At 52.1% G+C, this 57671-nt stretch carries 55 protein-coding genes (1 of these 55 only partly in view); 35 read left to right on the forward strand and 20 right to left on the reverse strand.

Features of this window, described 5'->3' with window-relative positions:
• Both IB286_RS00565 and IB286_RS00570 read right to left on the reverse strand, forming a co-directional pair.
• Window positions 1-3847: the 5' portion of a non-ribosomal peptide synthetase gene (locus IB286_RS00565; protein ID WP_190761718.1), read on the reverse strand. 302 nt of this gene lie to the left of the window's left edge; the window shows 3847 of its 4149 coding nt (coding positions 1-3847); its start codon is at window positions 3845-3847; its stop codon lies beyond the left edge, outside the window.
• A gap of 473 nt (window positions 3848-4320) precedes the next feature.
• Window positions 4321-5304, reverse strand: coding sequence for a sulfotransferase family protein (locus IB286_RS00570; RefSeq protein ID WP_190761719.1), 984 nt, complete (start codon window positions 5302-5304; stop codon window positions 4321-4323).
• 380 nt (window positions 5305-5684) lie between these two features.
• On the opposite strand from IB286_RS00570, the gene IB286_RS00575 reads away from it, so the two are divergent.
• From IB286_RS00575 to IB286_RS00600, 6 genes are read left to right on the forward strand one after another with little or no spacing between them, the layout of a single operon-like run.
• A complete protein-coding gene (locus tag IB286_RS00575) occupies window positions 5685-7334 on the forward strand; it encodes a phosphotransferase (RefSeq protein WP_190761720.1) in 1650 nt (549 codons plus the stop codon).
• Entirely contained in the window at window positions 7327-8217 is an 891-nt protein-coding gene (locus tag IB286_RS00580; protein ID WP_190761721.1) for a GAK system ATP-grasp enzyme, read from the forward strand. The genes IB286_RS00575 and IB286_RS00580 overlap by 8 nt, the downstream gene beginning before the upstream one ends.
• Window positions 8214-9320 (forward strand): HprK-related kinase B, encoded by a 1107-nt coding sequence (locus IB286_RS00585; protein ID WP_190761722.1) that lies wholly within the window; start codon window positions 8214-8216, stop codon window positions 9318-9320. Before IB286_RS00580 ends, IB286_RS00585 begins: the two co-directional genes overlap by 4 nt.
• Window positions 9320-10021 (forward strand): histidine phosphatase family protein, encoded by a 702-nt coding sequence (locus IB286_RS00590; RefSeq protein ID WP_190761723.1) that lies wholly within the window; start codon window positions 9320-9322, stop codon window positions 10019-10021. Before IB286_RS00585 ends, IB286_RS00590 begins: the two co-directional genes overlap by 1 nt.
• Window positions 10022-10028: 7 nt before the next feature.
• On the forward strand, window positions 10029-11342 hold the full coding sequence (locus IB286_RS00595; protein ID WP_190761724.1) for a metallophosphoesterase family protein: 1314 nt from the start codon (window positions 10029-10031) through the stop codon (window positions 11340-11342).
• A 7-nt stretch (window positions 11343-11349) separates the two neighbouring features.
• Entirely contained in the window at window positions 11350-11616 is a 267-nt protein-coding gene (locus tag IB286_RS00600; RefSeq protein ID WP_190761725.1) for an amphi-Trp domain-containing protein, read from the forward strand.
• 35 nt (window positions 11617-11651) lie between these two features.
• On the opposite strand, the gene IB286_RS00605 is transcribed toward IB286_RS00600, so the two are convergent.
• The 6 genes from IB286_RS00605 to IB286_RS00630 form a co-directional block, all read right to left on the reverse strand.
• The gene (locus IB286_RS00605; RefSeq protein WP_190761726.1) at window positions 11652-13208 is read right to left on the reverse strand and encodes an acyl-CoA synthetase; all 1557 of its coding nucleotides are present in this window, start codon (window positions 13206-13208) and stop codon (window positions 11652-11654) included.
• A 268-nt stretch (window positions 13209-13476) separates the two neighbouring features.
• Entirely contained in the window at window positions 13477-14538 is a 1062-nt protein-coding gene (locus IB286_RS00610) for a ChaN family lipoprotein (protein ID WP_190761727.1), read from the reverse strand.
• 25 nt (window positions 14539-14563) lie between these two features.
• Window positions 14564-16453, reverse strand: coding sequence for a DNA topoisomerase IV subunit B (gene parE / locus IB286_RS00615; RefSeq protein WP_190761728.1), 1890 nt, complete (start codon window positions 16451-16453; stop codon window positions 14564-14566).
• Window positions 16454-16511: 58 nt separating this feature from the next.
• Window positions 16512-17099 (reverse strand): YqiA/YcfP family alpha/beta fold hydrolase, encoded by a 588-nt coding sequence (locus IB286_RS00620; RefSeq protein ID WP_190761729.1) that lies wholly within the window; start codon window positions 17097-17099, stop codon window positions 16512-16514.
• Between the two features lie 14 nt (window positions 17100-17113).
• A complete protein-coding gene (gene cpdA / locus IB286_RS00625) occupies window positions 17114-17896 on the reverse strand; it encodes a 3',5'-cyclic-AMP phosphodiesterase (protein WP_190761730.1) in 783 nt (260 codons plus the stop codon).
• Window positions 17897-17998: 102 nt separating this feature from the next.
• Entirely contained in the window at window positions 17999-18436 is a 438-nt protein-coding gene (locus IB286_RS00630; RefSeq protein ID WP_317889671.1) for a DUF1249 domain-containing protein, read from the reverse strand.
• Between the two features lie 199 nt (window positions 18437-18635).
• Between IB286_RS00630 and IB286_RS00635 the strand changes: the two genes are divergently transcribed.
• Window positions 18636-20057 (forward strand): TolC family outer membrane protein, encoded by a 1422-nt coding sequence (locus tag IB286_RS00635; RefSeq protein ID WP_190761731.1) that lies wholly within the window; start codon window positions 18636-18638, stop codon window positions 20055-20057.
• 23 nt (window positions 20058-20080) lie between these two features.
• Here the strand turns inward: IB286_RS00635 and waaA are convergent, their stop codons facing one another.
• The gene (waaA, locus tag IB286_RS00640) at window positions 20081-21346 is read right to left on the reverse strand and encodes a lipid IV(A) 3-deoxy-D-manno-octulosonic acid transferase (protein WP_190761732.1); all 1266 of its coding nucleotides are present in this window, start codon (window positions 21344-21346) and stop codon (window positions 20081-20083) included.
• A 171-nt stretch (window positions 21347-21517) separates the two neighbouring features.
• Between waaA and trxA the strand changes: the two genes are divergently transcribed.
• From trxA to hemW, 4 genes are all read left to right on the forward strand, one after another.
• The gene (trxA, locus tag IB286_RS00645; RefSeq protein ID WP_190761733.1) at window positions 21518-21844 is read left to right on the forward strand and encodes a thioredoxin TrxA; all 327 of its coding nucleotides are present in this window, start codon (window positions 21518-21520) and stop codon (window positions 21842-21844) included.
• A gap of 214 nt (window positions 21845-22058) precedes the next feature.
• Window positions 22059-23327 carry a transcription termination factor Rho gene (rho, locus tag IB286_RS00650; protein ID WP_190761734.1) on the forward strand — a complete coding sequence of 423 codons (1269 nt, stop codon included), beginning with the start codon at window positions 22059-22061 and terminating at the stop codon, window positions 23325-23327.
• Between the two features lie 77 nt (window positions 23328-23404).
• The gene (ubiD, locus tag IB286_RS00655) at window positions 23405-24868 is read left to right on the forward strand and encodes a 4-hydroxy-3-polyprenylbenzoate decarboxylase (RefSeq protein WP_190761735.1); all 1464 of its coding nucleotides are present in this window, start codon (window positions 23405-23407) and stop codon (window positions 24866-24868) included.
• 23 nt (window positions 24869-24891) lie between these two features.
• On the forward strand, window positions 24892-26046 hold the full coding sequence (gene hemW / locus IB286_RS00660; protein WP_190761736.1) for a radical SAM family heme chaperone HemW: 1155 nt from the start codon (window positions 24892-24894) through the stop codon (window positions 26044-26046).
• 391 nt (window positions 26047-26437) lie between these two features.
• On the opposite strand, the gene IB286_RS00665 is transcribed toward hemW, so the two are convergent.
• The 3 genes from IB286_RS00665 to IB286_RS00675 are packed head-to-tail and all read right to left on the reverse strand — an operon-like array spanning window position 26438 to window position 29605.
• A complete protein-coding gene (locus IB286_RS00665) occupies window positions 26438-27220 on the reverse strand; it encodes an SDR family NAD(P)-dependent oxidoreductase (protein ID WP_190761737.1) in 783 nt (260 codons plus the stop codon).
• A gap of 46 nt (window positions 27221-27266) precedes the next feature.
• The gene (locus IB286_RS00670) at window positions 27267-28010 is read right to left on the reverse strand and encodes a phosphatase PAP2 family protein (RefSeq protein ID WP_190761738.1); all 744 of its coding nucleotides are present in this window, start codon (window positions 28008-28010) and stop codon (window positions 27267-27269) included.
• Window positions 28010-29605: a phosphoethanolamine transferase gene (locus tag IB286_RS00675; protein WP_190761739.1), complete on the reverse strand. Its 1596-nt coding sequence runs from the start codon at window positions 29603-29605 to the stop codon at window positions 28010-28012. The genes IB286_RS00670 and IB286_RS00675 overlap by 1 nt, the downstream gene beginning before the upstream one ends.
• 153 nt (window positions 29606-29758) lie before the next feature.
• On the opposite strand from IB286_RS00675, the gene IB286_RS00680 reads away from it, so the two are divergent.
• Window positions 29759-30238 carry an NUDIX domain-containing protein gene (locus tag IB286_RS00680; RefSeq protein WP_190761740.1) on the forward strand — a complete coding sequence of 160 codons (480 nt, stop codon included), beginning with the start codon at window positions 29759-29761 and terminating at the stop codon, window positions 30236-30238.
• 5 nt (window positions 30239-30243) lie between these two features.
• Entirely contained in the window at window positions 30244-30774 is a 531-nt protein-coding gene (locus IB286_RS00685) for a protein tyrosine phosphatase family protein (protein ID WP_190761741.1), read from the forward strand.
• On the opposite strand, the gene IB286_RS00690 is transcribed toward IB286_RS00685, so the two are convergent.
• A complete protein-coding gene (locus tag IB286_RS00690; protein ID WP_190761742.1) occupies window positions 30771-31373 on the reverse strand; it encodes a CBS domain-containing protein in 603 nt (200 codons plus the stop codon). The two genes, IB286_RS00685 and IB286_RS00690, sit on opposite strands and share 4 nt — an antisense overlap.
• A gap of 153 nt (window positions 31374-31526) precedes the next feature.
• Entirely contained in the window at window positions 31527-31862 is a 336-nt protein-coding gene (locus tag IB286_RS00695; protein WP_190761743.1) for a hypothetical protein, read from the reverse strand.
• Window positions 31863-32017: 155 nt separating this feature from the next.
• Here IB286_RS00695 and argS point away from each other — a divergent pair, with 155 nt between their 5' ends.
• From argS to IB286_RS00735, 8 genes are all read left to right on the forward strand, one after another.
• Complete coding sequence (gene argS / locus IB286_RS00700) at window positions 32018-33778, forward strand: arginine--tRNA ligase (RefSeq protein ID WP_190761744.1); 1761 nt, start codon at window positions 32018-32020, stop codon at window positions 33776-33778.
• A 2-nt stretch (window positions 33779-33780) separates the two neighbouring features.
• Window positions 33781-34383 (forward strand): SPOR domain-containing protein, encoded by a 603-nt coding sequence (locus IB286_RS00705; protein WP_317889672.1) that lies wholly within the window; start codon window positions 33781-33783, stop codon window positions 34381-34383.
• A gap of 77 nt (window positions 34384-34460) precedes the next feature.
• Complete coding sequence (locus tag IB286_RS00710) at window positions 34461-35039, forward strand: hypothetical protein (RefSeq protein WP_190761745.1); 579 nt, start codon at window positions 34461-34463, stop codon at window positions 35037-35039.
• Between the two features lie 103 nt (window positions 35040-35142).
• On the forward strand, window positions 35143-35301 hold the full coding sequence (locus IB286_RS00715) for a hypothetical protein (protein ID WP_190761746.1): 159 nt from the start codon (window positions 35143-35145) through the stop codon (window positions 35299-35301).
• Between the two features lie 170 nt (window positions 35302-35471).
• Window positions 35472-36011 (forward strand): ATP-dependent protease subunit HslV, encoded by a 540-nt coding sequence (gene hslV / locus IB286_RS00720; RefSeq protein WP_190761747.1) that lies wholly within the window; start codon window positions 35472-35474, stop codon window positions 36009-36011.
• 10 nt (window positions 36012-36021) lie between these two features.
• Entirely contained in the window at window positions 36022-37341 is a 1320-nt protein-coding gene (gene hslU / locus IB286_RS00725; protein ID WP_190761748.1) for an ATP-dependent protease ATPase subunit HslU, read from the forward strand.
• Between the two features lie 44 nt (window positions 37342-37385).
• The gene (locus IB286_RS00730) at window positions 37386-37772 is read left to right on the forward strand and encodes a gamma-butyrobetaine hydroxylase-like domain-containing protein (RefSeq protein ID WP_190761749.1); all 387 of its coding nucleotides are present in this window, start codon (window positions 37386-37388) and stop codon (window positions 37770-37772) included.
• A gap of 138 nt (window positions 37773-37910) precedes the next feature.
• Window positions 37911-38147: an EexN family lipoprotein gene (locus IB286_RS00735; RefSeq protein ID WP_190761750.1), complete on the forward strand. Its 237-nt coding sequence runs from the start codon at window positions 37911-37913 to the stop codon at window positions 38145-38147.
• Between the two features lie 59 nt (window positions 38148-38206).
• Here the strand turns inward: IB286_RS00735 and IB286_RS00740 are convergent, their stop codons facing one another.
• Window positions 38207-38467: a hypothetical protein gene (locus IB286_RS00740; RefSeq protein WP_190761751.1), complete on the reverse strand. Its 261-nt coding sequence runs from the start codon at window positions 38465-38467 to the stop codon at window positions 38207-38209.
• 102 nt (window positions 38468-38569) lie between these two features.
• On the reverse strand, window positions 38570-39955 hold the full coding sequence (locus IB286_RS00745) for a PhoH family protein (RefSeq protein ID WP_190761752.1): 1386 nt from the start codon (window positions 39953-39955) through the stop codon (window positions 38570-38572).
• 387 nt (window positions 39956-40342) lie between these two features.
• Between IB286_RS00745 and IB286_RS00750 the strand changes: the two genes are divergently transcribed.
• Complete coding sequence (locus IB286_RS00750; protein WP_190761753.1) at window positions 40343-42310, forward strand: ribonuclease R family protein; 1968 nt, start codon at window positions 40343-40345, stop codon at window positions 42308-42310.
• Window positions 42311-42467: 157 nt separating this feature from the next.
• On the opposite strand, the gene asnS is transcribed toward IB286_RS00750, so the two are convergent.
• A complete protein-coding gene (gene asnS, locus IB286_RS00755) occupies window positions 42468-43853 on the reverse strand; it encodes an asparagine--tRNA ligase (RefSeq protein WP_223826084.1) in 1386 nt (461 codons plus the stop codon).
• Window positions 43854-44027: 174 nt separating this feature from the next.
• Between asnS and IB286_RS00760 the strand changes: the two genes are divergently transcribed.
• The 6 genes from IB286_RS00760 to IB286_RS00775 all read left to right on the forward strand — a co-directional run bounded on the left by IB286_RS00760 (window position 44028) and on the right by IB286_RS00775 (window position 47531).
• Window positions 44028-44774 (forward strand): glycerophosphodiester phosphodiesterase family protein, encoded by a 747-nt coding sequence (locus tag IB286_RS00760; protein WP_190761755.1) that lies wholly within the window; start codon window positions 44028-44030, stop codon window positions 44772-44774.
• Window positions 44755-45930 (forward strand): glycerol-3-phosphate dehydrogenase/oxidase, encoded by a 1176-nt coding sequence (locus tag IB286_RS00765; protein WP_190761756.1) that lies wholly within the window; start codon window positions 44755-44757, stop codon window positions 45928-45930. Before IB286_RS00760 ends, IB286_RS00765 begins: the two co-directional genes overlap by 20 nt.
• A gap of 266 nt (window positions 45931-46196) precedes the next feature.
• Window positions 46197-46319 carry a hypothetical protein gene (locus IB286_RS15595; protein WP_263399058.1) on the forward strand — a complete coding sequence of 41 codons (123 nt, stop codon included), beginning with the start codon at window positions 46197-46199 and terminating at the stop codon, window positions 46317-46319.
• A 40-nt stretch (window positions 46320-46359) separates the two neighbouring features.
• Window positions 46360-46485 (forward strand): hypothetical protein, encoded by a 126-nt coding sequence (locus IB286_RS15600; protein ID WP_263399059.1) that lies wholly within the window; start codon window positions 46360-46362, stop codon window positions 46483-46485.
• A gap of 124 nt (window positions 46486-46609) precedes the next feature.
• Window positions 46610-46984 carry a PPOX class F420-dependent oxidoreductase gene (locus tag IB286_RS00770; RefSeq protein WP_190761757.1) on the forward strand — a complete coding sequence of 125 codons (375 nt, stop codon included), beginning with the start codon at window positions 46610-46612 and terminating at the stop codon, window positions 46982-46984.
• 85 nt (window positions 46985-47069) lie between these two features.
• Window positions 47070-47531: an Mpo1 family 2-hydroxy fatty acid dioxygenase gene (locus IB286_RS00775; RefSeq protein ID WP_190761758.1), complete on the forward strand. Its 462-nt coding sequence runs from the start codon at window positions 47070-47072 to the stop codon at window positions 47529-47531.
• A 44-nt stretch (window positions 47532-47575) separates the two neighbouring features.
• Here IB286_RS00775 and IB286_RS00780 read toward each other — a convergent pair whose 3' ends face one another.
• The gene (locus IB286_RS00780; RefSeq protein WP_190761759.1) at window positions 47576-48364 is read right to left on the reverse strand and encodes a methyltransferase; all 789 of its coding nucleotides are present in this window, start codon (window positions 48362-48364) and stop codon (window positions 47576-47578) included.
• An 86-nt stretch (window positions 48365-48450) separates the two neighbouring features.
• Here IB286_RS00780 and gmk point away from each other — a divergent pair, with 86 nt between their 5' ends.
• From gmk to IB286_RS00800, 4 genes are all read left to right on the forward strand, one after another.
• A complete protein-coding gene (gene gmk / locus IB286_RS00785; RefSeq protein WP_223826032.1) occupies window positions 48451-49086 on the forward strand; it encodes a guanylate kinase in 636 nt (211 codons plus the stop codon).
• A 143-nt stretch (window positions 49087-49229) separates the two neighbouring features.
• A complete protein-coding gene (rpoZ, locus tag IB286_RS00790) occupies window positions 49230-49496 on the forward strand; it encodes a DNA-directed RNA polymerase subunit omega (RefSeq protein WP_190761760.1) in 267 nt (88 codons plus the stop codon).
• Window positions 49497-49583: 87 nt separating this feature from the next.
• Window positions 49584-51764: a RelA/SpoT family protein gene (locus IB286_RS00795; protein ID WP_190761761.1), complete on the forward strand. Its 2181-nt coding sequence runs from the start codon at window positions 49584-49586 to the stop codon at window positions 51762-51764.
• A gap of 38 nt (window positions 51765-51802) precedes the next feature.
• Window positions 51803-52186 carry a RidA family protein gene (locus IB286_RS00800; protein WP_190761762.1) on the forward strand — a complete coding sequence of 128 codons (384 nt, stop codon included), beginning with the start codon at window positions 51803-51805 and terminating at the stop codon, window positions 52184-52186.
• Here IB286_RS00800 and IB286_RS00805 read toward each other — a convergent pair.
• The gene (locus IB286_RS00805) at window positions 52176-53063 is read right to left on the reverse strand and encodes an SDR family oxidoreductase (protein WP_190761763.1); all 888 of its coding nucleotides are present in this window, start codon (window positions 53061-53063) and stop codon (window positions 52176-52178) included. The genes IB286_RS00800 and IB286_RS00805 overlap by 11 nt on opposite strands.
• A gap of 95 nt (window positions 53064-53158) precedes the next feature.
• Between IB286_RS00805 and IB286_RS00810 the strand changes: the two genes are divergently transcribed.
• From IB286_RS00810 to IB286_RS00820, 3 genes are read left to right on the forward strand one after another with little or no spacing between them, the layout of a single operon-like run.
• Entirely contained in the window at window positions 53159-54166 is a 1008-nt protein-coding gene (locus tag IB286_RS00810) for an NAD(P)H-quinone oxidoreductase (RefSeq protein ID WP_190761764.1), read from the forward strand.
• Window positions 54167-54220: 54 nt separating this feature from the next.
• Window positions 54221-56308, forward strand: a complete 2088-nt coding sequence (gene recG, locus IB286_RS00815; RefSeq protein WP_190761765.1) for an ATP-dependent DNA helicase RecG — start codon at window positions 54221-54223, stop codon at window positions 56306-56308.
• Between the two features lie 3 nt (window positions 56309-56311).
• The gene (locus IB286_RS00820; RefSeq protein WP_190761766.1) at window positions 56312-57112 is read left to right on the forward strand and encodes a sulfite exporter TauE/SafE family protein; all 801 of its coding nucleotides are present in this window, start codon (window positions 56312-56314) and stop codon (window positions 57110-57112) included.
• A 1-nt stretch (window position 57113) separates the two neighbouring features.
• Here IB286_RS00820 and IB286_RS00825 read toward each other — a convergent pair whose 3' ends face one another.
• Complete coding sequence (locus IB286_RS00825; protein WP_190761767.1) at window positions 57114-57584, reverse strand: BLUF domain-containing protein; 471 nt, start codon at window positions 57582-57584, stop codon at window positions 57114-57116.
• Between the last annotated feature and the right edge of the window lie 87 nt (window positions 57585-57671).

The following is a 57671-nucleotide window of genomic DNA, read 5'->3' on the forward strand; positions in this document are numbered from 1 at the left end:
CGCGGCTTACGGTATCGATGATCGATACACCGGCGGGCAATGCACTTTGCATCTCATCAACAATGGGCAGATCGTGAATGCGATATTCGCGACAGAGATAATCAGACAGACCCGACATATCTTCCGGCAAGGCCTGAGCCTCACTGACATTCAGCCCTAAAAAGGCCAAGGTTGAGCGCACGGTCTGCGGCGACAACGCCGCCTCATTTTGCCAAGCCAGTTGATGCGGGTAGGCATCCATCATGCCGAGGAAAGCGACTTTCTCTCCCAACTCCTCCAACTGACGCGCCAACTCATGGGCGACAACACCGCCCATAGACCAGCCCAATAATTGATAGGGCCCTTGGGGTTGCTGCTCGCGAATCTGGGCAAGATAATCCGCCGCCATTTCCTCAATACTGCCCGGTAATTCGGCATCGCCTTTTAAACCCGCCGCCTGCAAAGCGTAGAGTGGGCGACCATCGGCAAGATGCCCGGCCAAACCCGCAAAGCCCCACGACAGACCCAATACCGGATGAATACAGAACAAGGGCGACTGGCCGGCATCGCCGCGACGCAATGCCAGCATATTGTCGAAGGGCTCAGCGCCCAGACTTTTCTCAAGATTGGCAGCCAATTCGGCAATGGTATTTGCTTCAAACAGGGCCAGTAGCGGCACTTCTTGCTCAAGGGCATTGCGTAATTTGCTAACCAATAACGCCGCTTTAATTGAATCGCCACCCAGATCAAAAAAGCTTTCGTGTATCCCGATACGATCCCGCTCCAGCACGTCTTGCCAGAGTGAAACTAACAGCGTTTCCAGCTCCGTTGTTGGCGCAACATACGCTTGCTGACTACACCACTGCGGCAGCGGCAAGGCTTTACGGTCGAGCTTGCCATTTACATTGGTGGGAAATTCCGCCAGCGCCAATACCTTCACCGGCACCATATATTCCGGCAGTACCAACTTCAGCTCGCGGATAATGCGCTGCGCATCCGCTTCAGAAAAAATATTGTCCTGAGTGAATGAATCCGGCTTTACGTAAGCAACCAATTGCGTGGCGCCAGCAGGATCAGTGCAGGCAATCACCGCACTGGAACTCACGCCGTCTAGTTGATCAATCAAGGCCTCGATTTCGCCGACTTCAACCCGGAAGCCGCGAATCTTGATTTGAAAATCATTGCGGCCAAGGTATTCCAGCGCGCCATCTTCGCGCCAACGCACCAAATCGCCAGTGCGATAAATGCGTCCCTCCGCAAAAGGGTTTGGCATAAAGCGCTCGGCGGTTAATTCCGGACGATGCAGATAACCCTGCGCCACGCCCTCGCCGCCGATATACAGCTCGCCTATTTCGCCACAGGGCACCGGAGACAAATGCGCGTCCAGTACATATAACTGGGTATTCCAAATGGGGCGGCCAATTGGCGGTGCTGCCATCTCCCTTTCATCAATGCACATCGCGGTAGACCACACCGTGGTTTCAGTGGGGCCATATAAATTGATCGGCGCGGGGCCCAAGTCACATAATTTTTTCGCCAGTGCTGGCGGCAAAGCCTCACCGCCCACCAAGGCCTGAACACCCTGCAAGCCTTCATCACCTTCGGCCAACATCAACTGCCAGTGGCTCGGCGTAGCCTGCACAATATCCACCTGATGCTCGGCAATAAACGCGTTCAAACTGCGAGGATCTTTCACCGTGGCACGATCGGCAATCACTGTTGCCGCGCCACAAATCAGCGGCAAATAAAGTTCAAGCGTGGCGATATCAAATGCCACCGTGGTCAGCGCTAAAAAGCGATTATCAGCCGAAGGCTGAAGCGTCTGTTGCATCGCCAGCATAAAATTGAGCAAATTGCGCTGACTAATTACCACGCCTTTTGGCCGCCCGGTTGAGCCGGAAGTGTAAATAACATACACCGGACTCTCCGCCCGAATCGGCGCAAAAATGATGTCACTCAGCGGGGCATCGCTGGCCATTTCAGCTAGGGCAGCAAACTGATATACGCGAGTATTGTCGTCGACAGGAATAGCTAAACCAGCCTCGCCGCAAATCATCAGCGCGGGTCGGGCCTCTTCACATATCGCCGCCAATCTCTGCACCGGCGCATCGGGATCAAGCGGCAAATACGCCGCGCCACTGCGCTGCACGGCTAACAAACTCACCAACATATCTACATTTCGAGGCATGGCTACCGCCACCACATCCCCAGACCGGACACCCTGCTGATAAAGCACCGAGGCCAAGCGACAAGCTCGCTGATGCAACTCGCCATAGCTGAGATAGCATTGACCATCGCTGACTGCCAAGGCCTCTGGGGCACTCAGTGCCTGTTGTTCAAAAAGCTCAATAACTGAAGTTTCTGGCAGTGCCTGCTCGGTGTTATTCCAATCCTTAAGCAGGCGCTGGCGCTCACCATTATTGAGGATATCCAGCTCTGCCAATGTTGTTTGCGGACGCGCAATAAAGCTGTTGATCAGCCGCTCGAGTCGCTGCAAATGGGTATCGAGCTGAGCTTGGGTATACAAACCGGGGTTGGCATCCAAATCCACTCGCAAGGGTTGTTGAGCACCTCGGTCGTAGACAAAAACGGTGAGGTCTTCTACCGAACCATTGCTGAGATTGTGGCTGCGCGTGCCGGCCTCACCAAAACGTAAATCGTAATCGAAGGGCTCAATATTCACCCCAACCCAGGAAATTTGCTGGCCTTTGCCGAGCAGATTTAAATCCTTGCGCAGTGCTTCGTAACGGTACTGCTGATGGCGCAAACTCTTGCGCACGGTTTCGCCAACCTGCTTCAGCAAATCCGCCAGCGCTAACTCGCCCGACATTGCCAAACGAATCGCCACGGCATTGGCCATCATGCAAGGTGTGTTGCGCTGCTGCCGATTCACCCTTGCGGTAACCGGCATACCAAACACCAAGTCTTCTGCACCGCTAATGCGATAAATATAACTGGCCAAAAGTGCAATCATCACTTGCGGCAAAGTGCTGCCCGTGGTTTCCGCCAATCCGCGAAGTGCATTGGAGCTTTCCAACGACAGCGCCAATGAACTGCGCATTAATCCACCACAGCGCTCACCGCCTTTTGATAGCGACAAGGGCTCGGGCAGCTTCGCCAAGGTCTGCACCCAATAGTCTCGATCACGTTCAAAACGTTTCGACTCTCGATAGCTCTGCTCTTCACGTTGCTGGTGTTCAAGGTCGTGGAAATAGGCTTCGGAAAGAGGCTCTTGATGGAGATAGGCATTGTAAATTTCGCCTAAACGACGGGTGAGCACCCCGCCACTAAAGCCATCCAGATTAATGTGGTGGCAGCGCTGATAAAAATAATAGTGCCGCTCAGAAAGCTTAATCAGCGCACCGAGCCACAATGCCTCGGTGGCAATATTCAAGGTGCGGGTGTAATCGGCGCGCATCCAATCCGCAGCGGCCTTGTGAGGATTGGACTCTCCACTGAAATCGACAAAGGGCAACTCGCCTGGGTAGCGGCTTAAAATATGCTGGCACGCATTTTCGCCTTCATCGACAACCTGAACCCGGCAGGTTTCTGCTTCTTGCGTGAGAGTGTGCAGAGACCGCATGAAAACCGCGACATCGACCTCGCCCAAAATCTCGCAGTATTCCGCCAGATTAAATAGGGTTCCCACAGGGGCGAGTTTTTCTCCCATCCACATCCCGCGCTGAGATTGGGCTAGGGGGATCTTTTTAACAAGCTCAATCGGTAAAGTGCTCTGCCCAGACTCAGACTCAGCCCCGGAGAAGCCGGGCATAGAGAAATGCCCTGCATTGCGCTCGGGGTTGAGGAAAAGGCTGACTTTAGCCATTGCCCGACGCATTGCCGCCGGCCCGGTTTGTTTCGCGTCCATGATCACAATCTCTTACGGATTTCTTTTGCAGGAGCGCCGCCAGAATCACACACGTGATTTCACCGCGACAAGCTTCCCCCTATGCAACGCACCCACAGCATCAGACAGGCTGCCTTAAAAGTGTCGTAGCAAAAGTTTAAATGTGTAATAGCCGAGAAAGGACTACGTAATTTCCCCTACAAACCGGTTCCATGTTTTTGGCTAAACACTCAATCCCTATGGCACATACTATGCCGCAGATAATGATAAACATGTGAAATAGTGGAAATTAAATTTACTAAAATGAGATAAATGACCGATTTTTATACACTTTATTCACTATAGAACACCACTGTGCATTAGCACCAAGATCAATGTGTGTCATAGCGACAGCAAATAAAAATCGTTTACAAACACAAACCAACAAATAGCAATTCACCCCGCGCAGAATGCATCAGGGTGAATCACAAATATCAGCAATGTGTAATAGAGACTTAGATCGCCTCGGCGATCAATTTTTCAAGGTGGGCTTGGTAACCGTCGAGCGCGGCATTTTTCTGCTTGCGCTGTCGCACCGCAATACCTTCAGCGGGAAGTGCCAATGGTAAATCGAGAAACGCCGCCAACTGCCGCATCACCTGTTCTGGATCGGAGCTGAGCGAGAGATAATCAACCTCCATCGCACAATCCTCAGCAAGACTTGCCAACTCACGGCGGTAATTTACCACCTGTGAAACAACCTGCTTGGTCATCATTGGCCGAAACATACGGCCAATCATTTTTTCTCCCAGCAACTGCCGCACTTTACGCATCAGCCACCAGAAGCCATAACCTAAGCGGTAACCTTTGCGTGAACCGCCCCGGCTTAACAGCAATTCTAAATAGTGCTGCGGCCCATCAAGGTAAGTGAGCAGGGCATTCATCATGCTATTAAGCACATCAATTGGCTCGCGGGTGATGTAAACAAAACGCGCATTGGGAAAATGCTGCAAAATAAATGCGGCATTGCCGGTATCCCAAGGGTTTTTTAGCAACACCGCCTCACTGCCGGGCTGCACCGTCATCAGTTTTTGGCAAAGCTGTTTGAATAAGTCCGCATTGTGCTCATTGAGTCGAAACTTGCCGCTGTGCTGCCGCAATAGAAAGCCGTATTCCTCAACCTCATCGGCATTCACCGGCACCGTATCCAGCTTGCGATCAACAATACCAAGGGACTGAAAGCAGGCATTCAGTCGCGCTTTATCACGCGCTTCTACGTCGTTGCGGAAGTTTTTCAACAAGCGATCGAAATAAAATAAATGGTACAAACTCAACTGAGCCAGCGGAAAACAGCGCGCCACACAGTCGTAAAGAAACGTCGTACCCGAGCGATGCAAACCCATAATAAATACCGGCCGAACCGGCTGTGCCGACAACTCCGCGAGATAGGGCTGATCTTCTACTGTTTTTGGAAAACCGGGATCGGGATTTAATTTCATCTAGCTATCCGTTATTCATATTTCTTGCGATGCGCAGCATTCTTGGGACAAGTCCCAGCCACATCAAGTTCAAAGCGCATTTTTGCCGCTTTCTGTGACAAACTGAACGCACTGACAAATACCGCCGGCGGCCAAGCTTGCAAACGCAAGCACAATTCTTTTCTGGGAGCCTCTGATTAATGTAACGAGTGCAGCAAGATCGGTTGTCGCCGGAACGCAGAAAGCGGAGTTTATATGCTAATAAATGAGCATTTCGAGTACCGCCGGCAGCCAAGCTTGCAAACGCAGTAATTAATCAGAGGCTCCCCACAAGCATAAAAGTTTCATATTCGGAGGTTATACTGCTTAATTGGCCTCTTTACACTTAACCGTTTTCGATCATGCAGCACATTAAAGGCTTACTGCCCAATGCCGTTTCTGAAAACCTCCGCTTTCTTTGCGTTGAGGTAGACAGTCAGCTTGGCAGCTTGCAGCAGCTATTCAAAAGTGCAGACAAGGATCTTGCGCCTTCGCTGATTAACCGCAGTGGTTACGTTTTTAATCTGCAAAGTCGCATTCACAACAGCGCCCTTAGCGCGCTGTCGAGCAGTAAAGCGGAAGGGCCCAAACTGGAAGTTTTGCGCTGCGTCCAGATTATTGCTTCACAATTGGAGCGTATTAGTGAACTGGCCCGTGAGTGCGCGAGACAGTGGGGCAAACTCGAACTATCCGGTAATTTAAGAGAAAACCGTTTTCTTAATATGCTTGATGATGTGCGTCACTGCATCGATCTTATCGAACCCGCGCTCGAAGAAAAGAATAGCGACTCTGCATTGGATATCAGTCGATTGTGTGACGAGCTAAAAAAAGACTACGACAAGCTACACCACAATTACATTGAAAGCCTCAAACAAAGCGACCATATAGAAGACTTAACCAACGCCCTGTTTATTGCCCGCAACATTCTACAAATGGCCGAAGTCTTGGAGGATATCAGCGAGTCTATTTTATCCAGCAAATTGGGGCAGAATCTTAGCTTCTCGCAATACCCTAACCTCAGAGACTCGGCGCGGCGTTTAGGCAGCGGCAAAGCTCGTGATTCCATCCAGCTGGAACCCATTGCCGAAACCCGCTCTGGCAGTGCTATTGCCGGAGTCAGCCAAGGAGAAGGCAAGGGCTATATGGCCATTTTCAAAGAGGGCCAAAAAAGCAAAGTTAAAGAAGAGCGACTTGGCGTTGAAAGCTGGCACGATATTTACCCCGGCTTAGCTCCCAAAATTTTGTCTTACCAAAAACGCGGCAAATCCGCCGCGCTGCTGATCGAGCATTTACCCGGCCTTACCTTTGAACAAATCCTGCTACACGAGTCTCCTGACTTACTTGACGAAGCACTAAAACAACTGAGCAGAACCTTAAAATCGGTGTGGCAACAAACCCGTCAAGAAAAAACATCTAATGCAGGATTTATGCGACAACTGCAAAAGCGGCGCAACGAAATTTACGCCATTCACCCGGAATTTCAGCACGGCAAAAGCGCAATTTGCGGCCACGCGATTACCGCCTTTGACACACTGATTGAAGAAATCGCCCAGCTTGAAACAGCGCTGCCCGCGCCGTTCTCGGTTTATATTCACGGCGATTTTAATGTCGACAATATTATTTACGACCCCCTCGAAAAGCGGGTCAATTTTATCGACCTACATCGCTCCCGCTATATGGATTATGTGCAGGATGTCTCGGTGTTTATGGTTTCTAACTACCGCCTGCAAATTCTCGATGCCCCGCTGCGGCGACGCATTTTGAAACTGGCGATGGATTTTTATAAGCAGTCAAAACGTTATGCCGTCAAAAATGGAGACGACAGTTTTGACCTGCGATTGGCGCTGGGTCTGGCGCGCTCATTTGCAACCTCTACCCGCTTTATTCTCGACAAGTCTCTCGCCCGCAGCATGTTTCACCGGGCGCGCTATTTAATGGAACTGGCACGGACCGCCGACCTTAAAAAGCCCAGCGACTTCCAGCTACCGATTAAGGAGATTTTCGTTGGCTAAGCCCAAAATTGGCATTATCGGCCTGCCCGGAAAATGGTCCACTGAAACCCTTGCCGACGCGATTGAACAACGCACAGGCTTTCGCCTGATTATTGATATGGCCAAGGTCAAACTGGATATTGCCTCTGGCAAATTATTGTTTGGGCAGCACGACCTATGTGCGCTGGATGGCCTGATCATCAAAAAAATCAGCAGCAAATACAGCCCCGGCTGTCTTGATAGACTCGAACTACTGCGCATTGCCGAAAAAGCTGGCGTGCGTATTTTTAGCCGCGCCGAAAATGTGCTGCGTCTCATAGACCGTCTGAGTTGTACTGTCACATTAGCTAATGCCGGCATCCCCATGCCAGATACCATTGTTACCGAGAGCCCGGAAGCTGCGCTTGATGCGGTGCAACAATACGGCAGCGCCGTTTTCAAACCGCTGTTTTCCACCAAGGCGCGGGGCATGTGTATTCTCGACGCCAGCTTAAAAAGCGGCGAGTTACGCAACGCCATTGCCGAGTTTCAACAAGACAACCCAATGATGTATATCCAGCGCAAACTGGCGCTACCCGGACAAGATATGGGGCTGGTGTTTCTCGGCGGCGAATATATGGGTAGCTATGCTCGCGTTCCCAAAGGCGATAGCTGGAATACCACCATTCACAGCGGCGGCCACTACGCCGCCTGCTCACCCCCGCAATCCACTATCGACATGGCTCATCGTGCGCAAGCGGCGTTTGGTTTGGACTTCACCACGGTTGATGTTGCCGATACCGACAACGGCCCAATTGTTTTTGAAGTTTCCGCTTTCGGCGGCTTCCGGGGCGCAAAAGAAGGTGCCAATTTCGACGCCGCCAGCGCCTATGCGGATTACGCCTTAAGAGAACTGCAATCATGAATACGGCACCAAGCACCGCAGCGGTCGCAGAGCAGCTACTACAAGGTCACACTCTGCTAGAACAAGACCTGCTGTTATCAATAGATGGCTACGGCTTGCGCGTTCGCAGCAATAGCTCCGCATTATTGGAAAAGTTGGCAAACTATTTTCAGCATATTGTCGGCCAGCCAGAACAAATTCATACCGAAGTTATCGCCATTGAATGCGATGCACCGCAACTCGATATCGACTTTACCGACTGGAGCCGCGAGCCGGGCAAAAAAGGCCGCAAAGATAGCTTTGTTGAATTGCGTCAGGGCCGCCTACTGCGCAAAGTCAGAACCGGCATGGTGTTTTTGCAGCAAACCCGACGCGTTATTGCCATCGGCCCCTGCCTGCTCAATGACAACCAAGTCATCAACTTTATCAATGCCCAATATATGAACTGGCTGCAACAGCGCGATTGGATAATCTGCCATGCCGCTGGCCTTTGCCGAGGTGATCGCGGCTTAGCCATTGCCGGATTTTCCGGCGGCGGAAAATCCACCCTAATGCTGAAAATGATGGAAGATCAGGGCCTGCAGTTTTCCAGCAATGACCGGCTGTTTATCAAGCGCGATGAAGAAGGCGAGGTTCAATTTGCTGGCATACCAAAAATGCCACGTATTAACCCTGGCACTATTGTGAACAACCCGCGCTTGCAAGAACTCATTCCTGAAGCACGGCGCCGCGAATTACTGGCCATGCCGACAGAAACACTCTGGGAGCTGGAAGAAAAGTACGATGCCATGATCGATCAGCTCTACGGCAAGGAGCGGATTCGCCATCGGGCCAATCTTTCAGCACTGCTTATTCTCAACTGGAAATGGGATAGCGCAAACCCGTTTCAGCTTAATCAGGTAAATCTGAGCGAGCGCCCCGAACTGCTCAAAGCCATTATCAAATCACCGGGGCCGTTCTACCAAAATGCCTCCGGGCGTTTTCTGGAAGATCGCGAACCACTCGCCGACCACGCCTATTTAAATGCCTTGGCCGACATCCCCGTTTATGAGGCCAGCGGCAAAGTCGACTTTGAAACCTTAGGCGCCGCCTTTGACCAGCTTACTGGCTCAGGTAACCACTAATGCCACGCCTGATCGCCGCTCTAATCCGCCACGGTGACTACCACCAATTAGCTGATACACCCAGCGCTCACCAACCTTTTCCACTTAATGAAAAAGGCTTGGCGCAAGCACAAAGCGGCGGCCAAAGAATTAAAAACCTAGTCGACGAACTAGGGCTAACTCTCCACCCAGAAATCGACACATCGCTGCTACAACGCGCCTGGCAAACCGCCGAACAAATTCAACAGGTACTCGATCCCGGCCAACAAGACACTCAACTTTGCGGCTTCGCCGAATTAGCCGAGCGCAGTGTTGGCAGCGCCGCGAATTTAAGCACCCATGCCATCGCCGCCATTATCGACCAAGATCCGCGCTACCCCAGCCTGCCAAAAGACTGGAAATCGAATAGCCACTTCCGCCTGCCGTTTATCGGCGCAGAATCATTGATGGAATCCGGACAGCGCGTGGCGACACATTTACAAACACGCATGGCTGAACTAGAAACCCAGATCAGCACCGATACCGTCAAACTGTTTATTGGTCACGGCGCCGCCTTCCGTCACGCCGCGCATATTTTGGGCGCACTGGCGTTTGAGGATATTGCCAAATTGAGCATGTACCACGCCGAACCGGTATTGCTGGAATACTCCCGAAATGGCGATTGGCAACACATTGGCGGCAAATGGAAAATCCGCGACAAACACAGCGCTTACAAGGACTGAGACCGATATGGCTTCTGAATTTTGTCCAATACGCTGGAATGCAAAAGGCTTCCCTGCCGAGGGAGAATACTGGCAACTCGGCAAACACGGCTCAATGGGCAAAGATCGAAGCAACCACCACGCGCTAGCCGAAGTATTAAGCAAGGCCATCGGCCACCAACCGTGGAGCTGGCCTAAGAAACCCATCCTGTTTATCTCTGATCCCCACGCCGACGCCGATGCCTTTGTTGGCTCCTTACACGCCTCCGGTGGAATTAAAAAAACCGGCCTAAACTTGCTGGATTTCAAACTGAGCAAAGCCGGCAAAGATGCCACCTTTATTATTGGCGGCGACTGCCTCGATAAAGGCCCCAGCAATCTCGACTTACTCCGCAGTATTCGCGCCTTAAAAGACATAGGCGCCAACATCAAACTACTCGCCGGCAATCACGATGTACGGTTATTGGTTGGCTTACGCAGCATGGATTTGGTACCCGACCCACGCACCGAACATTTTTTTGTGCGCATGGGCCCCAAGGTCATTCCGCTGTTTAAAGAAGTGTTTGAGGAATATTTTGCCGACGGCAAACTGCCCAAAAACACCCCGAGCTTGAGCGAATGCCGCCGAAAACTCTACCCCCGCGAAAGCTGGTTTGTTCACTTCGCCAAAGAAGCCGCATGGCTAATGCCAGACGAAGCGATCGAGCGCGAACTTATCCGCATACGCAAAAAAGTAGATGACTTTGAACACGCCTGCGAAAAATCAGGAATGACGTTGCGCGATATCTACGCCGCCGCCATTAAATGTAAAGCGCTCTTTTTGAAACCCAGCGGTGAATTCAGTTGGTTTTTTAAAGATATGCAACTCGCCTATAAAGCCGGTTCGTTTTTGTTTATTCACGCCGGCCTCGACGACCGCATTGCCACCTTGATCAGCGAAGAGAGTGTCGCCCATCTCAATAAGCTCTATCGCTACCAGATCCAACACGACCTGTTTGAGTTTTATTACGGCGCGCTGGCCAATACCATGCGCACCAAATACCGCGACGTGGATATGCCGCTCAGTCAGCACGGGGTTGAAACCGCTTACAATTCCGGCATTCACGCCATTGTGCACGGTCATCGCAACCGCCACGAAGGCCAGCGCATTATGCTGCGCCAAGGCATGATTCACTTTGAAGGTGATATCACCCTCGATCGCCACTCGCGTAAAAAAGAAGGCCTAAGTGGTATTGGCCACGGCGTCACCGTGATTCACCCCAAAGGGCAGGTGATTGGGCTGAGTAATGATTATCCCTGTGCTAAGGTGTTTGAACCTGCCCACTACTTGGGGAGCCAATAGAGCCCTTATGAAAGAAACTAAAAAAAGCTTCCGCCACGAATCCATTCAGGACACCCAATCCATCAAGGATATTTTTGAGGCGATTTGCAAAGGACTTGGCGATGGCAGCCTGAGCTTTAGCGATGAAGACGGCAGTATCGTGATGAAGCCCAAGGGCTTGTTGAATCTCAAACTCACCGCCAGTGAAGAAGATGCCCGCCGCCGGGTAGATATTCGAATTTCATGGGAAGAAGAAAGCGGCGCAAACCGAAAAAAACAGCTTAAAGTGAATTAAGCGCGGCTCAAATGGCCGCGCTCTTTAAACTCAGATCAAGAAATCCCCCGATCCTTCTGCTCCCAAAAGGGTTTACGCAATTCCGTCTTAAGAATTTTTCCCGCCCCCGACATCGGTAAGGCGTCCAGCACGGTCATGCTTTTCGGGCATTTATAGCCAGCAATAAGCTGCTTGCAGTGCTCTCTCAACACCTCAAACTCCAACTCAGCACCCGGCTTTAACACCACCGCCGCATGAACCCGCTCCCCCATATCGTCACAGGGAATACCGATGACCGCACACATGGCTACCGCGTTATGCTGCATAACGGCATTTTCCACTTCCACGGAGTAAATATTTTCCCCGCCAGAAATAATCATGTCTTTGCAGCGATCCACCACAAAAACATAACCGCTGTCGTCCATATAGCCCATATCGCCGGTGTGCATCCAACCGCCTTCCAAGGCTTCGCGGCTGGCTTCCTCACGGTTGATATAACCCTTCATCAAGCTGGGGCCACGGGAAAGAATTTGCCCTACCGTATTACGAGGCAACTCATTATCTTGCTCATCGGCAATTTTAAGTTGGATATGCGTTCCCGCCTGACCGGCGCTGCGCAAGCGGCCGAGATGACGATTCTCTGGAAGATGATCTTCATGGCCGAGAATAGTCATCACCGCTGAGGTTTCGGTCATACCATAAACCTGCGTAAATGCGGCTGTCGGCAGGGCTTCCATTGCGCGCCCCAGCAAGGCCTCGGAAATGGGCGATGCACCGTACATCAGATTTTTAACACTGCTGGTATTAGTGGTCTGACATTTAGGATGATCCACCACCGCCTGCATCATTGCGGGCACTAATAGCAGATCAGAGATAGCCAGCTCTTCAACTAACGCCAACACCGTTTCAGGATTAAACGCGCTGAGGAAAATATGCTGGCCACCGCGAATCACCATACCGGTGCTCATCATCATGTCCGCCAAGTGAAACATCGGCGCAGCATGCAGGCCCTTGCTGCCTTTTTGGAACAGTCCTTCCGCCATCAATGCCGAAGCCGATGCACAAATACTGTCGTGGGTGAGCATCACACCTTTAGAAACCCCAGTTGTGCCCCCGGTATAAAAAATGCCGAGCAATTCGTCACCGCAGGCCGCAACATCCTCAACCGGCGCATTGTTCGCAATCAGAGATTCCGTTGACACAAAATGATTTATCTCGGGTTTGTCTCCCGCATAAAAAATGGTTTCAAGGCTGGGGGTTTCAGCCTTAACTTGCACCACCGCTTCTGCAAAATGATCGTCAACGATAATGCCGGTAGACGCCGAATCACGCAGCGAGAATGCGATTTCCGCAGGCGACCAGCGAAAGTTAACCGGATTTACCACCGCACCAATCCAGGCAATGGCGAGATAAGCCTCAAGATAGCGATCACTGTTTAAAGACAAAATGGCAATTCTGTCGCCACGCTTAAAGCCCTGACTTAAGAGCCCGGCAGCCAAACGCGACACGCGGTTTTCAAGCTGACGAAAGGTGTGAGTTCTGCCATCACATATCGTGGCAATATTGTCCGGCTGTTGTTGCACCGCCCGGTGCAAACCCTGGGTAAACTGCATGCGGAAACCTCTATTAGAATTATTCAGTCTCCAGCACCACGGGTGATGGCTGGAGAGGCATGATAAAAATTAAATTTAAGGCCGCACATTGCTCGATAGGAGCGGGAAGAAATGATGCCCAGCCGGAGTACGGCGAGCAAATTCAGCGTTATTTGATTTATTAATTTAGCTCAGATTTTTGATTTCCATGATCAACACGGCAATCAGGCACTGGCCCGGTCGCTGATAAATATTTTTAAACTGTACAACAAAATTGTGACAAATCCGATTAAAAAGTCAGGGTATGGCTCGGCTTTTGGCAGCTATCTGCTCCCAAACGTGCATCAGTAAACATTTTGCCGATCACTTGCTTACGATAGCTTTCATCCACAAATTCCGCCGGCGCGGGATTGGCCAAATAATAAAATTCACCGTCATGCCGCTGTGTCTGACTCAAACTATCCAACCGATCACGGGCCAAGGGCGTCACTACCGCAATACTGAATTCAGGACGGCGCTCGCGCACGGCACCCGCCGTGCCTAAAAAGTCTTCGCTGTGAAAGCTGCCGTTGATATGCACTACCAGTAAATTCGGCTTGGCATCTTTGGCCGCAACAATGGTTTCCGCCATTGTGTTATCCCTAGCCAACTGCGCCAAATAACTATTATCTAGCTGGTTTTCCGGCACATGGGCACTGCCACCCATCTCGCGCACAAATTTTGATTTATACCCAAGCACATCCGCAAATGGCTGCTTGGCGAGCAGTGGTTTTTCCGCCGCATCTAACTGGTCAATATAGTTTTTTCCCAAGCGACCAATACAGTGCACCATCGCGGAAGGCGCGTTGGCAGCCAGCACCGGAATCTGATTTTCTCTAGCGAACTCCACCAAGGGGCGGTAACTGCCAATATAGTTTGACCACGCCTCAGCATCATTGATCAAACGCCGCTCACCCACTTCGTTTTTCAAATAGCGATTAAGCACCGCCTGCCTATCCCGGTTGAACATTTCCATGCTCAACACCAGCTCCCGACCTGACTTTTGCGCCTCGGTATAAAGTCGCTCTAACAAGCGCATTTGCAAAAGATGTGAGGCGTGATTGTCGTGCCATTCACCAATAAAAATAACATCACGACTCGCCAATTGTTTTACCAATGAGCGCAGACGCAGCGGTTTTAAATCCGCGCCCAATAATTGGTAATCATAGGCGGTTGAAAGTGACCGCAACGGCTTGTCGGGCTGCACATCTTTCGAGCGAGGAAAAAGACTACAGGCGCTCAGCAACAATGCGCTGCTGAGCAATATAGCGACGACCCGGAAAGGCCGCGCCAAGGTGATTTTTGTTTTCATGGACCCAGTATTTTTTGCGTGGTGATCAGCCGATAGCTTCGGCCTGATCACCTGAACTTTCCAACCAAACCTTGCGATCGGCTGCTCGCTTTTTCGCCAGCAGCATATCCATCAGGCTATCGGTTTCATCATCGGGCTCAATTGCCAAGCGCACTAAACGGCGGGTGTTTGGATCCATAACCGTTTCCCGCAATTGCAGGGGGTTCATTTCACCCAGACCTTTAAAGCGGGTCACACTGACTTTGCCGCGTTTATTTTCCGCTTCGAGCCGGTCGATAATGCCCTGCTTCTCCGCATTATCCAGCGCGTAAAACACTTCTTTGCCAAGGTCGACCCGATACAGCGGCGGCATGGCGACATAGACATGGCCCTGCTCGACCAGCGCGCGGAAATGCCGCAGGAATAGTGCGCAGATCAGCGTAGCAATGTGGGCACCGTCGGAGTCCGCATCGGCGAGAATACAGATTTTGTCGTAGCGCAAACCGCTCAGGTCTGTCGAATCAGGATCAACCCCCAGCGCCACGGAAATATCGTGAACTTCCTGTGAGGCCAAAATTTGCTGGGAATCCACTTCCCAGGTGTTCAAGATTTTTCCGCGCAGTGGCAGGATCGCCTGAAACTGTCGATCGCGAGCTTGTTTGGCAGAGCCACCCGCCGAATCACCCTCGACCAAAAACAGTTCAGAGCGGTCGGCATCGGCACCGGAGCAATCCGCCAGTTTACCGGGCAAGGCCGGCCCCGCAGACACTTTTTTGCGCACCACCTTCTTGGCTTTGCGCAAACGGCTTTGCGCATTGCTGATACAGAGGTCGGCCAGTTTTTCGGCTTCTTCGGTATGCTGGTTTAGCCACAGGCTGAAGGCGTCTTTACTTACACCGGCAACAAAAGCGGCCGCTTCGCGCGAGCTGAGGCGTTCCTTGGTTTGACCAGAAAATTGCGGATCGGCCAATTTAGACGACAACACAAAACAGCATTTGTCCCAGATATCGTCCGGCGCCAATTTAACGCCGCGCGGAATCAGATTACGGAATTCACAGAACTCGCGCATGGCATCCAGCAGGCCGCTGCGCAGGCCGTTTACATGGGTGCCGCCCTGCGCGGTCGGAATCAGGTTAACGTAAGATTCGGTAACCAGTTCACCGCCTTCCGGCAGCCATTGCACCGCCCAATCCACGGCCTCGGTATTGCCGGAGAAATGGCCGACAAAAGGCTGTGCTGGCAACACTTCATATTCGCGGGTATTGCTGGCCAGATAGTCGGGCAGGCCGTCTTCGTAATACCACTCTTCGCTTTCTTCGCCGGTGCGGTCTTCAAAAATCACACGCAAGCCGGGGCATAACACCGCCTTGGCCCGCAGTACGTGTTTCAGTCGTCGAACGGAAAATTTGGCGGAGTCGAAATATTTTGCATCGGGCCAAAAGTGGACTGTAGTACCCGTGTTGCGCTTGCCGCAGGTATCAATCACTTCCAGGTCGCTGGCTTTGTCGCCATTGGCAAAACCGATGCGATGCACTTGGCCATCGCGCTTGATGGTCACTTCCAAACGGGTCGACAGCGCATTCACCACCGACACACCCACGCCGTGCAAACCGCCGGAGAACTGATAGTTGTCGTTGGAGAACTTACCGCCAGCATGGAGGGTGCTGAGAATAACCTCCACCCCCGGCAGTCCCATTTCCGGGTGGATATCTACCGGCATACCCCGGCCATCATCCGCACAGCTCAGCGAGCCATCATCAAACAAGGTGACATGAATCTGACTGGCGTGACCGGCCAGTGCCTCGTCCACGCTGTTGTCGATCACTTCCTGAGCAAGGTGGTTTGGCCGCTGGGTATCGGTGTACATACCGGGGCGTTTGCGAACCGGCTCAAGGCCGGTCAACACTTCAATAGACTGTGCGCTGTATTCTGACATTGTGATCCATTGGCGCCGCCGCAGGCGGTCGCTTACTTAATTCCAAATCGCGTTATTGTTAACCGGAGAGGCCCAGAAATTCCACTACTGCACCCATATGGCGCTCAAAATTCTGGAAATGATGGTCGCCGCCTTCCTCAATAGTCAGGGTTTGCCCCTGATAAAAGGCTTCAGCCCGACGATAATCCAGCACTTCATCACCGGTCTGCATCAATACCCAATAACGGCTGTGCAGATTATCCGAAGGCTCCATTGCGCGAATCGTTGCAATGTCATCCTCATCAATGGTGAAGGTTTGCTGGGAATAGGGGTTGGTGTGTGTCCCCAAAAAATGGGCGGCTAAATCCGTGGGGCGCACCGCGGGATTAATCAGCACCGCCGGCAGGCGATAGCGCTCGGCCAATACGGTGGCAAAAAATCCGCCCAGCGAACTGCCCACCAAACCCAATCGACAACCCGGCTCATTTAATAATGCCTGCACTCGCTCATCCAATAATTTCAGGCTATCGCCGGGGGTATTGGGCAGCGCCGGAATATCTAGCTGAACGCCGGGGAAGTCATTAGCCAGAAACTGTTTCAGTTGCTGGGCCTTTTGCGAATCGGGTGAAGAGAGAAATCCGTGAATATAAAGAAGTGCTGCTGTCATCAGGGCCTTTTACACTAGTAGCCGTTTGCTTGCTGATCGACATGAAATGTCTGACCTTCCACGCGCACGACTCCGGTGTCGAAGCCGCCATCAGCTTGCAGACTAAACCAGCGGTAGCCCGGATTAATAGCCTCAAGGGCAAATTTTTTACTTTTGGGGGCAAATTGGATGCAGGTCGACGGCGACGTCAGCAACTGCAAATGGGCAAATTCTTGCTGCCACTGCTGATGCACATGACCACTGACCATGGCTTTAACTGCCGGGGTTTGCTCCGCCAGCGCCAATAATAAATCCGCATTGTCGATGCGCTGGGCATCCAACCATTCGCAACCCACCGGTAATAAATGATGGTGCATGAAAATTAGCGCCGGTTTATCTGCCGATAATTGCTCAGCCAACTGCGACAGCTCGGCGGGTTTTAAAGAGCCGCCCACCTTGCCGGGAACATGGCTATCCAAAAGGGCAATTTGCCATCCGCCACAATCTGCCAGCAGCGGCATCTGCTCAGGTGCAATCTCCCGCATCACCTCGGGCGTATCGTGATTACCGGGCAACCACAGGATCTGCGGGGCCAAGCCCTGCAACTTAGCCAAGGCTCGCCGATAGGCTTCCGGCTCGCCGTCGGCCGCCAGATCACCACTGACCACGATTAAATCAATTGCGGTTTCATGTTGGCGAAGGGCGTCCAGTACCGCATCAAGGCTCTGTTCCGTATTCATACCCAGCAGCGCATCCTCGGCGCTGGCGCCGAGATGACAATCACTGATTTGAACCACTTTTAGAGGGCGTGAAGACACACACAGACCTAACTAAGTTATCGAGTTATTTTTGTTTATACGGGATGGTTTTCAAGAAAGCCAGTTAGGCGAATAGAAAATTCACAAAACCCGACACCGATCTCAGACTGGCATTGCCAACTCGGTAAGTTGATGACCGTGACTCAAACAACGGCTCAGCCATTCGCCCAAATAGCGGTTGAGCTGGGCCTTTTCGTCGCGGTGATGCATACGACTATTGGGGTAGTGGTAGCGGGCACGAAACGGCGTCGGCTTGCCGCCAGCCAGCACTTCCGCCACTTCGGCATCATGGTACATCCGCACCTGCAGGCGAGTGATCGCCCACTCCGCATGAGGGTTACGGCTCAAACGCAAATCCAGCATAGTGGTATAAGGCGCACATTCCAGCACCTCAATATCGATACAGCCACCCGCCATTTGAAAGCGCAAATGCTGCCCCACCCGCAATTCTGACGGCAGAATTTTCTGCAGACGCAGGTAGTTCATCTCGCAATCAGCGAGATGCGCACTGAGGTCTACTTTATATCGTCCTGCCGACACAATAGTTTTCCATAAACATTCGTTAATATTCGAAGTGGCCGCTGGCCCTTCTGTTACACTGCCGAACTGGTTATTGTGACGCCCTGCGGCAATATAACAGGATCAGACTGCAAGACGATTGCAGCCCACTATGCGTCATCCAATTCAATTGCCACGAATTGACATCATTGGAATCCGACACTCTATACAGGTTACCCTTATGCTGATCAAACGTCATCTGCTTGCGACCGCCATACTTGGCACCACGCTATTCGCCGGAGCAAGCCACGCCGACACCCTACTCGACGTTTACGAACTCGCTGTAAAAAACGATCCCCAATTGAAAGCCGCCGAGGCGACTTACCGCGCCAATAGCGAGGCCGAAAACCTCAGCCGTGCGGCACTGCTGCCGCAGATTAGTGGCCAAGCATATATTCAGCAGTTGGATTCAACCGCAAACTCCAAAACTGTCACCGTTACCAGTGGCGCATTTGGCAGCACCTCGACTTCGATTATCGACCAAGAAACCAAAAGCGATACTGATACCACCGGCTACGCCATTTCACTGAATCAAGCCCTGTTTGATCTGCCCGCCTGGTTTAACTTTAAAGCCGGTAAAAAACTGAATGAGCAGGCCGAGGCGCAACTGGCTTACGACCAGCAGTCACTGATTGTGCGGGTAGCGGAAGCCTACTTTAATGTGTTGCGCGCCCAAGAAAATTTGAACGCCTCCCTCTCGGAAGAGCGCGCCGGCAAGCGCCAACTGGAACAAACCCAGCAGCGCTTTGATGTGGGCCTAATCGCCATTACCGATGTTCACGAAGCTCGCGCAGTTTACGATGGCATTGTTGCCCAACGTCTCGGCTTTGAGGGCCAGTTGGCCATCGCTCAGGAAAATCTGAGTATTCTTACCGGACAAAACCACAATCAATTGTGGAATCTAAAGGCCAGCTTCCCGGTGACCCTGCCCGCGCCGGAAAATCGCGCTGAGTGGGTCGATTTTGCTCTGCAAAACAACAACCAATTAAAAGTGGCACTGGCTGGCAGCGATGCCGCTTACCAATCTGCCAAGTCCAAAAAGATGGAGCACCTGCCCAAGATCAGCGGCAGCTTTAGCTATAGCAATGATGAAACCGATGGTACTCGCACCTTCGCTCCGCAAGGTTTTGCCTCGGTTCCACCTGAGAGCGATTCAGAATCTGAAGTGCTGAAGTTCACCCTGAGTATGCCGCTGTTTGCCGGTGGCGCAGTGTCTGCCAGCCGCCGCCAAGCGCTAGGAAATTACCACGCCGCGCAAAGCCAGTTGCAACTGACCCAGCGCCAAGTCGTTACCGGCACTCGCGCACAGCATATTGCGGTGAGCACCGATGTGCAGACTGTTAAAGCGCGTCAGCTTAATACCGTGTCAGCCCGCAGCGCGCTGGATGCCACCGAAGCCGGTTACGAAGTGGGAACGCGTAATATTGTGGAAGTTCTAGATGCCCAGCGCCGCCTGTTTGCCGCCCTGCGCGACTACAGTAATTCACGCTATGACTATGTGATTGATGTACTGAAACTGAAACTCAATGCGGGCACCTTGAGCCCCAATGACATCATTGAGTTAAACAAGTGGCTGGAAGCGGAAAAGATCAAACAGGGTTAAAAAATACCCCGAGCTGAATCACACTAGCGTTTCAGCTCCGCTTCAATCACATCCAGTTGGCGCCGCAAGGCGCCACGATTTTCATCCAAAACAGCCTTAGCCGCTTCCCCCATTTCCCGGCGCTGCTCGGGCGAGTTCAATAACTCTGTCACTGTCGTAACCAGTGCAGACGCATCGTTTACCACCCGGCGCGCCCGCGCTTGATCCAACAGGCTGGCCGCTTCAGCAAAATTAAAATCGCTCTCACCCACAACTACGGGCAAACCCCAGGCCGCTGGTTCCAAACAGTTATGGCCACCACGCGGCACCAAGCTACCGCCAACAAAGGCAATATCGGCCAAACCGTACATCAGCAGCAATTCACCCATGGTATCGCCAAGTAATACCTGATGATGCGCCGCGACCGGCCCAGCGGAGCTGCGACGCAGGCATTGCAAACCTTGCTGTTCAATCAAGTCAGCAACCTGATTAAAGCGCTCGGGATGGCGCGGCACCAAAATCAGCAATAACTCAGGGAAGGTTTTCAGCAAAGATTTATGGGCCGCGAGCAGTTGTTCATCTTCACCAGCATGGGTGCTGGCCGCGATCCAGACTGGGCGCCCAGCAAAATCGCTTTTGGCGGCTTCAGCCTGTTCAAGCAAGGCATTGGGAATGGTGACATCGAATTTTACGCTGCCCGTCACCTGCACTTTTTCAGGGGCCACACCCAGCGCTTTAAAGCGCTCACCGTCAGCAGCGGCCTGTACCAGAATATATTGAAAGCGATTCAGCACCGTGCGACTCAAATTTGAAAGCCGCTGATATCCCCTTGCGGATTTTTCAGACAAACGGGCATTGGCCAAAATCACCGGCACACCGCGCGACGCGGTTTGGCTAACCAGATTGGGCCAAACCTCGGTTTCCATAATTACTGCCACCCGAGGCTTCACTCTAAATAGGAAGCGCGCCACCGCATCGGGTAAATCGTAAGGGGCGTACACATGAAACACGCGATCACCAAAGCGATCCACGACCCGGTCAGAACCGGTTGGGGTCATGGTGGTAACCACCACCGGCAACTCCGGCTGCGCGGCAAGGAAATGCTCAATAATCGGCGCAGCCGCAATCACCTCGCCGACCGACACCGCATGAACCCACAGCCCACCATTCTGAGCTGGCGCTTTAAAAAAACCGAAGCGCTCCAAAATCCGGCGGCGATAGTCCGGTGCCCGCCAAGCGCGATAGCACAGGCGCAACAAAACCAAGGGTAATAAACAGTAGAACAGCAGGCTGTAAATAAAGCGCGGCATTAGGTTATCAAGGCTAAAACAACAGTAAGGGCAAGAATAACGGCGCGGCTCCGGAATAGCCAGACGCTGGCCCACTGGTCAAATTTTGGCAAGCCGAAATCCTGTGCTATGATTCGCGGCTGTTGAATTCACTTCTGCATTACTTCCCCCTTACTATTTCGGAGAAACAACATGAGCGACAAAATCGTTCACGTCACTGACAGCAGCTTTGAGGACGAAGTCCTGAAGTCTGAACTGCCCGTACTGGTCGATTTCTGGGCCGAATGGTGTGGTCCTTGTAAAATGATTGCCCCAGTCCTCGACGAAATCGCCGAGACTTATGACGGCAAACTGAAAATCTGCAAAATCGACGTTGATGCTAACAGCGACACGCCTGCCAAGTTCAGCGTGCGCGGTATTCCAACGCTGATGATTTTCAAAGGCGGCAATGCCGAAGCCACTAAAGTTGGCGCACTGTCTAGAACGCAATTAAGCGATTTCATTGACGGCGCACTGTGATTGACTCGGCCCGGCGGTGTAATAACAGCTGGGCCGAATCCACATAGGACAAAAGCTAGACGGTATCCGTTTTCAGTGCTACAGTTCTGGCAATCCTCGAATTCCAATAATTCCAAAAACCCTTTTTAAACTAACCAATATCGAGCCATTTCGGCATTGAGACCCAATCTGTGTCTCGATAATCCCTTCTGTATATCACCCGTATCTGGAACCCATGAACCTAACCGACCTTAAAACCAAATCTGCCCAAGAACTTTTGGACATCGCCAAAGAAAGCGGCCTAGACAACATCGCCCGCTCACGCAAACAAGACATTATCTTCTCCATCCTCAAGCGCCACGCCAAAAGTGGTGAGGATATTCACGGCGATGGTGTTCTGGAAATTCTGCAGGACGGTTTCGGATTTCTGCGTTCCGAAGACTGCTCATACCTAGCCGGCCCCGACGATATCTACGTCTCGCCCAGCCAGATTCGCCGCTTCAACCTGCGTACCGGTGACAGTATTTCCGGCAAAATTCGCCCCCCAAAAGAAGGCGAGCGCTACTTTGCCCTGCTCAAGGTCGATGAAGTTAACTTCGCGCCGCCAGAGCAGTCCAAGAACAAGGTGTTGTTTGAAAACTTAACCCCCCTGTTCCCCAATGATCGTCTGACACTGGAACTGGGCAACGGCTCTACCGAAGATTTGACCGGCCGCATCATCGACCTTAGCGCCCCCATCGGTAAAGGCCAGCGCGGCCTGATCGTGGCACCGCCCAAAGCCGGTAAAACGCTGATGCTGCAAAACATTGCGCAAAGCATCATCCGCAACAACCCCGAGTGTTACGTTATTGTTCTGCTGATCGACGAGCGTCCAGAAGAAGTGACCGAAATGCAGCGCTCAGTGGGTGCACGCGGCGCCGAAGTGGTTGCCTCGACCTTTGACGAGCCACCAGCCCGTCACGTACAAGTTGCGGAAATGGTTATCGAAAAAGCCAAACGTCTGGTTGAACACAAAAAAGACGTGGTTATTCTGCTCGACTCCATCACCCGTTTGGCCCGCGCCTACAACACCATCGTGCCCAGCTCCGGCAAGGTACTGACCGGCGGTGTCGACGCCCACGCACTGGAGCGCCCCAAGCGTTTCTTTGGTGCCGCGCGTAATATCGAAGAAGGCGGCAGCCTCACTATTATCGCCACTGCGCTGATCGACACTGGCTCGAAGATGGACGAAGTCATCTACGAAGAATTTAAAGGTACCGGTAACAACGAACTGCATCTGGATCGCAAGATCGCCGAGAAGCGCGTTTACCCGGCCATCAATATTCGCCGCTCCGGCACCCGCCGTGAAGAATTACTGACCGGCGAAGAAGAACTGCAACGCATGTGGATTCTGCGCAAGCTGCTGCACGGCATGGAAGACACCCCGGCGATTGAGTTCTTAATCGACAAACTGAAAGACACCAAAACCAATAACGAATTCTTTGATTCGATGAAACGGAAATAAGGTGTAAGTCTAAAAAGTCCTACCTAGCGTAGGACTTTTTGTTTCACCACTCCCTCGTTTTACGGAATGTCTGATTAATGATCTATCGCGACCTGAGAGAATTTATCAAGCACCTCGAAGCTGAAGGTGAGCTTAAACGCATCACCCAGCCGGTCGACCCAAACCTAGAAATGACCGAAATCTGCGACCGGGTGTTACGCGCCGGTGGCCCCGCCCTGCTGTTTGAAAATCCCAAGGGTTACAACGTGCCGGTGCTGGCCAATTTATTCGGCACCGAAAAGCGCGTCGCCATGGGCATGGGGCAAAAGGACATTGAAGCCCTGCATGAAGTCGGCGAATTATTGGCATTCCTTCGTCAACCCGATCCACCAAAAGGCCTGCGCGACGCGTGGAGCAAACTGCCCATTTTCAAACAAGTTTTGAATATGGGCCCGAAAATGGTCAGCAAACCCGCCTGTCAGGATGTGGTGATTAAAGACGATGCCGTTAATCTTCATCTGCTGCCCATTCAAACCTGCTGGCCCGGCGATGTTGCCCCCTTGGTAACGTGGCCACTGGTCATTACCCGCGGTCCGCACAAAGAGCGCCAAAACCTCGGCATCTACCGGATGCAGAAAATTGCCCGCAACAAGCTGATTATGCGCTGGCTATCTCACCGGGGCGGCGCGCTGGATTTTGCCGAATTTAAAAAGGCACACCCCGGCGAAAAATTTCCGGTTTCCGTGGCCTTGGGCGCCGACCCTGCCACCACCTTGGGCGCGGTTACACCTATTCCAGATAGCCTCAGCGAATACGCATTTGCCGGTTTACTGCGTGGCGAAAAAACCGAGTTAGCCAAAAGCCTAAGCAATGATTTGCAGGTGCCCGCCAATGCGGAAATGATTCTGGAAGGCTATATCGATCCGGAAGAAATGGCGGATGAAGGCCCCTATGGCGACCACACCGGTTATTACAATGAGGTTGATCGCTTTCCGGTATTTACCGTTACCCATATCACCCACCGCAAAGACCCGATTTATCACAGCACCTATACCGGCCGCCCACCGGATGAGCCGGCGGTATTGGGTGTCGCCTTAAATGAAGTATTGGTGCCGATGTTGCGCCGGCAATTTCCCGAGATTATTGATTTCTATCTCCCGCCGGAAGGCTGCTCGTATCGCATGGCGGTGGTCACCATCAAAAAAGAATATCCCGGCCATGCCAAGCGAGTGATGTTTGGCGTGTGGTCATTCCTGCGCCAATTTATGTACACCAAGTTTGTGATCGTCTGTGACGACGACGTGAATGCCCGCGACTGGAAAGACGTCATCTGGGCCATCACCACCCGTATGGACCCACAGCGCGACACGGTACTGGTAGAACATACCCCCATCGACTACCTCGACTTTGCCTCTCCCGTTTCCGGCCTCGGCTCCAAGATGGGTATGGATGCCACCAATAAATGGCCGGGAGAAACCGACCGTGAATGGGGTATTCCCATTGAGCGCGACCCGGATGTGGTTGAGCGTATCGACGCCCTCTGGGATCAGCTTGGGCTGTAACTAGCCCAAGCGCTAACACCACTGTGCTGCCGCCACTTTCCCTTTATATTCACGTTCCTTGGTGCGTGCGCAAATGCCCCTACTGCGACTTTAACTCCCACGCCAAACAGGATGTCTTACCTGAGCAGCAGTATATTGCCGCCTTGCTCGAGGATCTCGAACAAGATCTGAGCTTCGTTCAGGGCCGAGCAATTCAGAGCATTTTTTTTGGCGGCGGCACACCTAGTCTGTTGAGCGCAGAAGCCTATCAACAGCTTTTTACCGGCCTGAAACAAAAACTGGTATTTGCCGACGACATAGAAATCACACTGGAAGCCAATCCCGGTACACTGGAGCAAGGTCGTTTTGCCGATTACCGCGCCCTTGGCATTAACCGCCTATCCATTGGCGTGCAAAGTTTTGACCCCACCCAACTGCAAAAACTGGGGCGCATCCATTCCAGTAATGACGCCATCAAAGCCATTCACAGCGCCCGCAGCGCGGGCTACGATAATTTTAATATCGACTTGATGCACGGCCTTAACGAGCAGAGCATCGAGCAGGCTTTAGAAGACCTGCGCAGGGCACTTGGCGAAGGCGCTCCACATATTTCCTGGTATCAACTGACCATAGAACCGAATACCGAATTCTATAAACAACCGCCACGACTACCGCTGGAAAACGATATTAGCCGCATACAGGCAGCCGGTTTTGACCTGCTCGCACAGCACGGTTTTGAACGCTACGAAGTTTCTGCCTTTGCCAAACCTAACCATCAAGCAAGACATAACCTGAATTATTGGAAATTTGGCGACTACCTCGCCCTTGGCGCCGGCGCCCACGGCAAAATCAGCTTCGCTGCTAAAAATGGTACGCCCGGTTTTGAGAAAATTATTCGCTATCAGAAAACCCGTAAACCGGAAGACTATCTAAACCGCATCGGTTCACGCACCAGCAAACGGGAAGACATTGCCCAAGAAGATTTACCGCTGGAATTTATGATGAACGCATTGCGGCTGAAAAATGGCGTTAGCGTAGAAGTTTTTGCAAAACACACCGGGCAGCCACTAACGAATATTCAAGCTACACTCAACGCACTCAAACAACAAAAACTACTGGCAGATACAACGGATAAAATCCAAGCCACGGAAAAAGGCTTCCTACTACTCGACTCCATTCTCGGCGAGTTTCTGCCTTAGATTTTTCAGAACCGATTTCCGTTATCGAGGTGCAGATAGGAAATTAGAGGCTCAGGGCAACGTCACGAGCACATACCGATTTCCGTTATCAAGATGCAGATAGGGAATTAGAGGCTCAGCGTATCTACCCCACATTCTAATTTCCGATATCGAGGCGCAGATAGGAAATTAGAGGCTCAGCGTAATGTTGCGAGCAAAGGCAGGCAAGCCTCCGCCGGAGCATAGCAAACGGAGTTTATATGCGAATAAATGAGTATTGCGAGCTCATGCCGATTTCCGTTATCGAGGCCGCCACGGCGAGGCAAAATTAAGCAAAGGCTGGGAGTTTATAGCTAATAAATGACCAGCCTGAGTGAAATTTTAACGACGCCGTGGCTACGCAGATAGGAAATCACACATAACGCACGGCACCGCCGTCAATCCGGATATTCTGCCCATTAATAAATCCCGCCCGCTCACTGCACAAAAACGCCACCAAATCCGCCACCTCTTCCCGCTCGGCGATCCGCCCACAGGCATTGGGAAATTCGGTTTCTACTACTTTCTGTTCTATCTCCGCCCAGCTCTCACCCCAACCCTTGCGCTGAGCTTTAAGCCGAAAGCCGGCTTCTAGTTCTGGGGTTCTGATATAGCCGGGGGAAACCGTATTTACGGTAATACCGGTATTGGATAATTCTTTGGTAAGGCTTACCGCCATCGTTGCCATTGCACCTTTGGCTGCGTAGTACTGCGGCATAATATTATTGGGCTGATGACTGCCGATGGTGCCTAGCATAATAATTCGGCCCCAAGCCCGTGTTTTCATATCGGGAATAAGACCTTGACTGAGCCGAGCGGCGGAGAGCACATTTTTTTCGTAGCTTTGTATCCACCCGGCCCAATCGGGTTCCGACCATTTGCCGCGCTCGGCGGTGCCATAGTTATTCACCAGAATATCTACCGGCCCTATTTCTGCCAACTGCTGTAATACCTGCTGGCAACCTTGTTCCGTGGCAATATCGCCCCAGACATAATGAGCGCTGTACTCGGCGAGCCAGTCCGGCTGTTGTTCTTCGGTAAATCCATGAACGATAACCCTTGCGCCCTCAGCAGCTAGGGTACGGCTTATGATCTCTCCGGTGCCCCGATGACTGCCAGTGATGAGTGCCGTTTTTCCAGCAAGCCCTAAGTTCATAACACGCTCTCAATATTTATTGAAAGCCGTCATCCTACTGAAAGTTTCAGGATTGCACTAATGGATGAAGCTCCCTTCTTCGCTCCAATGGTCGCTCAATGCCCAATATGACGTTACGCCATTTCGCAGACCCCATGGCCAGCATCAAATGAATCAAGAACCAACTTAAGCAGGCGGTAGCTATTGTGTGACTCAGAAAGTGATGACCGATTAACATTTTGTAGCCGCCCATAATACTTCCGGCGGCAAATCCCACCGCTAAAAGCACATAACGACGACGCTTACTGAGGGGCAGATAAAACAGGGCGAGCAATGCAAAGCCTCCGCTGGCATGACCGGCGGGAAAGCAGCGTTGACGGGAGCTAGGATACTGCCCCTTGGGGTAAGACTCATAAACCCGCACATAGGGCAGGTCACCCTCATAGCGAACCAGATCAGCAGGGCAGGCCACATTGGTCACATTTTTAAGGCTGGTGGTCACCGCGGGAACCAAGACCATGCTCCAAAACAATAACCACATTGCAGGACGAAAACGCGGCCAGCGCTGAGCTCGACGAGTAACAATCAGTACCAGCAACAAAGCCAAGGCTGCAAACGCTAGCAGCCGCTTTGGGCCGTCGTAAAACACGGTGCGTAATAAGGCATTATGTCTATCCAACAACCACTGCTGTGAATGAATGTCGAATAAGCGATCCTGCAACCACAAATCAAAACCAACGACTTCACAGACCCAAACCCCGCCCACCATTAATAGTGAAGCGAAAATCATCTGCCGATACGGGATCGCCATCAATCCATCCTAAAATGAAGAAGAGGATTTTTGGCCTTGGATGGTAATTCAATCTGCTCCTCAAACATCCCCAGCAATGTGTCGAATACCACATCATGGGAATAGGGCTGGGCTTGATTAGCTTTGCTAGCCTCAAAATCGATATCATCATGCGGCCCCACCCACGCCATAATCGGCACATGGGTTTGCGCTTCTGGCGCAAAACTATAAGGCAAACCATGCAAGTACACGCCATTTTCTCCCAGCGACTCACCGTGATCACTGACAAACAGCATATTGGTTTCATACTCTGCCGAATTATTTTTCAGCAGAGTAATAACTTCATTCAAAAAATAGTCGGTGTACGCCACCGCATTGTCGTAGGCATTGATCACTTCCTGCTGACTACACTCAGCAAGCTCATTAGTGCGGCACACTGGTGTGAAGCGCTCAAAGGACGCTGGATAGCGCTTGTAATACGCCGGACCGTGATTACCCATTTGGTGCAGTACAATTAATTTATCGCCCGGCGTGGTATCAATGTATTCCTGTAAGCCCGCTAGCATCCCCACATCGCGGCACTCTTCGTCGCAAACCGGATTGGTTTCTGGCCGCCTAAAGTCTTCAAAGGTGACGCGGTCAGCTACGCCTTTTGAGTCGGAATTATTGTCTCGCCAGAGCACTTTAACGCCAGATTCAGCCAGCAAATCCAGTACGTTCTCAGAATTACGCGCCTCTTTTACATCGATATTGTCGTGTCCCAAATAGGAAAACATACAGGGCACAGAGATCGCGGTTGAAGTACCGCAGGAGCTGACATTACTGAAATTCAACAGGCGCTCTTGTTGGGCCATTAGCGGGGTAGTATCGCGCTCATACCCATTAAGCCCCAAATGATCTGAGCGCAGGGTTTCACCCACCACCATAATCACCAATTCATGATGGCCAAAACCAGCTATCACGCGAGCATCTGTTGGCAATTCCTCAAATGGTTTAGCCTCGGCGACAAACCATCGTTCACTTGAAAACAAAATAGCGGAATACAGTGGGTAACCTGGGTTCAGCAGGTAGCGCACCGGCTTGTGCTCACGAAAAAAACTGGCGTACTGACTACTAGCCGAACCAATACAAATTGCCATTACCAATAGTGCACCAAGACCAACACCCGCCATTTGCAGACGCTGTACCCACCAACGCTTGGGCTCAAGGGGCACAAGTAAAACCAAAGCAGCGGGCAATAAACCAAAAACCAACAGGCGAACGATCAATCCAACGTTCATCAAATCCGCACTTTCTGCCGGATTGGTTTCGATCACATTGCGCAGCATTTCATCATTGACGATAACGCCGTACTGGTCCGCAAAGAAGCTAACGGGTGCCGCAATCAATAACAGCAGGGCAAGAACAAATCGCAGCGGCAACACCAGCGCCAACAAAGCCACAATAAAGCATTGCAGGGCCAAAACCATCACACCCACTGATAACACAAATAGCTGATTTTCAGACCAAGGATAGATATTCAGCAACGCCGAAAAAAAACTGTGGTTGGCACTGCCAAGAAGGTATACCGAAACCAAAAGAATCAAATTGAGAGGATTTCTAATTAAGCGCGCCACAACGACCAACCTTTGCCTATTTTCAGGTCGAGTGTGACACGCAATTATTAGCTAAAAATTAAGAAAAGCTCAGAAATAAAACTTGTGCCAGTTTTATGGCACACTCAGCACTTCACTGACCAAATTCCTTACTTAAAAATAAAGAAGTCTGCTATGAAATTTTGCCCTCAATGTGCCAGCCCCATTTCTGACGCCATGATCGACGGCGAACTGCGTAAAGCCTGTTCAGATGTTGCCTGTAATTTTGTTCACTTCAATAACCCTACTCCCGTGGTGGCGATGATTGTTGAAGTTGACGGCGGTGTAGTGATGGCCCACAACGTCAGCTGGCCAAAAAAGTTTTACTCAATCATTACCGGTTTCCTCGAAGCCGGGGAAGACCCGCTGGAATGTGCGGTACGCGAAACCAAGGAAGAACTGAACCTGACCGCCGTAGATACCAAGCTGGTCGGCGTTTACGCTTTTCCTCAACAAAATCAGGTAATTATTGCCTACCACGTGAAAGCGGTTGGCGAAATAAAACTCAATGAAGAGCTGGACGATTACAAGATTGTGCCGCCCGCTGAAATTCAGCCTTGGCCAATGGGCACCGGCCTGGCACTCAAAGACTGGATGCAGTCACTGGGGCTGTAATCCGCATGGCGACGCTACGCACCCAGCGGACCAAGCTGTTTTACCTGCTCAGCAAGCTGGGGCGCTGGTCGCCGTTTCATCGCCGGGCCCGCGATCTACAAAATATCTTTAACTACCTGCCAATCCATCCGGATTTCGCCAGTTCAGGCCAGCCAACAGAATCACAATTTCACCTGATTAAAGCACAGGGCTTTACCACGGTTATCAACCTAGCCCCCCATCACGCCGAGAATGCCTTGGCGGATGAAGCCGGCCTATTGGCAAAGCTGGGGCTGAACTATCACCATATCCCCGTGGATTTTAAGCATCCCACTGAGACTGACTTCGCCCAGTTCACCCAAGCCATGCAGACTAAGCCCGGTAAAGTGTGGCTGCACTGCGCAGCCAATATGCGCGCCTCGGCATTTGTATTTCGCTACCGACGCGAGCAATTGGGCGAGCCGCTAGAAATCTGCCTGCAAGACCTCCACCGAATTTGGGAACCCTATGGTGTATGGGCCGAATTTATTCGGCCCGCACTGGCGTTAAAGAATTAAATAACATCCTTGCGTTTATTGATGATGCGCTCTAGATCCATAAACGTGTCGGCAACCTTGGAAAAGTCGATCTTGATACCCAGCGCCCGCAAAAAGTCAGACGCTGAAAACAAGCCACAAATCTGGGCCAGATCACCAGCTCCCTCAACCACCAGCAGGTGTTGACCACGCACCGCTTGCAACACCGGCACAATATCGCCCAATGAGGCGCGCTCAACATCTGCCCGAGAAATGGCTTTAAGGTGGCTTTTGGGCTCCATAATATTTTTTACCTGTACCTCTGTAAGCGGAATGCCCGCCTCATTGGCATAGGCCATCGGTTTACGGCTCATCAAGTCCATAGCGGAGACAACGCCAGCAAAGCGAGACTGGTTATCCACTACCATTAGCGCCCGGATTTTATTGGCTTTCATTAATTCTAGGGCTGCATTAGTGGTCATTGAGGTACTGGCCGTCACCGCCTGCGCTTTGCGAAAATCCACCATCAATGAGCTTGCTGGGCTGTCCAAGTCATACACACCCGCTTGTACTTGCGGGGTGGCCAAAGCGCAGTTTTCAGAGATGGTTTGTAGGGTAATCTTGCGTGATAGTGCGTTCATGATTTCATTCCTAATCGTTCAATATCCCAAGAAAGTCTTTCTGTCGGGATCAATAGTGTTCAGCGATAGCAACCGCCTGAGCGGCAGAACAAACCGGACAACGTAGTAAATGGACAGGCCTTGCCCGCCAAAGCAGCGCTGAGCCGGCGAGAATCAGATCAGGAAGAAAGGGGGAGCGCGAATAGTGGACGGACGGTGACTGGCCTCTACCCAGACCACATGTACATCGTATGAGTCACTTTGAAAGAGAGAAAGCCGAGTGGGCGCCAGCTCTTGAAAATACAGGTCTGGAAGATCATCGACAGCAGAATCGGCATCGGAGGTATCACCGACGTTGCAAATATTAGCGTCGATACTCAGGTAAACGCCCGAACGTCCAAACTCGGAGGCCATCACAAATTGTGTAGCTAAAGCCAACACCGCAAGCAAACCCACCAGCTTTGTCAGCAGGTTTCTCGCTTTACCATTTGTGAGAATATGGGGATTCATGCGTGCACAGACCTCTACTCGCCATACTAGTTCTATCTGTGTAGTGCTGCAATACGCACAAAACCCCACCGCCACTGGCAGCCAAGGCCGGAAACAGGGATAATGTCGGCCCGCAAAAATTTGCCAATCGACACAAGTAACAGACCCAAGCCGCTATGAAAGAACATGTTGCCGAACTCATTCAGCAAGCCCTTAATGCCCTGCGCAGCAGCCAAGAATGGCCCGCAGACCTGAGCCCGGGCATTCAGATTGAGCGAACCCGCGACAAAAGCCACGGCGACTTGGCCTGTAATATTGCCCTTACCTTGGCAAAACCGCTGAAATCCAATCCCCGCGCCATTGCCCAGCAAATTCTGGAAGCTCTGCCCGCCAGCCCCAATGTGATTAAGGTCGAGCTCGCCGGCCCCGGCTTTATCAACTTCTTTCTCAGCGAAGCCAGCAATTACGAAATTGTCAAAAAGGTAATCGCAGAGGGCGAGCAATTCGGCCTTGGATCAAATAAAGAACAGCGCATCCAAGTTGAATTTGTATCTGCCAACCCCACCGGCCCGTTGCATGTGGGTCATGGTCGCGGCGCCGCCTATGGCGCAACCGTGGCCAATTTGCTGGAAGCGGTCGGTTACGACGTATGGCGCGAATACTATGTGAATGATGCCGGCCGCCAAATGGATATTCTCGGCACCAGCGTTTGGCTGCGCTACCTGCAAGCTTGCGGTGAAACCCTGACCTTCCCTAGCAATGGCTATCAGGGCGATTATATTGCCGACTATGGCCGCGAGTTGTTGGACGCTCACGGCGAAAGCCTGCGCAAAACTGCCGCCGAGGTGTTTGCCAATGTCTGTGCCGATGCGCCCGATGGCGGCGATAAAGAAAAGCATATCGACGATCTGATCAACAGCGCCAAACAGCTTCTCGGCGACGATTATCAGATTCCTTTTAATAAGGGATTAGACGCTATTCTTGGCGATATTCGCGATGATCTGGGCGAGTTCGGTGTGACCTATCAGGAGTGGTTCTCCGAGCGCAGCCTCACTCAAAACCCAGATCAAGTCAGCCGGGCAATTAGCAAGCTGCAAGAAAACGGTTTTATTGAAGAGCGCGACGGCGCCCTGTGGTTCCTTTCTACCCAATTCGGCGACGACAAAGACCGGGTCGTGAAGCGCGAAAATGGCCAGACCACCTACTTCGCCTCCGACATCGCCTACCACCTGAATAAATTTGAGCGCGGTTTTGATCGGGTTATCAATATCTGGGGCGCCGACCACCACGGCTATATCGCTCGGGTGAAAGCGGCACTGCAAGCACTGGGCATCGACCCCGAACGCCTTGTTGTGCGCCTAGTGCAATTCGTTTCTCTGTTCCGTGGCGATCAACAAGTGCAAATGTCGACCCGCTCCGGCTCCTTCGTAACCCTGCGCGAACTGCGCGACGATGTTGGCAACGACGCCGCCCGCTTCTTTTATATTATGCGCAAAGCCGATCAAGCCACCGACTTTGATCTTGAGCTGGCCAAATCCGAAAGCAAAGACAACCCGGTGTATTACATTCAGTACGCCCATGCTCGCGTCTCCAGTATTTTGCGCAAGCTGAACGCCGAGTCTGGCAGCGACTGGTCTATTGATGCCGGCCTAAGCCAGTTGGAAAAACTGGAGCTGGAAGCAGAAAAAGACCTGATGGTAAAACTGACTCGCTATCCAGAAGCGTTGAACAGTGCCGCCGAGCAATTTGAGCCACACAGCCTTGCCCACTATCTGCGCGAACTGGCTGGCGACTACCACAGCTACTACAACGCCCATAAAATTCTGGGCGAAGCCGATGAGCTACGCGATGCCCGCCTCGCCTTATCGATCGCCGTGCAACAAGTACTGCGCAATGGCCTGAAACTACTGGGCGTCTCTGCCCCAGAGGAGATGTAAGCGTGACCCAGCGCCGCCGTCCCGCCGCCCAAAAACGCAGCTCACGCGGAGCGACCCGTACCGGGCCTAGCCATAAAACCATGCCCGCCGGACTGATGTTTGGTGCCGGTTTTTTCTGCGGCATTGTAGTTGCGGTACTGGTCATTTCTGCACTGGATAAAAATGGCGATCAAGTAGCGGCAACACAAACGCCAAGCGCGGCAAGCAAACCCGCCACCAAACCGGCCAAGCCGGCGGACAAAACCACAACCCGCTTCGACTTCTTTACGGTACTGCCAGAACAAGAAGTGATCGTTCCCGACGAAAGCCCTGAAATTAAACCCCGTACCAGCACAACCAGCAGCCCCGCCGCCGACAATATCATCAGCGGCGAAAAATACCTGCTGCAAGCGGGCTCATTCCGCAACTTTAATGACGCCGACCGCCGCCGCGCCCAGATGATTCTGCTCGGCCTAGACGCCCGCGTGGAATCGGTAGACGCCAATGGCGATCGCTGGCACCGGGTTTACGTTGGCCCTTTCCAGAGCCGAAGCAAATTGGCCAGCGCCCGCGACACTCTCAATGGCGAAGGCATCGACACACTGGTTATTCGCCAGAAGCAGTAACCCCCTCGCCCAAGACTTCCACTGCGAATGTCTTGGGTGTAAGGTTTTACAATTACATAACATGCGAAGGATCGCCTATGTATTTGCTTACCGCATTAGACACCCCACTTTTAACATCAACCAAAAAAGTTTGGGAGTCTTATCTACAAGACGACGACTTACCCTTTTCACCTACGGGCTATGAAGGCCTACTTTCCTTGTGCGAAAGCACCTTGGCAAACCCTCAGGCCCACCGAGACACACTGTTATTTGCCGTTCATCGCCGAGACGAGACTTTCGCCACCGCGATTTTTCTCGTTACCATTCCGCTGGCCGGCACCCAGCATGCGTGGATGAAAATTCTGGAATCACGCACCTCCCCCGCCCTCGATAGCCGTTGGACAAACTCACCGATACCCATTACCGACCGACTGCGAAAAATCGCACAGGTTTTAGTGACCGGCTTTTTTGAGCTTTACCGGGAATCCATCACCACATATCAATGTTCCAAGCTGAAGATTTTTGGCAATAAGCAGGCCGACCGCGCGCTGTTTATGAAATTTGTAGAGCACCTCGATAATGCCCCAGAAACCGAGGAAGACATAGGACAAGGACTGGAAATTAGCTTGGAAAGCTACGGCGCATGGATGGAACTGTCCACCCGCCCCATACATTGACAATGACGGCAATTACTGATTTCCTAACTTGCCTTCAAAAATGGATGATAAGTACGCCGTTCAGTGCACTTCGGAACTGGCCAGCATAAAAATGGACACCGCTATGAAAACCACAATCAGCATCCAACATATTGAAAAAGCAAAGAAAAACATGGAAAACGCCATGTTTAACGCCCTGCTAGCACTTGGCAACTCCATCAATGAACTGAGCATATTCAGTCAAGAAGAGTCCCGACCAGAACGCCAAGCTCGGGCCGCCTAGAAATCTTAGGCGAACGCAAAGACCGCCACTCGGCGGTTTTTTTGTGCCTGCAATTCATAACATAAAGGGCTTAGCCCAAACCTTTCTTAAGGAAAATATTCTAACTAGCCCTAGAAATCTGCGCCCATCACCCCCATATCGTTGGCAATCCCTTTAACAAGGAGCTTCCTGTGGAACAGTTTCGCGGCACCACTATTCTCTCTGTGCGTCGCCAAAATAAAGTTGTGGTCGGCGGTGACGGTCAAGTCACCCTCGGTAATACCGTCATGAAGGGCAATGCCCGCAAAGTTCGACGCCTCTATAAAGATCAGGTACTGGCCGGATTTGCCGGCGGCACCGCCGATGCCTTTACCTTGTTTGAATTGTTTGAAGCCCAGCTAGAAAAACATCAAGGCAAATTAGTGCGCGCTGCTGTCGAGCTGGCAAAAGCCTGGCGTAGTGAACGCTCACTACGACAACTAGAGGCACTGCTAATCGTTGCCGACAAAGAAACTACCCTAGTCATTAGCGGCAATGGCGATGTGATTGAACCCGAAGACAATATGATCGCTATCGGCTCCGGCGGCTCCTTCGCCACCGCCGCCGCCCGCGCTCTGATGGATAACACCGAACTCAGCGCCTACGACATTGTGGAAAAGGCGCTGGATATCGCCGGCGATATTTGTATTTACACCAACCACAATCGCGTAATGCAAGAACTGGAATTTTAACGGATAGCCCATGTCACAAATGACACCGCGTGAAATTGTTCACGAACTCGACAAGCACATTATTGGCCAGCAAGACGCCAAGCGCGCCGTCGCCATTGCCCTGCGCAATCGCTGGCGCCGCATGCAGCTCGACGAAAGCCTGCGCAACGAAATTACGCCCAAGAATATCTTGATGATTGGCCCCACCGGCGTGGGTAAAACTGAAATTGCCCGCCGCCTCGCCAAACTGGCCAACGCGCCATTTATCAAAGTAGAAGCCACCAAATTCACCGAGGTCGGTTATGTTGGCCGCGATGTGGAATCCATTGTGCGCGATCTCGCCGATGTAGCGATGAAACTCTACCGTGAACAAGCCATGGAGCAAGTGGCCCACCGCGCTCAAGATGCCGCCGAAGACCGGGTTCTAGACGCCCTATTGCCACCCGCTCGCGGCGAAGCCGGTGAAGAAGATCGCCATAGCAGCACCCGCCAAATCTTTCGCAAAAAGCTACGCGAAGGTGAGCTGGACGATAAAGAAATCGAGATTGAAGTCAGCGCCACTCCTGTTGGCGTAGAGATCATGACCCCACCCGGCATGGAAGAAATGGCCAGCCAGCTACAAGGCATGTTTTCCAAAATGGGCGGTGATCGCAGCAAGACCAAACGCTTAACCGTAAAAGCGGCTTTCAAGCAGATTCAAGACGAAGAAGCAGCCAAACTGGTTAATGAAGAAGAATTGAAAGCCAAAGCGCTGCAAGCTGCCGAGCAAAACGGCATTGTCTTTATCGACGAAATCGACAAAGTTGCCAAACGGCAAGACACTGGCGGCGCCGATGTTTCCCGCGAAGGTGTTCAACGCGATCTGCTCCCATTGATCGAAGGCTGCACGGTAAGCACCAAACACGGCATGATCAAAACTGACCATATTTTGTTTATTGCCTCCGGCGCCTTTCATCTGAGCAAACCCTCAGACCTGATTCCTGAATTACAGGGCCGCCTGCCGATTCGAGTAGAACTAAACGCACTGAGTCCCGAGGACTTCCAGCGTATACTCACCGAACCAAAAGCCTCACTTACCGAGCAATACCACGCCCTGCTCGGCACGGAAGGCATGGAAATTGAATTCACCGACGACGGCATAGCCCGCATTGCGGAAACCGCATGGGAAGTGAACGAACGAACAGAAAATATTGGCGCCCGCCGCCTGCACACGGTAATGGAACGCTTGCTGGAAAGTATTTCCTTCGAGGCGGGTGATCGTCACGACAAGCTGATGATTGATGCCGGCTATGTTGAGCAACAACTGGGTGAGCTGGCCAAGGATGAGGATTTGAGTCGCTTCATTTTATAATCAAAGATTCCTTGTGTTTGGATAATTTGAAATTGGATAAACCCATGCAACAAGCCGCACCCAGCCAAATCAAGCTCCACAAAAAATCCCGTGAGCTTGAACTCATTTACAGCTCCGGCGAAGCTTATCGCCTGAGCTGTGAATTTTTACGGGTGCACTCGCCCTCAGCGGAAGTTCGCGGCCACGGCAAAGGCCAAGAAGTTCTGCAAACCGGCAAGATCAATGTCGAAATCACCGACATCATCCCCACCGGTAATTACGCGCTACAGCTTGTCTTTAGCGATGGCCACAACAGCGGCATTTACAGCTGGAGCTATCTTAAAGAACTTGGCGAGAATCAAGAACGCCTCTGGCAGTCTTATCTCGCCGAACTCGACCAAGCCGGCGCAAGCCGCGACCCAAATGAAAGCGTGGTGAAATTCTTCGAATAAATAATCAGCGTGATGTTTATTAGCCAGCCGAACAAAGACTTGCAACACCACCCAAAGCCACTTATGGTTTAATTCACAAAACGGAACACATGCTAAGGACTGGCATCATCACCCCCAAACCACGACCAAGGATGGATCATGAAAAAACTACTACTTACCCTACCCTTCGCTGCCCTGCTCACCGCCTGCGGCCCCGCTTCAGTTGAAGACCTGATGGAAGACCCTGAAAAACTCGGAAAAATTTTAGAAGACTGCAGCATGAAAATGGCGCAGGGCAAAGATACAAACACCGAAGAATGCCAAAACGCCTATGAAGCTCAAAAACGTATGGCAGGAAATATGATGGAAGGCATGATGAAGCAAATGGGGCTTTAAGCCTTATTGCTTCATTTAAGGGCGCACAGGATTGCGCCCTCTATTTATTTCCCTATTCTCTACGCCGACTCTCGCAGCGTAAAGATTTCGGTTTTCAGATTTAGCTCACCGTCTTCTTCCAGCACGCCAATTTTCTTACCTACGGCATTTTCAACCACGACGAGCGGCGTCTGAAATAAGGGCCGACGAATAAACTTCAGCTTCCAGCCAAAGTTCTCAATCCGGGTAAGTGCAATTCGCTGAAGATCGGTCAGGAATTCGGTGGGTCTTTCAGGAATGGGTGGATGCCCCATTCGTTTTTCCAGCCGTGGTGTTGTCATGCCGTAACTCCGGGGGCAGGGATGGGCGATTGTCTTAATCTACCCATTTGCCCTGCAATCGAAAACTTCGGAATACACCTACGGCATCACATTTTTATCCCGTTAGAGATTTTCTTCAGCAAAGGCAGCTAGACGTGAACGCTCGATACCGTTGACGTGCATAATCCCTGCATGTGGAAAATATTTTGATTTTTCAACAAGATATGTCAGACCAGAGGTCAGCGGATTGATGTATTTATTATCAATCTGCGCCAAATTGCCTAGCACCACAATTTTAGAGTTAGAACCCACTCGCGTAATGATCGATTTCAATTGGAACTGGGTAAGCCCCTGCGCCTCATCAATCACGATATACGCATTGTTAAACGAACGGCCACGCATAAAGTTCAGCGATTTAAACTGAATATTGGCCTTGTCTTTCACGTACTCAATACTGCCGAAGGGCGACTCATCGGTGCCGTGTAACACTTCAAGGTTGTCGTCAAACGCCGCCAGCCAAGGCGCCATTTTTTCTTCCTCGGTGCCCGGCAAGAAACCGATATCCTCGGCAATCGGTGGCGTTGAACGCGCCACAATCAGCTTATCGAAGCGGCGCTGCTCCAATATGGCATGCAGACCATAAGCCAGTGCAATCAATGTCTTACCGGAACCCGCCGGGCCGGTCAGTACACTTAGATCAATTTCCGGCCGGGAAATCAGAAAGAAAGCCATCGCCTGTTCCATATTGCGCGGCTGCAATCCCCACATACTTTGATGCATTAATAGTTCAGGCGGTAAATCGAGCAATTCGATTTTTTCTTCATCTAAGCTGCGCACCATGCCAACAAAGCCGCTATCGTCTTGAATAAACTGATTAATATGCGCTTTAGGTAAACAGCTTCTGTTGATCACATGAATGGTCTGGCTGCCCTCACGAAGGGTTTCCACAGTATCAACCTTGTCCCAAAAGCTACCGCTGATGTGGTCGTAACCTTTGGCCATATATTGAATATCATCCAGCACCCGGTCGCGTCGGTAGTCTTCGACATTTTCCAGACCAGAGCCCTTGGCCTTGAGCCGCATATTGATGTCTTTAGTCACCAGGCAAACATAGTTTTCGGGACGATGTGATTGCAGATGCAGGGCAACATTAATGATGCGATTGTCATTAGCTTGCTGAGTGCTGCCATCTAAATACGGAGCGGCATTGTCATGGGTGATGATTTGGTCGGGGAAGATTGCCAGCAAGCCCGGCTTGGCATCTTCGCGGGTCGTCGGAATTTCTACCCCGTCTTGGATTTGTTTCGGCGTCGCATTGGCCAGCAATTTGTCGATGGCATTAATAGCAATACGTGCTTCTCGGCTAACGTCTTTATCCCTTCGGTCCTTTATATGGTCTAACTCTTCCAACACGGTCATCGGGATTACTACCCGGTGCTCGTGAAAGGCGTTGATCGCCATTGGGTCGTGAAGCAAAACGTTGGTATCCAGCACAAAGGTTTTTTCCATAGACAAGGCTTCTCATTTTCAAGGTGGATATGGGTAAGCCGCCAACGAGCAAAAACCCGATTGGCGCATGGAGGTGGATCTAAAGCGTGGGGAAATCTTGGCGCGTATTAAGCGTTTGGCATTCGAGCTAGCGGAGCCGCCATGGATAATGGAAAGGGAGACACGTGAGGTCATCCGTAGCCCGTCAAGGTGAGGGCTTGTTAGAAGTTGCAGCAAGACCGCTTTGAGCGATAACGCCAACTGACCGCTCCGAAAAGTACATCGTGCCTTGATTATTGGAAGACTCTGCCAAGACTGTCAACCAGAAATCCGCCTATATGCAAATGTAATATAGACGGGCAAGACGTCACTGCTTTTTTCCGCTAATCTATGCGCCTTTAATTTTTTATGCGTCGCGCCGCAATACACTCGCTGGCCGGCACGCCCCCGGAATCCCAAGGTTTACCCATCATGCTCGACCCCAATGCACTGCAGCAGCTCCGCCAGCTGAAGACCGAAATTATTGAAAGCAAAGACGTTGGAATTGGCGAAGTGCGCGGTAGTCAGCGCCGCTTCGGCTTTGTGCACTTGGAGGATGGGCGCGAAATCTTTATTGCTCCCGACCAAATGGATCGCGTGTTCCCCGGCGATAAAGTCCGCGTTAATGTCGTGACCGACGACAATGGTAAATTCAAAGGCGAACTGGAAAAGCTAATCGACAGCCCGTTGAGCCGCTTCACTGGCCGCTATCTCGTACGCGGCCAAGGTCACTTTGTAGAGCCCGATCTACCGCGCTTTAACAAGCTGCTGTTTATTCCACCTTCGCAGCGCAAAAACATCAAAGCCGGCGATTTGCTGCACTGCCAAGTCACCCGCCACCCTTGGCAAGACGGCAAATCACAGGTCAAAGTTATCAGCGGCCTCGGCGCGCAAGACGATACCGGCGTTGAAGGCCGTTACATTCAGCGCAAATTTGAACTGCCTTGGCAGTGGCCAAAAGATTGGAACGCCGACAAAGACAATTATGCCGAGCAACGCACTGATCTACGCGAACTGCCGTTTGTCACCATTGATTCTGCAGAAACGCGCGATATTGATGACGCCCTATGGGCGCAGGCCACGGAGAATGGCTGGACGTTAAAAGTCGCGGTCGCCGATCCCGGCGCCTATATTCAGCCCGGCAGCCCCTTGGACAAGGCCGCTCGAGAGCGCGCCAATACCGTTTATCTGCCCGGCTTTGTACAGGCCATGTTGCCAGACCAACTCAGCCAGGAAAAATGCTCACTGCTCCCCGAGGCTGATCGCCCCGCAATGGTTTGCACCATGCAAATCAGCACTGATGGCGCCATTGACACGATTGAGTTTGAACAGGCACTGATTCGCTCGCACGCCAAACTGACCTATACCGAAGTCAACACCCACCTACAGGGCGAGGCCCAACTGGCATGGGATAGCCTTGAACCGCTTAAAGCCGTTTGGCAGGCACTGCGCGCTCAGCGTCAAAACAACAGCCTGATTATGCCGGAGCAGCCAGACTTCCGTTATGAGCTGGACGACAGCAAACGCATTGCCAGCATCCAGCGAGTTGAACGCAACGACGCCCACCGCCTGGTTGAAGAATGCATGTTGGCCGCCAACCGCAGTGCCGCCAAGTGGCTGAAAGACCAGAATGCCCCGGCGGTATACAACAGCCATGCAGGGCTGCGCGAAGACCGTCTTGGCAGCGTAAACAAACTGATTGCCGAACAACTTCCAGAACTGGGTGAAATCAAGCCCGAGCAACTCGCCGATTATGTAAAACTGATTCGCGCGACGGAGGCCAGTGAATCCGCCCTGCCCCTGCAGAGTATTTTTGCCCGCATGCTGCAACCCGGCACCCTGAGTCTGGAGCCCCTGCCCCATTTTGGTTTGGGCCTTGAGGCTTACACCACCTTTACTTCACCGATTCGCCGCTACAGCGACCTGCTGGTACAGCGCGCGATTCGCGCTAAGTTGATGAGCGAAGCCGCCAAGCTGCCCAATGCCGAGCAAATTGAAAAACTGCAAGAACATATTCGCCACACCCGTCAGGCCAGTCGCCAAATGGAACAGTGGCTGCAATATCAATATCTGGCTAAACAAGATGCCGAGCAGGTATACCAAGGACGCATCGCCCACCTCAACGGCGGCGGCTTTACGGTAGAACTGAACGACACCGGCATTAACGGCTTTGTGGAAGCGCGCGGTATTCCTGAAAAACTCAGCTTCGATGCCGACAGCCTGCGCCTGAGCAACGACAACAAAAACTTCCAGCTTGAACAAACCGTAAACGTCAAAGTGGCCGAACTCGACCCCTTTGCCGGCAAGCTATTGTTTACGCTTGTGGAAGAAGCCTAAAAACGTAAGCGAGTCAAAAAGCGTAGATTTTACGTCGCGAGCGAATACAGATGGGCTGCCGCCGGAACACAGGACACGGAGTTTATATGCTAATAAATGAGTAGTCCGCGTACCGCCGGCAGCCCTTATGTAGAGCGCAGCAGTAAAATACCGCTTTTTAGAAGTCGGCGTGACGAGGCGTTCTGGGAAACGGAATAGCATCCCGAATATTCTCCATCCCCGTAATGTAATTCAGCAGCCGTTCAAACCCCAAACCAAAGCCCGCGTGTGGCACGGTGCCGTAACGGCGCAAATCCCGATACCAATCTAAGCCCTCTAGCCCTTGCTCGGCCATACGCCGGTCAAGCACATCTAAGCGCTCCTCGCGCTGGCTACCGCCGATGATTTCACCAATGCCCGGCGCTAATACATCCATTGCGGCGACGGTTTTACCATCGTCATTCAGGCGCATGTAAAAGGCTTTTATATCTTTGGGATAGTTCATTACCACCAGCGGGCCGCCCACGTATTCCTCACAGAGATAACGCTCGTGCTCGGACTGTAAATCCAGTCCCCAACTCACCGGGAACTCAAATTTCTTCGGCGCTTTCTCCAAAATTTGGATCGCCTCGCTGTAATCCATGCGCACAAAATCCCTCGCCACCACGGCCTCTAGCCGTTGCAATACCGTTTGATCAACAAACTGATTAAAGAAGGCCAGATCTTCTGAACACTCATCCAAAACAGTTTTGAGCAAATAGCGCAGAAAATCTTCCGCTAGGGCGGCATCATCGTTGAGATCGGCAAAGGCGATTTCCGGCTCGACCATCCAGAATTCGGCCAGATGGCGACTGGTGTTTGAGTTTTCTGCCCGAAATGTCGGGCCAAAGGTATACACCTTAGACATCGCCAGGCAGTACGCCTCCGCATTGAGCTGCCCTGACACGGTGAGAAAGCTTTCTTTGCCAAAGAAATCCTGCGCGTAATCAATCGCGCCCTGCTCAGTCTTCGGCAGGTTCATCATATCTAGGGTACTGACTCGAAACATTTCCCCAGCGCCTTCGCAGTCACTTGCGGTAATGAGTGGTGTATTAATCCATTGAAAACCCCGCTCATAAAAGTAGCGATGCACGGCATTGGCCAACACGGTACGCACACGGGTGATTGCGCCAAAGGTGTTGGTGCGCGGCCGCAAATGGGCCACGGTGCGCAGGTATTCAAAACTGTGGCGCTTTTTGGCGATGGGGTAAGCGTCGGGATCATCTACCCAGCCGCAAACCTGCACCTCGCTGGCCTGAATTTCTACACTTTGGCCCTTACCCTGCGAAGCCACCACTTCACCGCGAACAATGACCGAACAGCCGGTGGTTAGTCGCAGCACTTCACTCTCGTAATTGGCAATCTCACCGGGCACCACCGCTTGAATCGCCGCATGACAACTACCGTCGTGAATCGCCAAAAAGGAAAAACCACCCTTGGAATCCCGGCGGCTGCGCAACCACCCCCGCACTTCTGTTTGAGCGCCTATTTCAACTTCCCCAACCAGCAGGCTTTTGACTGACATGGCGCGCTGTTCTGTATTCATCTTGTTCTCCTAGCAATGGCAAAAGTGTACCTGCCTCGCCGCCTAGCTCACAGAGGGCCGTACCGCTTTTTGCATCAGCTATTTTGTTTTCCCTACTTTCGTACTTATGCCGCTCGTGCTACATATTCAGTGTTTACTCAAGGAAAGGCGGATATGCGCGCTGAAAATTTTGTCGCCCACCGGGGCTATCGACAACACTATCCCGAAAATACCTTAATTGCGTTTCGGGCGGCGATACTCGCCGGCGCCAAAAATATTGAGCTGGATGTTCAATTAGATAAAGACGGTATACCGTGGGCTTTTCACGATGCCACACTAGATCGCCTCTGCAATCGGCCCGGTGCTATTTGGAATTATCACAGCGCAGAATTGGCGGAATTTTCCGCCCATGAGCCGGGCCGCTTTGACCAACAATTTTTGGGCAACCCGCTCTGCCCGCTCACCCACATTGTTGATCTGTTGCGTGAATTTCCCGACGTTAATGCCTTTGTCGAATTAAAAGAAGAAAGCCTGACCCAGTTTGGCGCCGAAAAAATGTGGCAGGCTGTCAGCACGGTCATTGCACCTGTACATCACCAATGTATTCTTATTAGCTTCGAGCTCGACTCACTTTGCCTAGCTAGACAATATGGCTGGCAGCGTTGCGGTGCCGTGTTTGACTACTGGCCCGATTGGCAACTCGCCGCGCTTGCAGAAATCAACCCGGAAGTGATTTTTGTGGATCGCAATATTGTGCCTGCCGATATTGACTTGCGCAGCCTGCCCTGGCCGATTTTAGTATATGAAGTCGGCACTGCTATAGAAGCCACGGATTGGTTCAATCGAGGTGCAGTCGCAGTCGAGACCTTTTTAATTGGCGAACTGCTAAAGGATTTTCAGCTTGTCTCCAGCCCTGATTGAAACAGATATTGCCGTCATCGGCGGCGGCGTTCACGGAACCGGTATTGCCCAAGCGGCAGCGGCCGCCGGGTACAATGTTGCCATCTTCGAAAAAAACCATTGGGCCTCGGGTACCTCTCGACGCTCAAGCAAACTGATACACGGCGGTCTGCGCTATTTAGAAACCGGCCAGTTACCGCTGGTATATCACAGCTTATACGAGCGTTATCTATTACTTAAAAACGCGCCAAAGTTGGTCAAGCCGGTTAAATTCTTTATTCCCATTTACAAAGAAACCGGTCGCCGCCCGTGGCAAATTCGCGCCGGCCTTATTTTGTATTTCTTCCTCAGCGGTGGCCGCAAGCTGGGTCGCTTTCGCAAATTGAAACGCAGCGAGTGGGATCAACTCGACGGCATTAATACCCAAGGTCTACAAGCCGTATTTCAGTATTGGGACGGACAAACCGACGACAAACTGTTAACCGAGGCCGTTTTGCGCTCGGCCCAATCGCTCGGCGCGCAGGGTTTTGAGCAAACTGAGCTGTTATCCGCCAAGAAAAATGAACGCGGCTACTTACTCAAACTCGAGGGGCCAAACGGCGCTATCGACTGCCAGTGTAAGGTGCTAGTCAATGCAGGAGGACCGTGGGTAAACGCCGTGGCCGAACGCATTGAAACCCAAGTCACCGCCAAGCCCATGGAGCTGGTACGCGGCAGCCATATCCTGATCGACAAAAAACTGGATCAGGGCGTGTTTTATATGGAAGCGCCCACCGATGGTCGCGCCGTTTTCGCCATGCCCTGGGGTGATAAGGCATTGATTGGCACCACGGAAGTGAGCCATACCGAAGCGCCCGATGATGTCAAAGCTAGCGATGCCGAAGTGCAATACTTGCTGCACACCTTCTCTCATTACTTTCCCGGCGAAGCCCCAAAACTATTGGATGCTTGGGCAGGGCTGCGGGTTTTACCCCGCTCTGATGAAAACGCCAATAAGCGCGATCGTGACACTTTCTTCTTAGTGGATAATGAAGCCAAGCCCAGTATGGTCGCGGTATATGGCGGCAAACTAACGAGCTATCGCCACACATCCGCTCGAGTGATCGACTATATTCGCGCCGGCTTACCTAGCCGAACACCCGTTGCCGACACCCGCTCTCTGCCGCTAAACGACTGATTTTTTCTTTTATTACAGGGATTTAACCGCTGCGCCATGATTGCCGGCGGTTAACCACCACATTACAAATCCCTTAACTTACCCGTAACCCACTGTTTTTATTGAAGAAATAATTTAATAAAAAGATTAACTTCCGCAACAATTCTCAGCAAACCCCATACAAAACAAGCAGTTAGCTGTAACCCACGTTATGGCTTTCTCTCCCTATACTGAGCCTGTCTTCTGACAAAACGCCCGAAGACAAACCCAGACTTAGGAGAAACACCATGTCACAACTTAAAGCTGCAATTATCGAAAACCACGTTGAAGAAATTGCCGATCTGACTGCCCGCGCTAGCCTTGTGAGTATCATTACCGCCGGCATTCTGGCCTGCTTGATTGCGCTGTAAAAATCGCAAACTGGCAAACACCTTTAAAGGAGAACAGGATATGCACACTAAAAACACCGAACAACGCCGTGATCTAGTTGGACAACTCGCGTTCTTTGGCGCGAAGTACAGCCTGATTTTCAGTGTCTTTGCCACCATGGGTTACAGCCTTAGCAGCTTAGCCTAAGCCGTATCTGGCGCTAAACCCTGAAGCCATTATTGAGCTTCAGGGCAGCGTGCAAGTGACAAACACTTGCCGTACTCGATTTTTCTGGCAACACTAGCGGCTCTATTACCCGTTGAGTCTACTCATGTCCGACCTCATCCTTGCCCCCTATGTACTATTCAGTACCCGTAAGCGCGACGGCAGCTTTGTACCCACACCGGTATGGGCGGCGGGAAATGTGAATACCCTCTATGTATTTTCGGCAGGTAATGCGGGAAAAGTGAAGCGGCTGCGTAACTTTAGCGACTGCAAATTGGCGCGCTGCACCGTTAATGGCAAGCGCTTAGGTGAAGATGTAGACGCTAACGCTTATCTGATCGATGGCAAAGAAGCCGAGCAAGCCCACCGCGCCCTGGTTTCAAAATACGGCTGGCAAATGCGCCTGCTGGATATCGGCTCCCGTCTTGGCGGGCGGATGAAGACCCGGCAATACATCCGGGTAGACCTCAAGACTGACTGATCTTAAACACACGTCCCGTCATTTGAGTCATTGCCACTGCCACCAAACGGCGTAGAGTATCGACAATAATTTTGAGGAGCCGTCCATGCGAGATCTCAACCAGTGGCTGGATGAATACAACGCCGCCCATCAGAACCCACGCAATAAAACCATTCACTTTTACTGCGTTCCACTCATTGCCGTAACCACTGTCGCCCTGTTGTGGCTAGTGCCACTGCCCTTTGTGCAAGCCAATCTTGGTCAGTTGCTGCTGATTTTCGCCATGTTTTTTTACGGCTATCTGTCCGCCAAATTGGCACTCGGCATGCTGCCTTTCGTGCTCGCCCTAGTGGCCGGCATCATGCTGTATGAAAAGCATATTGAATTGGCGATGTGGATTCCCGCCAGCATTATCTGGATTGTGGCGTGGTATTTTCAGTTTGTTGGCCATAAAGCCGAGGCGCAAAAACCTTCGTTTTTTACTGATATTTTGTTTTTGCTGATCGGGCCGCTGTGGATACTTGGTTATGGCTACGACAAGTTAGGCATAAATTTTCGGAACCTCTGATTAATTACTGCGTTTGAAAGCTTCGTTTAGCACCTCTGATTACGTCACAGACTTTCTGGTTTTCGGCACAGCAAGTGAACATAACGCCCCAAGGCCCAAAAGGGCTCTTGGGCACCATACTGCCAATCTATCTCCAGCATATCCTCAATACTGCGCTCAGCTCGAACTGCGCGCGGCATTAAGTCGTAACACAGGCGCACGGCTCTTTTAGCCTCGACTTGCAGGCCCAACTTTTCAAGTTCAGCAATTACCTGCTCAGGATTTCGTGGGTTTGGCGGTGTGAGCCCGCCGGGATGACCGGCAAACTCCTCATCTCGCAGTTTGTACAGATTCCCCTTAACCATATTGGCCAAAACTAAGGCGTTGAGGTTGTAGAACATCAGCGATAAATAACCGCCGGGACGCAAACAAGACACCAAACTTGCCAATACCTGTTCAGCATCGGCCACCCACTCCAGCACCGCATGGCAGCTAATCACATCAAAGCGATCGACCTCTGCCAACTGCACCGCCATATTTTGGAGTGGCGCACACTCAATTTTTAACTGCCCTTGCTCGCAGTAGTCTTGCAAGCGCTCGCCAGCCACCGCCAACATATTGCTGGAAATATCGGTGAGGTGTACCCGGTGCCCCTGCTCGAGAAAACGCTCACTCAATTGACCCAAGCCGCCGCCGGCATCCCAAATATTGAGTGTTGAGCCATCACTTATCGACGGCAATTTCTCCGTTAGCTCGCGCCAACTCAGCGCTAAACGCAGCTCGCCCTTAGGGTTGCCGTAAATGTTTTTGCTGAACCTCTGCGCAAGGTCATCAAAATTTCGATCTGTATTCACTTTTGATTCCGCTATTAGTCAGCTAGGCTTTCAAGCCCTATAATCGAAAACCATTTTACCAATTTGCAAAGGGCGCCACCCCCGCTATGCCAACTCCCAACACCAGCATCCCCATGGGCACGCTTTATACCATTTCCGCCCCTTCCGGCGCCGGAAAAACCAGCCTTGTTGCGGCACTGCTTAAAGAGATGAACGGCATACAGGTATCGGTATCGCATACCACCCGCGCCAGTCGCCCCGGCGAGGTTGATGGCGTGAACTACCACTTTGTCAGCACCGAACAATTTCAACAGATGCTGGCGCAAAGTGCGTTTCTGGAACACGCTCAGGTGTTCGACAATTTTTACGGCACCTCACAGCAGTGGGTAGAAAGCACCCTAAGCAAAGGTATTGATGTCATTTTAGAAATCGACTGGCAAGGCGCCGAGCAGGTGCGCAAGCTTATGCCCGACACCGTGTCGATTTTTATTCTGCCGCCCTCACGCCAAGCCCTGCGTGAACGCTTAACCCAGCGCGGGCAGGATGATGAAACGATTATTGCCCGGCGCATGGCTGATGCCGTGGCCGAAATGACGCATTTTGTTGAAGGCGACTATCTCGTTATCAACGACGATTTCAACACCGCACTCAATGAACTAAAACAAATTATTGCCTGCCAGCGCCTGCAACTCAGCCGTCAGCAAATCCGCCATCAGTCATTACTGGCCGAATTACTGCAATAATTCCCCCCCAGCCCGCACCGCGCCTCTGTTACAAGGGCGACGGCTTTGATAGAATGCGGTTAAGTCTCCCTCCAATTTTTGCCTAGATTTGTTAGCTAGGTTTTGGAGGTTTCACCGTTTTACTTAAGTATTCAGGAATACCCATGGCCCGTATCACCGTTGAAGACTGTCTGTCTGCCGTTGAAAACCGTTTCGAACTGGTAATGGTTGCCAGCAAACGCGCCCGCGCTCTTGCCACTGGCGGCAAAGAACCCTTGGTTCAAGAAGACAGCGACAAACCTACTGTACTGGCTCTGCGTGAAATCGCCGACGGCAAAATCAGCCGCGATGAAATCATGGCTGCTGACGCTGCCCAAGAAGAGCCAGAGTTGGATCTGAGCGCCGAACTCGGCGAAGCCTCCATCATTTAATCTGGCTCGTATGCTCGGGCGAGATTTAACAAGTTTGTCCCGATGCTGTTTTAGCCGCGCTCACATTTTGGGGGCCGGCTAAAACCCATGCTGCAATACAGCTTTTTTTCCTCCAGTCACGGCAGCCCGCAACCCGCGCAATCTATTGATGCTCTTGCGGATCAGCTCTCGCAATACCTACCTGCCAGCCAGGTTAACAATGTAAAACGCGCCTATTTTTACGCCGAGCAAGCTCACGAAGGTCAAAACCGTCGCAGCGGCGAACCCTATGTCACCCATCCGCTCGCCGTAGCCGGCATCTTGGCGACCATGCGTCTGGATGCACAAAGCCTGATGGCGGCGCTGCTGCACGACGTCATCGAAGATACCGCGATCACCAAACCCCAATTGGAAGAACAATTTGGCGAGGCGGTAGCCGAATTGGTAGACGGGGTTTCCAAACTGACTCGGATCGAATTCCAGTCGAAGGCCGAACAGCAGGCGGAAAACTTCCAGAAAATGGCCTTGGCGATGGCCAAAGATATCCGCGTTATTCTGGTTAAGCTGGCCGACCGGCTCCACAATATGCGCACCCTCGGTGTACTACCGCCGCCCAAACGCCACCGCATTGCCAAAGAAACCCTCGAAATTTATGCCCCCATTGCCCAGCGTTTGGGGATGCACAATATTCGCATCGAATTTGAGGATTTGGGCCTGCAGGCCATGTATCCGATGCGCGCGCGCCGGATTCGCAAGGCGATTAAAACCCGCTTTGGCGACCGCAAAAAAACCATTGAAGCCATTCGCGAAAGCCTGGAAAGCTGCCTGCTTGAAGAAGGCCATCGCGCACAAGTTATCGGCCGTGAGAAACACCTGTACAGCATCTATAACAAGATGCGCAACAAGCGCAAATCGCTGAAAGAAATTCTCGACCTCTGCGCCTTCAGAATTATCGTCGATTCGGTCGACACCTGTTACCGCGTCTTGGGATGTGTTCACGGGCTCTACAAACCGGTGCCCGGTCAATTTAAAGACTATATCGCCATTCCCAAAGCCAACGGCTACCAGTCGTTACACACCGTATTATTCGGCATGGAAGGCCTGCCAATCGAAATCCAGATCCGCACCGAGGAAATGGAAGAGATGGCCAATAACGGGATCGCCGCACACTGGCTGTATAAAACCAGCGACAACGAACCCAAAGGCAATTCCAGCCACGCCCGCGCCCGTCAGTGGGTGCAGGGTCTGCTTGAAATGCAGGAACGCGCCGGCGACTCACTGGAATTTATCGAAAACGTTAAAATCGATCTGTTCCCAGACGAAGTCTACGTTTTCACGCCACGCGGCGACATTATGGAATTACCCGCCGGCGCCACCGCCGTGGATTTTGCCTACGCGGTACACAGCGATATTGGCAATGCTTGCGTGGCCTGCCGTATCAACCGCCGCCTGGCACCGCTATCTGAAGCGCTGCAAAGTGGTCAGACCGTGGAAATTATCACCACGCCCGGCGCTCAGCCGAATCCTGCGTGGCTACAGTTTGTGGTGACCGCTAAAGCCCGCAGCGGTATTCGCCATCATCTTAAACACCAGCGCCGCACCGAGGCGGTCGGGCTCGGCGAGCGTATGCTGGAAAGAGCGCTGGCCGGCATGGGCGAGCAGCTTGAAGATATTCCGCAAACCCTGCTCGATCAGCTCGTTGAAATCACCCAGAGCAAATCGCTGGAAAAACTGTACGAGCAAATTGGCATTGGCAACCGGGTTGCCTATCTCACTGCCCACCAACTGCTGGGGCTGCGCGATGAACCCCGCGATAGCAGCGGCAAACCCCAGCAAGCCACGCGACAGCCAATGGTTATTCGCGGCACCGAGGGCTTCCTGGTGAACTTTGCCCGCTGCTGCTTCCCCATTCCCGGCGACCATATTGTCGGTATTGTCAGCGCCGAAAAAGGCGTGGTGGTGCACAACGAGAAATGCCACAACAGCATTGAGCTCAGCAATAAACCCGAGCGCATGATCCCACTGAGCTGGGCCGATGAAATCGATCGCGATTTCTCCGTTGAATTGCGTGTGGAACTGACCAAACAACGCGGCATTATCGCGGTACTGGCCACCCGCGTTAACGGCGCCGATGCCAGCATCGAAAAAATCAGCGTGGAAGATGAAAACCCGAAAATCAGCGTTATCCACCTGGTTATCGGGGTACGCTCACGTATTCATCTTGCCAATGTATTGCGCCGAATTCGTAATATCCCCGCCGTTATTAAAGTGGAACGCGAAAAGCACTAAACCGCGTTGCTATTTCCACCTCCCATTAGGAAACCTCTATGAGCGACAAGCAAATTATTTCTACCAATAACGCCCCACAGGCAATTGGCACTTACTCACAAGCCGTTAAAGTCGGCAACACCGTTTATCTTTCAGGCCAAATTCCGCTGATTCCGGAAACCATGGAAATGATTGAAGGCGGCATCACTGAACAGGCGACTCAAGTGTTTAAAAACCTGTCTGCCGTTGCCGAAGCGGCGGGCGGAACCTTGAACGATGCGGCAAAGGTAAATATCTCACTGGTGGACCTGAGCGTGTTCGCCCAGGTGAATGAAGTGATGGCGCAGTTTTTTGCCGAGCCCTATCCCGCCCGTGCCTGCGTGCAAGTCGCCGCCCTGCCACGCAATGCGCTGATTGAAGTTGAAGTGATTCTCAGCCTGTAATTTCAGGCTTTTCCTGCGCTGGCGCAGCCAATATTTGAGTGAAACCCGCTCGATAATTTGGGTATAGCAAGCGATAGCCACTGGCCAGCAAGCGCTGATTTCGACAGCGTTTGCTGCCGGTACGCTGCACCGCCTCACCATTACAGCGGTACGGAACACCGATAAACTCAGCGACCCAAGACTGCACTTCCTGAATACTGGCCGGCTCTGTATCTACGCCGATATAACAGTTTTCAAGCACCGCACCCTGCGCATCCTGCTCAATCAGATAACTGAGAAAGCCCACGCAATCATCCCGATGAATGCGGTTGGTGTAATGCAGAGGCTCCTGCGGCGCACATTCTCCGGTCCGAATTTTATTGAGCATATGCTCTCGTCCCGGCCCATAAATGCCGCCAAAACGAATCAAGCTGTAATTGCAGCCCTGCTCTTGCGCCGCCTCGGCAATGCGCTGTTCGGCTTTAAGAATCGACTGGCCTGAAGCCCGGCTAGGTTCGGTCGCACTGCTCTCATCAATCCATTCATGATCAACCTGATCATAAACCCCGGTACTGGAAACAAAGAAAATGCGCTTGGGTGCCCGAGATAATTTCGCCAAGACCCGCTCAAGCCCCTGCTGAAATACCGCCTCATAACCGCCATCGCCACGCGCGGGAGTCAGCGTAAACAGCACATAATCCGCTGCCAACGGTGGGCACTGCGCCATACTTTGCGCATCGGTTAAATCGGCGGCGATCCCCTCCACTCCGTCAGGCAATTGGCTAATATTTCGGCGCATGGCGCTCACTGCCCAACCCTGCGCCAAGAAATGCTCCGCCACACCTCCCCCGATATCGCCACAGGCAATAATCAATATGCGGTTTTGTTCTGCTTTCATATGCGGCCTTTTACCCCTGTATTAGCTGGGGCATACTCTGCCCTGAACCGGACACTAATCTCAAGCCAACTTTTCAATCAGGTAAGCTCCATTCGATGACCACGCCACTGTCGCCTCCCCAACAACGCCGCATTGTTTCGGTAGATGCTGACCACAATCTCAGCATTGATTCAGAGCCCATGCCAAAACCCGGCGACCATGACGTGCTTATCAACGTCCTCGCCGCCGGAATTAACCGGCCCGATTTAATGCAGCGCTATGGCCTCTATCCCCCTCCCGCCGATGCCAGCCCGATTTTGGGTCTTGAAGTTGCCGGTGAAATTGTCGCCATTGGCAAACAGGTTAGCCGCTGGCAAGTGGGTGACCGGGTATGTGCGCTTACCAATGGCAACGGCTATTGCGATTACAGTCTCGCGCCCGCAGACCAATGCCTGCCGGCACCAGACAACCTCAGCATGGAACAAGCTGCCGCACTCCCCGAGGTCATGTTTACCGTTTGGCACAATGTGTTTCAGCGCGGCGGCTTAAAGACCGGCGAAACCATACTGGTTCACGGCGGCAGCAGCGGCATAGGCACCGCAGCAATTACCCTTGCCAAAGCCATGGGCGCTACCGTTTTCATTACCGCCGGATCAAAGGAGAAGTGCCAAGAGTGTCTCAACATCGGCGCCGATTTAGCGATTAATTACCGCGAACAGGATTTTGTTGAGCAAATCAAAGAGCACACCCACGGCCGTGGCGTTGATGTCATTCTCGATATGGTCGGCGGTGACTATATACAGCGAGATATCGACTGCGCCGCCGCCGATGGCCGCATTGTGTTTATCGCCTTTCAGCAAGGCTTTAAGGCCGAGGTCAACTTTGTCAAAGTGTTGATGAAGCGACTGACCCTTACCGCCTCGACCCTGCGCGCCCAAAGTCCAGCTCAAAAAGCGGGTATTGCGCGGGAATTGGAAGAACAGGTTTGGCCCTTAATTAGGGCCGGGAAAATCAGTCCAATCATCGACTCCGTTTATCCCTTTGAACACATTAGCAAGGCGCACGAACGCATGGAAAGCAGCCAGCATATTGGCAAAATCGTATTGAGCCTGAGTCACCTGTGATCACCGGACAGCAAATTACAATCCATACCAATCTGCCCGAGTAAGCGCGACATCATGGGCGATTATATCGATCAAATCAGCGTAGCCAGCCTCAAGGGGGTTGGCCCGCGCCTGCAGGAAAAACTCGCCCAGCTCGGCATCAATAATGTGCAAGATCTGCTGTTTCACTTGCCCCTGCGCTATCAAGACCGAACCCGCCTATGTCCCATCGGCAGCGTGCAACTTGGTAGCGATGTGGTTATTGAAGGCAAGGTTGTCGCCGCCGATATTGTGTTTGGCCGGCGGCGCAGCTTGGTATGCCGGATTCAGGATGGCACCGGCACCACTACTCTGCGCTTTTTTCATTTTAATGCAGCGCAGAAACAACAACTGGCTCCCGGCACACGTCTGCGCTGTTTTGGCGAAGCCCGCCGAGGCAGCGGCGGCTTGGAGTTTTATCATCCCGAATATCGCGTCCTGCAAGACCATGAAACTGCCGCGATGGAAGAGGCATTAACGCCGATTTACCCATCCACGGAAGGTTTACAGCAAGCCAGTTGGCGCAAACTTTTAGACCAAGCGCTACTCCAGCTAGATCGACACCCCGTTCGCGAATGGCTGAAACCGGAACAACTGCCCCCGGAACTACGCCGCATTAATGCGCTGGGAGATGCCCTTCGCTATCTTCACAATCCACCCGTGGATGCCTCTCTGCAATTAATCCAGCAGCAACGCCACCCCTGCCAGCAGCGCTTAGCTTTTGAAGAATTACTCGCCCACAACCTCGCGCTCCAACAACTTCGCGAACAGGCCCGTGCACTTTCAGCGCCCTGCCTCGATGGCCCGATAAAACTGGAAACGCAATTTCTCGCACAACTGGGCTTTACCCTGACCGGCGCACAGCAACGCGTCGCCAGCGAAATCTCCACTGATTTAAAACGTTATAGCCCAATGTTGAGACTGGTACAGGGCGATGTTGGTAGCGGCAAAACCGCCGTAGCCGCACTAGCGGCACTGCGCGCCGTGGCCAGTGGCTATCAAGTAGCGATAATGGCGCCCACCGAAATTCTGGCAGAGCAGCACTACCAGAATTTTTCTCAGTGGCTTGAACCGCTGGGTATTCAAATCGCTTGGCTCAGCGGCAAACAAAAGGGCAAGGCGCGAGAAAAGCAGCAACAAAGCTTGGCAGAGCACCATGCCCATATTGGCGTTGGCACCCATGCGCTGTTTCAGGATGACGTCGAATTCGCCAAACTAGGTCTGGTTATTATCGATGAACAACATCGCTTTGGTGTTCACCAGCGATTGGCGCTTAAGCAAAAAGCGGAGCAGGGCGTAGGGCAGCCGCACCAGTTAATTATGACGGCCACGCCGATTCCACGCACACTGGCAATGACCGCCTATGCAGATCTGGATACGTCTATCATCGACGAATTGCCGCCGGGGCGCAGCCCGGTCAATACCGTAGTACTGGAAAACACCCGCCGCACTCAGGTGATCGAACGCCTGCGCGCCGTTTGTACCCAGGGTCAGCAAGCCTATTGGGTCTGCACCTTGATTGAAGAGTCAGACAAATTACAGGCCCAGGCTGCGGAAGCGAGCTGGGAGCTGCTGCGCGAGCAACTGCCGGAATTAACGGTTGGCTTGGTTCACGGCCGGCTTAAGCCCCAAGAAAAAGCCGAGATTATGGCCCGCTTTAAAGCCGGCGAAATTCAGCTCTTAGTTGCAACCATCGTAATCGAAGTTGGCGTAGACGTACCCAATGCCAGCTTGATGATTATAGAAAATGCCGAGCGACTCGGTCTGGCACAGTTGCATCAGTTGCGGGGTCGAGTAGGGCGGGGCAGCCTGCAAAGCCATTGCGTTTTAATGTATCAAACGCCGCTGTCGAGAAACGGTCGCGAACGCCTCAGTGTACTGCGCAGCAGCAACGATGGTTTTGTCATTGCCGAGGAAGATTTACGCATTCGCGGCCCCGGCGAAGTCCTTGGCACTCGCCAGACCGGCCTAATGAGCTTTAAAATAGCCGACTTACAGGAACACGACGCCTTGCTGGAGCCAGTACGCGACACGGCGATCAACTTTCTGCATGAACACCCCATTGCGGCCCAAGCCCTGATCGACCGCTGGCTGGCCAACAAAACTCTCTACGCATCTGTGTAATACATGACCGATTTAGCGCTGTGGCAATACTTGGGTATTGGCCTGATTTTTATTTGGAGCGGCTTTGTACGTTCCGGCCTTGGCTTTGGCGGCGCGGTGCTCAGCCTGCCGTTTTTGCTGCTGATCTACAATGAACCGCTGGTATTTCTGCCGCTGATTTCCGTCCACCTGCTGTTCTTTTCCGCCCTGACGATTTACCTGAATAACCGCAAGCGCTTAAGCCTGAATAGCCGCAGAAAGGGCGGGCATGAGGTGCCCGCTGAAAGCACCGTAGATTGGCCCTATCTGCGCAAAATTCTGGCAATTATGATTGTGCCCAAAATGATCGGGGTGTTTGGCCTTATCACTTTACCCCCCACCATACTCAGCCCGATTATTTTCACCATCGTTTCGGTGTACGCCCTCGGCTATATCTTTAACCGTCCATTCCGCAGTAATAGCAAGGTCATCGACACCCTGTTTTTGGTGATGGGCGGCTATATCAGCGGCACCTCACTGATCGGCGCCCCCTTGATTATTGCCGTTGCCAGCCAGCACATTGCCCCGCACCGCCTGCGCGATACCATGTTCGCCCTGTGGTTTATTCTGGTCAGCATCAAGATGGTTGCGTTTATGTGGGTCGGCGTTGATTTACAACTGATTCACCATCTCTGGTTACTGCCATGCGCCGCCATTGGCCACGTTATTGGCCTGCGCGCGCATCAGAAAATGCTGGCAGCAGAAACGCCGGTGTTTTTACGGGTGGTAGGGAGTGTGTTGCTGATTGTTAGCGCGATGGGGATTTGGAGCAATCTAGCCCAGTAAGTCAGGCTGGGCTAATTGTTGAGACCGGCTCAGCGCCGGGAACTGGGTAGCCCGCGGCCTGAAAAAAGCGCTGTAGGCGATGGCCATCTGCAGGCTTATGCAACTGAATATGGCCCTGCAACATATCGCGCAGCTTGCCCAGTAAATTATTGCGATCTGCCGAACCAGTTTTCACCACCCGAATTTTCCACTCGGGCAGCGTGCGATCATCAACGCTATAGTTTGCCACCACGCTGACATCAATCATCCGGCTATCCATATTCAAATGGCGAATAAGCCCGGCAATTTTTTTGTTATCGCCTTCTAGCTGAAGCATAAAAATTTTATCGGCGACAGCAAATGTGCCGGATACCGATTTTTTGTCAGCAAAGTTCCGAATTTCGGTATAGAGGCTGATTATAAAATTTGAGGGTACCGCCGAGCCGCTTCCCGGAGGCAGCAGCATGGTTCCCAAGCAGACCACTCTTTTCATACTAGAATTCCAAATACGCGTTACGACCAAAGTAAACCAATCTGGTCAAAAACCGATCAATTTGTGAATAACACTCAGACTATGCCG

The sequence above is a fragment of the Spongiibacter pelagi genome (genome assembly GCF_014705705.1).
Classification (GTDB): domain Bacteria; phylum Pseudomonadota; class Gammaproteobacteria; order Pseudomonadales; family Spongiibacteraceae; genus Spongiibacter; species Spongiibacter pelagi.

What these genes read in the sequence shown, in the direction of transcription:
- IB286_RS00570 (WP_190761719.1), bottom strand. Translation starts at nt 5,304, where the DNA reads ATGAAATTAAATCCCGATCCCGGTTTTCCAAAAACAGTAGAAGATCAG.
- IB286_RS00575 (WP_190761720.1), top strand. Translation starts at nt 5,685, where the DNA reads ATGCAGCACATTAAAGGCTTACTGCCCAATGCCGTTTCTGAAAACCTC.
- IB286_RS00585 (WP_190761722.1), top strand. Translation starts at nt 8,214, where the DNA reads ATGAATACGGCACCAAGCACCGCAGCGGTCGCAGAGCAGCTACTACAA.
- IB286_RS00590 (WP_190761723.1), top strand. Translation starts at nt 9,320, where the DNA reads ATGCCACGCCTGATCGCCGCTCTAATCCGCCACGGTGACTACCACCAA.
- IB286_RS00595 (WP_190761724.1), top strand. Translation starts at nt 10,029, where the DNA reads ATGGCTTCTGAATTTTGTCCAATACGCTGGAATGCAAAAGGCTTCCCT.
- IB286_RS00600 (WP_190761725.1), top strand. Translation starts at nt 11,350, where the DNA reads ATGAAAGAAACTAAAAAAAGCTTCCGCCACGAATCCATTCAGGACACC.
- IB286_RS00605 (WP_190761726.1), bottom strand. Translation starts at nt 13,208, where the DNA reads ATGCAGTTTACCCAGGGTTTGCACCGGGCGGTGCAACAACAGCCGGAC.
- IB286_RS00610 (WP_190761727.1), bottom strand. Translation starts at nt 14,538, where the DNA reads ATGAAAACAAAAATCACCTTGGCGCGGCCTTTCCGGGTCGTCGCTATA.
- parE (WP_190761728.1), bottom strand. Translation starts at nt 16,453, where the DNA reads ATGTCAGAATACAGCGCACAGTCTATTGAAGTGTTGACCGGCCTTGAG.
- IB286_RS00620 (WP_190761729.1), bottom strand. Translation starts at nt 17,099, where the DNA reads ATGACAGCAGCACTTCTTTATATTCACGGATTTCTCTCTTCACCCGAT.
- IB286_RS00635 (WP_190761731.1), top strand. Translation starts at nt 18,636, where the DNA reads ATGCTGATCAAACGTCATCTGCTTGCGACCGCCATACTTGGCACCACG.
- waaA (WP_190761732.1), bottom strand. Translation starts at nt 21,346, where the DNA reads ATGCCGCGCTTTATTTACAGCCTGCTGTTCTACTGTTTATTACCCTTG.
- trxA (WP_190761733.1), top strand. Translation starts at nt 21,518, where the DNA reads ATGAGCGACAAAATCGTTCACGTCACTGACAGCAGCTTTGAGGACGAA.
- rho (WP_190761734.1), top strand. Translation starts at nt 22,059, where the DNA reads ATGAACCTAACCGACCTTAAAACCAAATCTGCCCAAGAACTTTTGGAC.
- ubiD (WP_190761735.1), top strand. Translation starts at nt 23,405, where the DNA reads ATGATCTATCGCGACCTGAGAGAATTTATCAAGCACCTCGAAGCTGAA.
- IB286_RS00665 (WP_190761737.1), bottom strand. Translation starts at nt 27,220, where the DNA reads ATGAACTTAGGGCTTGCTGGAAAAACGGCACTCATCACTGGCAGTCAT.
- IB286_RS00670 (WP_190761738.1), bottom strand. Translation starts at nt 28,010, where the DNA reads ATGGCGATCCCGTATCGGCAGATGATTTTCGCTTCACTATTAATGGTG.
- IB286_RS00680 (WP_190761740.1), top strand. Translation starts at nt 29,759, where the DNA reads ATGAAATTTTGCCCTCAATGTGCCAGCCCCATTTCTGACGCCATGATC.
- IB286_RS00685 (WP_190761741.1), top strand. Translation starts at nt 30,244, where the DNA reads ATGGCGACGCTACGCACCCAGCGGACCAAGCTGTTTTACCTGCTCAGC.
- IB286_RS00690 (WP_190761742.1), bottom strand. Translation starts at nt 31,373, where the DNA reads ATGAACGCACTATCACGCAAGATTACCCTACAAACCATCTCTGAAAAC.
- IB286_RS00695 (WP_190761743.1), bottom strand. Translation starts at nt 31,862, where the DNA reads ATGAATCCCCATATTCTCACAAATGGTAAAGCGAGAAACCTGCTGACA.
- argS (WP_190761744.1), top strand. Translation starts at nt 32,018, where the DNA reads ATGAAAGAACATGTTGCCGAACTCATTCAGCAAGCCCTTAATGCCCTG.
- IB286_RS00710 (WP_190761745.1), top strand. Translation starts at nt 34,461, where the DNA reads ATGTATTTGCTTACCGCATTAGACACCCCACTTTTAACATCAACCAAA.
- IB286_RS00715 (WP_190761746.1), top strand. Translation starts at nt 35,143, where the DNA reads ATGAAAACCACAATCAGCATCCAACATATTGAAAAAGCAAAGAAAAAC.
- hslU (WP_190761748.1), top strand. Translation starts at nt 36,022, where the DNA reads ATGTCACAAATGACACCGCGTGAAATTGTTCACGAACTCGACAAGCAC.
- IB286_RS00730 (WP_190761749.1), top strand. Translation starts at nt 37,386, where the DNA reads ATGCAACAAGCCGCACCCAGCCAAATCAAGCTCCACAAAAAATCCCGT.
- IB286_RS00735 (WP_190761750.1), top strand. Translation starts at nt 37,911, where the DNA reads ATGAAAAAACTACTACTTACCCTACCCTTCGCTGCCCTGCTCACCGCC.
- IB286_RS00740 (WP_190761751.1), bottom strand. Translation starts at nt 38,467, where the DNA reads ATGACAACACCACGGCTGGAAAAACGAATGGGGCATCCACCCATTCCT.
- IB286_RS00745 (WP_190761752.1), bottom strand. Translation starts at nt 39,955, where the DNA reads ATGGAAAAAACCTTTGTGCTGGATACCAACGTTTTGCTTCACGACCCA.
- IB286_RS00750 (WP_190761753.1), top strand. Translation starts at nt 40,343, where the DNA reads ATGCGTCGCGCCGCAATACACTCGCTGGCCGGCACGCCCCCGGAATCC.
- asnS (WP_223826084.1), bottom strand. Translation starts at nt 43,853, where the DNA reads ATGTCAGTCAAAAGCCTGCTGGTTGGGGAAGTTGAAATAGGCGCTCAA.
- IB286_RS00760 (WP_190761755.1), top strand. Translation starts at nt 44,028, where the DNA reads ATGCGCGCTGAAAATTTTGTCGCCCACCGGGGCTATCGACAACACTAT.
- IB286_RS15595 (WP_263399058.1), top strand. Translation starts at nt 46,197, where the DNA reads ATGTCACAACTTAAAGCTGCAATTATCGAAAACCACGTTGAAGAAATT.
- IB286_RS15600 (WP_263399059.1), top strand. Translation starts at nt 46,360, where the DNA reads ATGCACACTAAAAACACCGAACAACGCCGTGATCTAGTTGGACAACTC.
- IB286_RS00770 (WP_190761757.1), top strand. Translation starts at nt 46,610, where the DNA reads ATGTCCGACCTCATCCTTGCCCCCTATGTACTATTCAGTACCCGTAAG.
- IB286_RS00775 (WP_190761758.1), top strand. Translation starts at nt 47,070, where the DNA reads ATGCGAGATCTCAACCAGTGGCTGGATGAATACAACGCCGCCCATCAG.
- gmk (WP_223826032.1), top strand. Translation starts at nt 48,451, where the DNA reads ATGCCAACTCCCAACACCAGCATCCCCATGGGCACGCTTTATACCATT.
- rpoZ (WP_190761760.1), top strand. Translation starts at nt 49,230, where the DNA reads ATGGCCCGTATCACCGTTGAAGACTGTCTGTCTGCCGTTGAAAACCGT.
- IB286_RS00795 (WP_190761761.1), top strand. Translation starts at nt 49,584, where the DNA reads ATGCTGCAATACAGCTTTTTTTCCTCCAGTCACGGCAGCCCGCAACCC.
- IB286_RS00800 (WP_190761762.1), top strand. Translation starts at nt 51,803, where the DNA reads ATGAGCGACAAGCAAATTATTTCTACCAATAACGCCCCACAGGCAATT.
- IB286_RS00805 (WP_190761763.1), bottom strand. Translation starts at nt 53,063, where the DNA reads ATGAAAGCAGAACAAAACCGCATATTGATTATTGCCTGTGGCGATATC.
- IB286_RS00810 (WP_190761764.1), top strand. Translation starts at nt 53,159, where the DNA reads ATGACCACGCCACTGTCGCCTCCCCAACAACGCCGCATTGTTTCGGTA.
- recG (WP_190761765.1), top strand. Translation starts at nt 54,221, where the DNA reads ATGGGCGATTATATCGATCAAATCAGCGTAGCCAGCCTCAAGGGGGTT.
- IB286_RS00820 (WP_190761766.1), top strand. Translation starts at nt 56,312, where the DNA reads ATGACCGATTTAGCGCTGTGGCAATACTTGGGTATTGGCCTGATTTTT.
- IB286_RS00825 (WP_190761767.1), bottom strand. Translation starts at nt 57,584, where the DNA reads ATGAAAAGAGTGGTCTGCTTGGGAACCATGCTGCTGCCTCCGGGAAGC.